The organism is Amycolatopsis regifaucium, assembly GCF_001613935.1.
Taxonomy (GTDB): domain Bacteria; phylum Actinomycetota; class Actinomycetes; order Mycobacteriales; family Pseudonocardiaceae; genus Amycolatopsis; species Amycolatopsis regifaucium.
In genome coordinates this window covers 170,705-228,375 of the sequence record NZ_LQCI01000050.1, presented here as the reverse complement: position 1 = coordinate 228,375, position 57,671 = coordinate 170,705, and the positions used below count along the sequence as shown (strand labels likewise).

45 protein-coding genes and 1 tRNA gene (2 of these 46 running past the window's edge) are annotated in these 57,671 nt (G+C 68.8%); 28 read left to right on the top strand and 18 right to left on the bottom strand.

Going from position 1 to position 57,671, the window contains the following annotated elements; all coding sequences use genetic code 11:
* Both AVL48_RS33760 and AVL48_RS33755 read right to left on the bottom strand, forming a co-directional pair.
* Positions 1 to 2,233 carry the 5' portion of a M20/M25/M40 family metallo-hydrolase gene (locus AVL48_RS33760; protein ID WP_061981395.1) on the bottom strand. Its footprint begins 86 nt before the window's first position, so the window shows 2,233 of its 2,319 coding nt (coding positions 1-2,233); it begins with the start codon at positions 2,231 to 2,233; the stop codon falls past the left edge of the window.
* Between the two features lie 983 nt (positions 2,234 to 3,216).
* Positions 3,217 to 3,289 (bottom strand) — tRNA-Ala (locus AVL48_RS33755).
* A 269-nt stretch (positions 3,290 to 3,558) separates the two neighbouring features.
* Here AVL48_RS33755 and AVL48_RS33750 point away from each other — a divergent pair.
* The 4 genes from AVL48_RS33750 (at position 3,559) to AVL48_RS33735 (ending at position 9,492) form a co-directional block, all read left to right on the top strand.
* Positions 3,559 to 5,712 (top strand): RICIN domain-containing protein, encoded by a 2,154-nt coding sequence (locus AVL48_RS33750; protein WP_061981396.1) that lies wholly within the window; start codon positions 3,559 to 3,561, stop codon positions 5,710 to 5,712.
* Positions 5,713 to 5,812: 100 nt separating this feature from the next.
* The gene (locus AVL48_RS33745; RefSeq protein WP_061981397.1) at positions 5,813 to 6,367 is read left to right on the top strand and encodes an HdeD family acid-resistance protein; all 555 of its coding nucleotides are present in this window, start codon (positions 5,813 to 5,815) and stop codon (positions 6,365 to 6,367) included.
* A gap of 51 nt (positions 6,368 to 6,418) precedes the next feature.
* Complete coding sequence (locus AVL48_RS33740; protein WP_061981398.1) at positions 6,419 to 8,074, top strand: NAD(P)/FAD-dependent oxidoreductase; 1,656 nt, start codon at positions 6,419 to 6,421, stop codon at positions 8,072 to 8,074.
* Positions 8,071 to 9,492 (top strand): ATP-binding protein, encoded by a 1,422-nt coding sequence (locus tag AVL48_RS33735; protein WP_061981399.1) that lies wholly within the window; start codon positions 8,071 to 8,073, stop codon positions 9,490 to 9,492. The genes AVL48_RS33740 and AVL48_RS33735 overlap by 4 nt, the downstream gene beginning before the upstream one ends.
* A gap of 106 nt (positions 9,493 to 9,598) precedes the next feature.
* On the opposite strand, the gene AVL48_RS33730 is transcribed toward AVL48_RS33735, so the two are convergent.
* From AVL48_RS33730 to AVL48_RS33705, 6 genes are all read right to left on the bottom strand, one after another.
* The gene (locus AVL48_RS33730) at positions 9,599 to 10,393 is read right to left on the bottom strand and encodes a hypothetical protein (protein ID WP_061981400.1); all 795 of its coding nucleotides are present in this window, start codon (positions 10,391 to 10,393) and stop codon (positions 9,599 to 9,601) included.
* A 45-nt stretch (positions 10,394 to 10,438) separates the two neighbouring features.
* Complete coding sequence (locus AVL48_RS33725) at positions 10,439 to 10,732, bottom strand: hypothetical protein (protein WP_061981596.1); 294 nt, start codon at positions 10,730 to 10,732, stop codon at positions 10,439 to 10,441.
* Between the two features lie 72 nt (positions 10,733 to 10,804).
* The gene (locus AVL48_RS33720; protein WP_061981401.1) at positions 10,805 to 11,428 is read right to left on the bottom strand and encodes a hypothetical protein; all 624 of its coding nucleotides are present in this window, start codon (positions 11,426 to 11,428) and stop codon (positions 10,805 to 10,807) included.
* A gap of 6 nt (positions 11,429 to 11,434) precedes the next feature.
* The gene (locus tag AVL48_RS33715) at positions 11,435 to 12,844 is read right to left on the bottom strand and encodes a M28 family metallopeptidase (RefSeq protein ID WP_061981402.1); all 1,410 of its coding nucleotides are present in this window, start codon (positions 12,842 to 12,844) and stop codon (positions 11,435 to 11,437) included.
* Between the two features lie 107 nt (positions 12,845 to 12,951).
* Positions 12,952 to 15,312: a helix-turn-helix transcriptional regulator gene (locus AVL48_RS33710; RefSeq protein WP_061981403.1), complete on the bottom strand. Its 2,361-nt coding sequence runs from the start codon at positions 15,310 to 15,312 to the stop codon at positions 12,952 to 12,954.
* Entirely contained in the window at positions 15,309 to 16,451 is a 1,143-nt protein-coding gene (locus AVL48_RS33705) for an Hsp70 family protein (protein ID WP_061981404.1), read from the bottom strand. Before AVL48_RS33705 ends, AVL48_RS33710 begins: the two co-directional genes overlap by 4 nt.
* A gap of 296 nt (positions 16,452 to 16,747) precedes the next feature.
* Here AVL48_RS33705 and AVL48_RS33700 point away from each other — a divergent pair, with 296 nt between their 5' ends.
* The 3 genes from AVL48_RS33700 (at position 16,748) to AVL48_RS33690 (ending at position 20,890) form a co-directional block, all read left to right on the top strand.
* Entirely contained in the window at positions 16,748 to 17,794 is a 1,047-nt protein-coding gene (locus AVL48_RS33700; RefSeq protein WP_061981405.1) for an IniB N-terminal domain-containing protein, read from the top strand.
* Between the two features lie 127 nt (positions 17,795 to 17,921).
* Entirely contained in the window at positions 17,922 to 19,688 is a 1,767-nt protein-coding gene (locus tag AVL48_RS33695) for a dynamin family protein (protein ID WP_061981406.1), read from the top strand.
* Positions 19,685 to 20,890, top strand: a complete 1,206-nt coding sequence (locus tag AVL48_RS33690; protein WP_061981407.1) for a GTPase — start codon at positions 19,685 to 19,687, stop codon at positions 20,888 to 20,890. Before AVL48_RS33695 ends, AVL48_RS33690 begins: the two co-directional genes overlap by 4 nt.
* A gap of 91 nt (positions 20,891 to 20,981) precedes the next feature.
* Here the strand turns inward: AVL48_RS33690 and AVL48_RS33685 are convergent, their stop codons facing one another.
* The gene (locus tag AVL48_RS33685) at positions 20,982 to 21,383 is read right to left on the bottom strand and encodes a PPOX class F420-dependent oxidoreductase (RefSeq protein ID WP_061981408.1); all 402 of its coding nucleotides are present in this window, start codon (positions 21,381 to 21,383) and stop codon (positions 20,982 to 20,984) included.
* A gap of 140 nt (positions 21,384 to 21,523) precedes the next feature.
* Here AVL48_RS33685 and AVL48_RS33680 point away from each other — a divergent pair, with 140 nt between their 5' ends.
* The 5 genes from AVL48_RS33680 (at position 21,524) to AVL48_RS33660 (ending at position 27,241) form a co-directional block, all read left to right on the top strand.
* The gene (locus AVL48_RS33680) at positions 21,524 to 22,741 is read left to right on the top strand and encodes a family 8 glycosyl hydrolase (protein WP_061981597.1); all 1,218 of its coding nucleotides are present in this window, start codon (positions 21,524 to 21,526) and stop codon (positions 22,739 to 22,741) included.
* 158 nt (positions 22,742 to 22,899) lie between these two features.
* Complete coding sequence (locus AVL48_RS33675) at positions 22,900 to 23,871, top strand: ABC transporter substrate-binding protein (RefSeq protein WP_061981409.1); 972 nt, start codon at positions 22,900 to 22,902, stop codon at positions 23,869 to 23,871.
* Positions 23,858 to 24,757 (top strand): amino acid ABC transporter permease, encoded by a 900-nt coding sequence (locus AVL48_RS33670; protein WP_061981410.1) that lies wholly within the window; start codon positions 23,858 to 23,860, stop codon positions 24,755 to 24,757. Before AVL48_RS33675 ends, AVL48_RS33670 begins: the two co-directional genes overlap by 14 nt.
* A complete protein-coding gene (locus tag AVL48_RS33665) occupies positions 24,750 to 25,517 on the top strand; it encodes an amino acid ABC transporter ATP-binding protein (protein WP_061981411.1) in 768 nt (255 codons plus the stop codon). The genes AVL48_RS33670 and AVL48_RS33665 overlap by 8 nt, the downstream gene beginning before the upstream one ends.
* A complete protein-coding gene (locus AVL48_RS33660) occupies positions 25,514 to 27,241 on the top strand; it encodes an aminotransferase class V-fold PLP-dependent enzyme (protein ID WP_061981412.1) in 1,728 nt (575 codons plus the stop codon). The genes AVL48_RS33665 and AVL48_RS33660 overlap by 4 nt, the downstream gene beginning before the upstream one ends.
* Before the next feature lie 509 nt (positions 27,242 to 27,750).
* Here the strand turns inward: AVL48_RS33660 and AVL48_RS33655 are convergent.
* A complete protein-coding gene (locus AVL48_RS33655; RefSeq protein WP_061981413.1) occupies positions 27,751 to 28,932 on the bottom strand; it encodes a macrolide family glycosyltransferase in 1,182 nt (393 codons plus the stop codon).
* 289 nt (positions 28,933 to 29,221) lie between these two features.
* Between AVL48_RS33655 and AVL48_RS33650 the strand changes: the two genes are divergently transcribed.
* The 7 genes from AVL48_RS33650 to AVL48_RS33620 all read left to right on the top strand — a co-directional run bounded on the left by AVL48_RS33650 (position 29,222) and on the right by AVL48_RS33620 (position 36,122).
* Positions 29,222 to 30,784, top strand: coding sequence for an alpha/beta hydrolase (locus tag AVL48_RS33650; protein ID WP_143104779.1), 1,563 nt, complete (start codon positions 29,222 to 29,224; stop codon positions 30,782 to 30,784).
* Between the two features lie 144 nt (positions 30,785 to 30,928).
* Positions 30,929 to 31,831 (top strand): ABC transporter ATP-binding protein, encoded by a 903-nt coding sequence (locus tag AVL48_RS33645; protein WP_061981415.1) that lies wholly within the window; start codon positions 30,929 to 30,931, stop codon positions 31,829 to 31,831.
* Positions 31,828 to 32,559 (top strand): ABC transporter permease, encoded by a 732-nt coding sequence (locus AVL48_RS33640; RefSeq protein ID WP_061981416.1) that lies wholly within the window; start codon positions 31,828 to 31,830, stop codon positions 32,557 to 32,559. The genes AVL48_RS33645 and AVL48_RS33640 overlap by 4 nt, the downstream gene beginning before the upstream one ends.
* A gap of 20 nt (positions 32,560 to 32,579) precedes the next feature.
* Positions 32,580 to 33,209 carry a hypothetical protein gene (locus tag AVL48_RS33635; protein ID WP_082857852.1) on the top strand — a complete coding sequence of 210 codons (630 nt, stop codon included), beginning with the start codon at positions 32,580 to 32,582 and terminating at the stop codon, positions 33,207 to 33,209.
* Entirely contained in the window at positions 33,206 to 33,529 is a 324-nt protein-coding gene (locus AVL48_RS33630; protein WP_034320046.1) for a transcriptional regulator, read from the top strand. Before AVL48_RS33635 ends, AVL48_RS33630 begins: the two co-directional genes overlap by 4 nt.
* Positions 33,516 to 34,838 (top strand): DNA polymerase IV, encoded by a 1,323-nt coding sequence (locus AVL48_RS33625; protein WP_061981417.1) that lies wholly within the window; start codon positions 33,516 to 33,518, stop codon positions 34,836 to 34,838. Before AVL48_RS33630 ends, AVL48_RS33625 begins: the two co-directional genes overlap by 14 nt.
* 141 nt (positions 34,839 to 34,979) lie before the next feature.
* Positions 34,980 to 36,122, top strand: a complete 1,143-nt coding sequence (locus AVL48_RS33620) for a CapA family protein (RefSeq protein WP_061981418.1) — start codon at positions 34,980 to 34,982, stop codon at positions 36,120 to 36,122.
* A gap of 58 nt (positions 36,123 to 36,180) precedes the next feature.
* Here AVL48_RS33620 and AVL48_RS33615 read toward each other — a convergent pair whose 3' ends face one another.
* Positions 36,181 to 37,206: a family 2 encapsulin nanocompartment cargo protein polyprenyl transferase gene (locus AVL48_RS33615; RefSeq protein WP_061981599.1), complete on the bottom strand. Its 1,026-nt coding sequence runs from the start codon at positions 37,204 to 37,206 to the stop codon at positions 36,181 to 36,183.
* Positions 37,207 to 37,674: 468 nt separating this feature from the next.
* Between AVL48_RS33615 and AVL48_RS33610 the strand changes: the two genes are divergently transcribed.
* A complete protein-coding gene (locus AVL48_RS33610; protein WP_061981419.1) occupies positions 37,675 to 38,439 on the top strand; it encodes a bestrophin-like domain in 765 nt (254 codons plus the stop codon).
* A 5-nt stretch (positions 38,440 to 38,444) separates the two neighbouring features.
* Entirely contained in the window at positions 38,445 to 39,665 is a 1,221-nt protein-coding gene (locus AVL48_RS33605; RefSeq protein ID WP_244162366.1) for a DUF6923 family protein, read from the top strand.
* 1 nt (position 39,666) lies between these two features.
* On the opposite strand, the gene AVL48_RS33600 is transcribed toward AVL48_RS33605, so the two are convergent.
* Entirely contained in the window at positions 39,667 to 40,683 is a 1,017-nt protein-coding gene (locus AVL48_RS33600; RefSeq protein ID WP_177242305.1) for an autoinducer 2 ABC transporter substrate-binding protein, read from the bottom strand.
* 270 nt (positions 40,684 to 40,953) lie between these two features.
* Here AVL48_RS33600 and AVL48_RS33595 point away from each other — a divergent pair, with 270 nt between their 5' ends.
* Positions 40,954 to 41,379, top strand: coding sequence for a DUF4396 domain-containing protein (locus AVL48_RS33595; RefSeq protein ID WP_425266087.1), 426 nt, complete (start codon positions 40,954 to 40,956; stop codon positions 41,377 to 41,379).
* Positions 41,380 to 41,445: 66 nt separating this feature from the next.
* Here AVL48_RS33595 and AVL48_RS33590 read toward each other — a convergent pair whose 3' ends face one another.
* The 3 genes from AVL48_RS33590 to AVL48_RS33580 form a co-directional block, all read right to left on the bottom strand.
* Entirely contained in the window at positions 41,446 to 42,675 is a 1,230-nt protein-coding gene (locus tag AVL48_RS33590) for a glycoside hydrolase family 88 protein (RefSeq protein WP_061981600.1), read from the bottom strand.
* A 357-nt stretch (positions 42,676 to 43,032) separates the two neighbouring features.
* On the bottom strand, positions 43,033 to 44,256 hold the full coding sequence (locus tag AVL48_RS33585; RefSeq protein WP_061981423.1) for a hypothetical protein: 1,224 nt from the start codon (positions 44,254 to 44,256) through the stop codon (positions 43,033 to 43,035).
* A 145-nt stretch (positions 44,257 to 44,401) separates the two neighbouring features.
* Positions 44,402 to 47,338 (bottom strand): AfsR/SARP family transcriptional regulator, encoded by a 2,937-nt coding sequence (locus AVL48_RS33580; protein WP_143104780.1) that lies wholly within the window; start codon positions 47,336 to 47,338, stop codon positions 44,402 to 44,404.
* Positions 47,339 to 47,480: 142 nt separating this feature from the next.
* On the opposite strand from AVL48_RS33580, the gene AVL48_RS33575 reads away from it, so the two are divergent.
* Complete coding sequence (locus AVL48_RS33575) at positions 47,481 to 48,137, top strand: hypothetical protein (RefSeq protein ID WP_061981425.1); 657 nt, start codon at positions 47,481 to 47,483, stop codon at positions 48,135 to 48,137.
* Between the two features lie 44 nt (positions 48,138 to 48,181).
* The gene (locus tag AVL48_RS33570; RefSeq protein WP_061981426.1) at positions 48,182 to 49,753 is read left to right on the top strand and encodes an alkaline phosphatase D family protein; all 1,572 of its coding nucleotides are present in this window, start codon (positions 48,182 to 48,184) and stop codon (positions 49,751 to 49,753) included.
* Between the two features lie 287 nt (positions 49,754 to 50,040).
* Here AVL48_RS33570 and AVL48_RS33565 read toward each other — a convergent pair whose 3' ends face one another.
* Together AVL48_RS33565 and AVL48_RS33560 are read right to left on the bottom strand one after the other, a co-directional pair.
* On the bottom strand, positions 50,041 to 51,045 hold the full coding sequence (locus AVL48_RS33565; RefSeq protein WP_061981427.1) for a winged helix-turn-helix domain-containing protein: 1,005 nt from the start codon (positions 51,043 to 51,045) through the stop codon (positions 50,041 to 50,043).
* A gap of 54 nt (positions 51,046 to 51,099) precedes the next feature.
* Complete coding sequence (locus AVL48_RS33560) at positions 51,100 to 52,278, bottom strand: glycoside hydrolase family 88/105 protein (protein ID WP_061981428.1); 1,179 nt, start codon at positions 52,276 to 52,278, stop codon at positions 51,100 to 51,102.
* A gap of 198 nt (positions 52,279 to 52,476) precedes the next feature.
* On the opposite strand from AVL48_RS33560, the gene folP reads away from it, so the two are divergent.
* Complete coding sequence (gene folP / locus AVL48_RS33555; RefSeq protein WP_167386341.1) at positions 52,477 to 53,343, top strand: dihydropteroate synthase; 867 nt, start codon at positions 52,477 to 52,479, stop codon at positions 53,341 to 53,343.
* Between the two features lie 87 nt (positions 53,344 to 53,430).
* Here the strand turns inward: folP and AVL48_RS33550 are convergent, their stop codons facing one another.
* On the bottom strand, positions 53,431 to 54,981 hold the full coding sequence (locus AVL48_RS33550) for a sensor histidine kinase (protein ID WP_143104781.1): 1,551 nt from the start codon (positions 54,979 to 54,981) through the stop codon (positions 53,431 to 53,433).
* A gap of 219 nt (positions 54,982 to 55,200) precedes the next feature.
* Here AVL48_RS33550 and AVL48_RS33545 point away from each other — a divergent pair, with 219 nt between their 5' ends.
* The 3 genes in view from AVL48_RS33545 to AVL48_RS33535 are tightly spaced (at most 16 nt apart) and all read left to right on the top strand, a layout consistent with a single transcriptional unit that may run on beyond the window.
* Entirely contained in the window at positions 55,201 to 56,262 is a 1,062-nt protein-coding gene (locus AVL48_RS33545; protein WP_061981429.1) for an ABC transporter substrate-binding protein, read from the top strand.
* Positions 56,263 to 56,278: 16 nt separating this feature from the next.
* Positions 56,279 to 57,061, top strand: coding sequence for an ABC transporter ATP-binding protein (locus tag AVL48_RS33540; protein ID WP_061981430.1), 783 nt, complete (start codon positions 56,279 to 56,281; stop codon positions 57,059 to 57,061).
* Positions 57,048 to 57,671, top strand: partial view of an ABC transporter permease gene (locus tag AVL48_RS33535; protein ID WP_061981431.1) — the 5' portion only. Its footprint extends 270 nt past the window's final position; only the first 624 of its 894 coding nucleotides appear in the window; the start codon lies at positions 57,048 to 57,050; its stop codon lies off the right edge, out of view. The genes AVL48_RS33540 and AVL48_RS33535 overlap by 14 nt, the downstream gene beginning before the upstream one ends.

Sequence of the window (57,671 nt, the reverse complement as noted above, 5' to 3'; positions counted from 1 at the left end):
CCGGTGCGTCGGCGAGGCCGGAGGTCTCGTCGACAGCGGTGATCCGGACGTGGTCGGCGCCTGGTGTACGCAAGGTGATGTCGACTCCACCGGGTGGCAGGTCACGGAAACGGATCTCCGCCGGCCACGTGTTGGCTCGTGTTCCGGTGACGGCCAGGGTCACCGGTGCCGCTCCCGGTATGGCCGCGGTTACTTCGACGATCCGGTGATCAACCCGTAGCGTCAACGACGAGGCCGCTCGCCTGGATTCCACGTGCACCGTGCGGGTGTCCCCGTCGCGGGCCCGTACCGAGACCTCCGGCCCTGCCACGGCCATCGGCTTGGCAGCGCCGGTCCACAACCTCCCGCGCGCGTAGCCGGGCGGCAGGGTGGAGATATCGCGGCTGCTCACATGTTTGCCGGTCCACGCGGTCGGCTCGTCCTCCCCGCTGACCCACGCAGCGGTGCCCGTGTCGGCGTTCAGTACGTAAGCGAGGTGTGTGCGTTCGGGGTGCCGCACGTCGAAACGGTCGACGGCGAGTCCGGCTCCCACCAGACCTGCTGCCAACAACGCCGCGGTGAGCGGCACTGCAAGGGCGACACGCCTGCCGACACCGCGGGCAGGGCTGGGGAACAACAACTCGACGATCGGCAGCAAGGTCAGGCCGAACAGGGCCAGACATGTCGTCCCGACGCCGGCGAGTGCCAGTCCCATTCCGATGAAGGCGTTGCGGGCCAGCAGGGGGAGCAGCGCTGTGGGGATCAGGGTCCCGAGGGTCACCGCGACGACGGGCCAGGCCGCGAACCGTACCGGCAGCAACGCGAGAAGCACACCGAGCGCACCGGACATCGCCGTCAGGGCGAAGAGGAAGGACGCTCCCGGCGCCGACGCCGCGCAGACGACGCCGAGCGCGGCAGGCCACATCATCGCGCCGATCGCGAGTGCGGCCGGTCCGAGCCGGCGTCGCAGCGAGAGGTACCAGACGAGCAACGCCAGTCCGGCGAGGGTGGCGAGAGCCGCCTGAAAGGCCAGCGGGCGGTGAAGCAAACCGCCCATCGCGTCGTAACCGGGTCGCAGTCGTACCAGCAGGGTCCACAGTCCCTGTCCGAGCAACGCCGACAAGGCCAACGGCAGCACCGCGGACGCCGCGCCGAGAAGCATCCGTGGCACGCTCGCCAACCGCCGCCGCCGCGCGATCAGCACCAAGGTCGCCACCAGCAACACCGCCAGGATCGCGACCGGCCAGATCACGGCGTCGGAGTAGGTGATCATCGTCCCGAAGATCCGGAAGTAGGTCGCGTCGTGGCCGGAGGCGAGGGTGGGCAGGTCGGCGTCACCGAACGCGGCGGAGAGATGGAGCATGTTCTCGCCCACGTGCTGCAGGCTGCCGCGGTCGAGGTTGGCGATGGAGTCGTCGGCGGTGTGGTAGCGAGACGCCCCTTCGACGTAGGCGGAGTTCAGCCCGGCGAAGCCGGCTTGGGACAGTGCGGTGAAGTCGCTGTTGTTCGGCAGCATCCGGTAGATCTCGACCATCGACGAGTCACCCCGGGGATGCGGCACGGTGTCGGTGAACAACGAGACCAACTCTGAGTTACCCCTCGACGTCTCGAACATCAGTGAGGGTCCACTGACCCCTCGCGCCTCCCAGTTGAGCACCACGCCACCCTGGCGAGCCAAGGGGTGCTCCCGGACGAACGCGCTGGCCCCCAGCAGTCCGTCCTCCTCGCCATCGGTGAACAGCAGCACCAAGTCGTTGCGTAGCCGTCCCTGTTCGCTGAGCGTCCGGGCGGTCTCCACCATGGCGGCGACCGCGGCTCCGTCATCAGAGGCGCCGGGTCCGGCGGCGGCGGAGTCGTAGTGGGCTACGAGCACGACCGCTCCGGTGGAGTCCCGGCCGGGCAGCGTGGCCACCACGTTCTCGACCCTGCCGAAGGTCGCGAGTCCCGCCGCCGATCGTGAGCCGACAGAGTGCTGGATCTCCACCGCGAAACCCGCCGACCGAAGCTGTCGGGTCAGGTAATCCTTGGCGCGGTCACTGGCTGGGCTGCCCAGCGGACGCGGTTCGGTGGCGAACCGTTCGAGATGGGATATCGCCCGCTCGGCACTGAACCGCTGCCCTGGCGCCGACGCGGAAACGGGTTGCTGAACGCTCCCCTCGGACAGGACAGTCACCAAGAGCGCGGCGGCAAGAACCAGTAGAGCGGCTATCCCCGCGACGGCCCTGTGTGGCACGTCGATCAATTTTTTGAGCACGCCGGAACCCTAAGCAGCCAAAACGATGCCGACCATGATGTGTTCCGCACGAACAGGCTGTGGTTTTCCACAGCCTGCCATCCGGCACCGGGCATTCCGGGATACCGACCAACCCGACTCCCGGCCCTTCACATTGCCGTTCGCCGGAGCCGTTACACGCTCGCCGGCATGGGCGCGTCCTGCCCGTCGCATGGTGGGAGTGGTAGCCCGTTCGAGCCGGGCCGGGCCGGGGGCCCAAGATGTCCGGGAGCCGGCAGCACGTCGACGTGCGGGGACGACTTCCTCGCCCACTTCGAACTGCGGAAGTGGCCCTCGGAACCTGTGGCCGCGACGACGGAACCCCATGCCAGCACGAAAATGCGTGCGTCAGATGCCCACGCCAACCTCGTCGACCGGCTCGCCGAGGCCAAACAGCAGGGCTGGCTGGGCGAGGTCGCCGCAATCGAGACCACCATGGGCCTCCGCGGCACAGAAACGCGAAGCCATGCGTGCCGCTCGCAGCGCACCTGTCCACTTTGGAATGGCCGACATCCGATCTCGACCCGCCGAGCGAGCTAGGTGATTTCCCGAGGTTCCCGGTTACCGCAGTGCAGCTCCATGTCCTGCCGGAGGTCCTCGCCGAGCCCGCCTGTCACGACGAGCCGCTACTGTGTCGCCCGCGAGCGATGCCACAGGAGGACAGCTCGAACCCCTGCTGACCAGAATCAACCCCGAGTACGGTCCTCGCCTGGCGGAACTGCCGTGTGAACTGGTGTGGGCCACGACGTGAATGCACGACGCGCACGAGTGCATTGCACCACGGATCGGCCTGCCGCACCAACCCGAGGTCACCGAAGAAATCTCTGCAGGACTGCCCGAAAGGCGACCCTGCTGGGCAGTATTGGTGACCCCGTAGTTCGTCGCGTCAATTCTCAAAGTGAGACTTAACGCGAAAAACCGCCCTACTTAGGCAAGCATGCCTGGTGGGCGGTATTTCGTCACTGTGGAGCTAAGGGGACTCGAACCCCTGACCCCCTCACTGCCAGTGAGGTGCGCTACCAGCTGCGCCATAGCCCCGGAGCGAAGTTGAACTCCGCATCTCGTGTGTCCATACATTACACCGCCCGCGAGAGCCGTTCACGCGGGGGTCGCCCTGAGCGGTCGCAGGCCGGGCAAATCGCCCTGACCTGCATCTTTTAACCTTATTTTTAGTTGTGTATTGACTCCGCGTGTGACCGCCGTTACGTTTTCGACGATCGTGACGCCGAGGTCCCCGCCCGCTACGCCGCGTCTCCACTGGGCTCCGCCTCAGCTCGCCCTGCCCGAATGACGCGGAGGAGGTCCTGATGAGGGCCAGAGCAGCTCTGTTGACCCTGTTTTCACTGGTCGGAGCGCTGATAGTGGCGGCTCCGGCGGCTCAGGCGGCCATCGTGCCCGACACTTGGTACACGGTGACGGCCGGCAGCGGGAAGTGTGTGGACGCGCGCGCCGCCGGGACGGCGAACGGGACGGTCGTCCAGCAGTACGCGTGCAACCAGACCTTCTCCCAGCAGTGGCAGTTCCAGCCGACCTCCGGCGGCTACTACCGGGTGAACACGCGCAACGACCCGGCGCGGGTGTGGGACGTCGCCGACGTGTCGACCGCGGACGGCGGGTTGATCCACTTGTGGGCCTATGGCGGCGGCGACAACCAGCAGTGGCAGCCGGTCGAGGAATCCGGTGGCGCGTATCACTTCGTCAGCCGCAACAGCGGAAAGTGCCTCGACATCCCCGGCGCGTCGACCGCGGACAGCGCGCAGCTGCAGCAGTACGCGTGCAACGGCAGCGGTGCGCAGTCGTTCCGGCTCACGCCGGTCACCGGCACGGCCAACCCCGACCTCGGGCCGAACGTGCTCGTCTTCGACCCCGGTATGTCGCAGTCGGCGATCCAGTCCCAGGTCAACAGTGTGTTCTCCCAGCAGGAGACCAACCAGTTCGGCTTGAACCGCAAGGCGTTGCTGTTCAAACCGGGTTCGTACAACGTCGATGTCAATGTCGGGTTCTACACGCAGGTGCTCGGGCTCGGGCTTTCGCCGGACAACGTCACGATCAACGGCGCGGTGCACGCCGAGGCAGACTGGTTCCAGGGCAACGCGACACAGAACTTCTGGCGTGGCGCGGAAAACCTCTCCGTCACCCCGAACGGCGGCACCGACCGCTGGGCTGTTTCGCAGGCCGCGCCCTATCGGCGCATGCACGTTCGTGGCAATCTTCAGCTCGACGACGGCGGCTGGTCCAGCGGCGGTTGGATGTCGGACGTCAAGGTGGACGGCCAGGTCCGGTCCGGTTCGCAGCAGCAGTGGATCTCACGCAACTCGCAGTTCGGCAGCTGGAGCGGCTCCAATTGGAACATGGTGTTCGCCGGTGTCAACGGCGCGCCGTCGACCAGTTTCCCGAATCCGCCGTACACCACGGTGAACACGACGCCGGTCGTGCGGGAGAAGCCGTTCCTCTACGTCGACAACGCGGGTGCGTACCAAGTCTTCGTGCCTTCCACGCGCACCAACGCGTCGGGCATCACGTGGGGCGCCAACCAGCCGGGGACCTCGTTGCCGATCAGCCGGTTCTTCATCGCGAAGCCTGGCACGACGGCGTCGCAGCTCAACGCGGCCCTTGCCGAGGGCAAAGATCTCCTGATCACGCCGGGCGTCTACCACCTCAACGAGACGCTTCGCGTGACCAGGCCGGACACCGTCGTGCTCGGCCTCGGGCTGGCGACGCTGATCCCGGACAACGGCAGCACCGCGGTGACGGTGGCCGACGTCGACGGCGTCAAGGTGGCCGGCGTGCTGATCGACGCGGGCACCACGAACTCGGACACGCTGATGGAGGTCGGCCCGGCCAACTCCGCGCAGGACCACGCGGCCAACCCGATTTCGTTGCACGACGTGTTCTTCCGCGTCGGCGGAGCGGGCGTCGGCAAGGCCACGAACAGCTTGGTGGTCAACAGCGACGACGTCATCGGCGACCATCTGTGGATCTGGCGCGCCGACCACGGCAGCGGCGTCGGGTGGACTACCAACACCGCCGACACCGGCCTGATCGTCAACGGCGACGACGTCACGATGTACGGCCTGTTCGTCGAGCATTACCAGAAGTACCAGACGATCTGGAACGGCAACCGCGGCCGGACGTACTTCTACCAGAACGAAATGCCTTACGACCCACCGAATCAGGCCGCCTGGATGAACGGGTCGACGCGGGGTTACGCGGCCTACAAGGTAGCGAACTCGGTGACGGACCACCAGGCGTTCGGGCTCGGCAGTTACTGCTTCTTCAACGTGAACCCGAGCGTGGTCGCCGATCGCGCGATCGAAGTGCCGAACACGCCGAACGTCCGCTTCCGCAGCATGGTCACCGTCTCTCTAGGCGGCAACGGGACCATCAGCCGGGTCATCAACAACACCGGCGGACCGTCCAATTCGGGATCGAACGTGGCCAACCTGGTCGCCTATCCCTGAGAGCCCCGGTGCGCGCCGTGATGGCGGTCGCGGCGCGCACCGGCCCCCCGAACGGGTGGTGTGCCGCGCGAACGTCCTCCGGCGCTTCGATACTCGGGACATGCCTCTCGTCGGTTTCACCGCCATCGAACCCCGCCTGGCCTGGCCGCTCGCCGCCGTCCGCGGGGTCTTCGCCGTCCTGTTCGGGGTGCTCGCGCTGATCTGGCCGGGCACGACCGTACTGGCGCTGGCGATCCTCTACGGCATCTACGCGATTTTCGACGGCATCGGCGGCGTGATGCAGGCCTTCCGGCCGGGCGACGCCGCCCACCGTGCCGCCTACGGGGTGCTGGGCGTACTCGGCATCGTCACCGGGGTGCTGGTCCTGCTCTGGCCGGGGATCACGGTGCTGGTGCTCGCCCTGCTCGTCGGCTTCTGGGCGATCTTCACCGGCATCGTCGAGATCGTCGCCGCGATCCGGCTGCGCAAGCAGATCGAGGGTGAGGCCTTCCTCATCGCGGCGGGCGCGCTCTCGCTGATCGCGGGCATCGTGATCGTGTTCAACCCGATCGCGGGCGCGTACGGGATCGCGCTGCTGGTCGGGATCTACGCCTTGATCTACGGCGTGATCCTGCTCGTGCTGGCCTTCCGGCTGCGGCAGCTCGCCCGACCCTGAGCGGTTATCGGCCCCACGCTACGCCGCGACCCGATCGCTTAGGCTGATCCGGTGAGCCAGCCGATCCTGTTGACCGTCGACGACGATCCCGCCGTATCCCGTTCGGTCGCCCGCGACCTGCGCAAACGGTACGGAAAGGACTACCGGATCATCCGGGCCGATTCCGGTGCCGACGCCCTCGAAGCGTTGCGCGAGATCAAGCTGCGCGGTGACGCCGTGGCCGCGATCCTCGCCGATTACCGGATGCCGCAGATGGACGGCATCGTCTTCCTCGAGAAGGCGATGGACCTGTTCCCGAACGCCCGCCGCGCGCTGCTGACCGCCTACGCCGACACCGACGCCGCGATCCAGGCGATCAACGTCGTCGACGTCGACCACTACCTGCTCAAGCCGTGGGATCCGCCGGAGGAGAAGCTGTACCCGGTGATCGACGCGCTGGTGGAGACCTGGCGCGCGGTGGGGGAGCGGCCGGTCGACCAGATCAAGCTCATCGGCCACCGGTACTCGTCACCGTCGTTCCACCTGCGCGATTTCCTGGCGCGCAACGCCGTGCCGTACCGCTGGTACTCGGTCGACGACGACGAGGGCCGCCGGATCCTGGAGGCCGCGGACGCCGCGCCGCAGGACATCCCGGTGCTGGTCACGCCGGACGGCTCGGTGCTGCGTCAGCCGTCCGGGCCGGAACTCGCCGACGCTGTCGGCCTCTCCACACGGCCCGCGCAGGAGTTCTACGACCTGATCGTGATCGGCGGCGGACCGGCCGGGCTCGGGGCGGCCGTGTACGGCGCGTCGGAGGGGCTGCGCACGGTCATCGTCGAGCGCAAGGCCACCGGCGGGCAGGCGGGCACCAGCTCCCGGATCGAGAACTACCTCGGCTTCCCCGACGGCGTTTCCGGCGCGCAGCTCACGGACCGGGCCCGGCGTCAGGCGCTGAAGTTCGGCGCCGAGGTGCTCACCGCGCGCGACGTCGTCGGCTTGGAGGCGCGTGGTTCGGCGCGCGTGGTCATGTTCGGCGACGGGACCGAGATCGCCGCGCATTCCGTGGTGCTGGCCAGCGGCGTCACCTACCGCGCGCTGGAGGCCACGGGCATCGCCGAGCTCACCGGCCGCGGCGTCTACTACGGTTCCGCCGCCACGGAGGCGCCCGAATGCAAGGGCGAGCACGTCTACATCGTCGGTGGCGCGAACTCGGCCGGCCAGGCGGCGGTGTTCTTCTCCAAACACGCCGCCGAGGTCACCATCCTCGTCCGCGGCCAGTCGCTGGAAGCGTCGATGTCGCATTACCTGATCGAGCAGATCGCCGCGATCGAGAACATCCACGTCCGCACCCGGACCACGGTGGTCGAGGCACACGGCGACGACCACCTCGAACAGCTGACCCTGTGCGAGAACGGCGCCACCACCGAGACCGTGCCCACCGGGCATCTGTTCATCTTCATCGGCGCCGCGCCGCGCACCGACTGGCTGGGCACGGAGATCCTGCGGGACGACCACGGTTTCGTGCGGACCGGGCCCGATCTGCTGATCGACGGCGCCCGGCCGCCTGACTGGCCGCTGGACCGCGACCCGCACTACCTGGAGTCGTCCATCCCCGGTGTGTTCGTGGCCGGGGACGTGCGTGCGGCGTCGGTGAAGCGCGTCGCGTCGGCTGTCGGCGAAGGCGCCATGGCGGTCACCCTGGTTCACCGCTACTTGGAGGAACAATGAGCGTTCTGCCCAGGGAAGAACTGCGCGGGCTCTTCCTCTTCGAGCATCTCAGCGAGGAACAGCTCGACTGGATCGACGAGCACGCGGTGCTGGAGCGGTACACCGGCGGCGAGACGATCATCCGTGAAGGTGAGCCCGCGACCTGCTTCTACCTCCTGTTGTCCGGCGCGCTGCGGATCACGCGGCTCGTCGGGGGCACCGAGGTCGAGGTGGTCCGCTCCGACCAGCGCGGCGCGTATTGCGGCGCGACGCAGTTCTTCGTGCACCAGGAGACCGAACACACCTACGGCGCTTCGGTGCACGCGGTCAGCGACCTCACCTTCCTGACCCTGCCCGCGGCCGAGTTCGCCACCGAGTTCCGCAGCTGGTTCCCGATGGCGACGCATCTGCTGGAGGGGATGTACCTCGGCTGGCGCAACAGCGACACCGTGATCGGCTCGCGGCGACGTCTGCTCGCGCTCGGCGAGCTGTCCGCCGGGCTCACGCACGAACTCAACAACCCGGCCGCGGCCGCCGTGCGCGCGACGGCGTCCTTGCGGGAACGCGTCGCCGGGATGCGGCACAAGCTCGCGATGCTGGCGAAGAAGAGCGTCGACCCGGCGCTGCTGGAACAGTTGCTCGACATCCAGGAGCAGCTGGTCAAGCAGGTCTCTTCGGCACCGAGGCTGACGGCGATGCAGCAGGCCGACCGCGAGGACGAGATCGGCGACTGGTTCGACGAGCACGGCATCGATCAGGGCTGGGACCTCGCCGACATCTACGTCCGCGCCGGGCTGACCGTGCCCGATCTCGGCCGTTTGCTGGAATCGGTGGGGGAGACGTTCCTCGACGGCGCCGTCCGCTGGCTGGCGTACGCGCTCGAAACCGAGATGCTCATGGGCGAGATCGAGGACTCGACGACGCGGATCTCGGTGCTGGTCGGCAAGGCCAAGCAGTACTCCCAGATGGACCGCGCGCCACATCAGTGGATCGACGTCCACGAAGGGCTCGACTCCACGCTCGTCATGCTCGCCGGGAAGATCGGGCCGGGAATCCGGGTCGTGAAGGAGTACGACCACACGGTGCCGAGGATTCCGGCGTACGCGGGCGAACTGAACCAGGTGTGGACGAACGTCGTCGACAACGCGCTCGGCGCCATGGGTGCCGAGGGCACGCTGACGCTGCGGACGTCCCGGGTGAACGATCACGTGCACGTCGAGATCGGCGACACCGGCCCGGGGATCCCGGCCGAGATCCGGCAGCGGATCTTCGAACCGTTCTTCACCACGAAACCGGTGGGGCAGGGGACCGGCCTCGGCCTGGACATCTCGTGGCGCATCATCGTCGAACGGCATCAGGGTGACCTCCGCGTCGACTCGGAACCGGGGAACACGCGGTTCACCGTCTGCCTGCCGATCTCGGAACAGTCCGTGATCTGATTTTCCAGCTATCCCAACGTTTCGCCAGAAACTGACGACAGCTGTGCCGGTGGACGCCGTCGCCGAGGCCACTCACGCCCAACTCGCCCATGCGGGCCCGCGCGGGTCACCGGCCGCCGAGTCTCGGCAGGGTCAGCGTGGTCACCGCCGTCATCACCCAGCCCAGCAGGTCACCGAGCGGGATGGTGGACAGCTTCTCGGGCCATTGGTCGGCCAGTGCGTGCAGGACGAGGTGGCCGTCGTGCGCTTCGACCGCGGTGAGCCGGATCCCTCGCGGCAGTTCCGGCAGCGGGAGCACGATCGGCTTGAGGCGGGACGGCGGCCCGAACCGGCGCCGTCCGATGTGGACGGACATCGGCCGGAGGACGACAGCGTCTTCCTCCACACTGGACTCCAAGGCGAGATGACCCCAGCGCGGCCGTTTCTCCCAGCGGACGTGGAAGTGCCCGTCGTCGCCCGGGGTCACGATGATGCCCGGCCGGATTTCGGCGACCCGCTCCCGCAGGACCTCGGGGGCCACCCGGATCGCCATCTTCACCTGTTCTGGGATGGCGGCCGGGGAGGGGAGCGAACGGAGCCGGACGTTCGACGCCAGGATGGTGATGCGCTCGAGCGGTGTGTCCGGCCAGTCGACGTCCTCCACCACGATCCGGACGTCGCCGACCCGGCCGGTGGCGGCGAGGCTGAGGCTGTCGGCCTGATAGTCGAGTCCGGTCAGGGTGAGCCCGACCTCGTGCCCGTCCACCTTGGTCGTCAACCGGCGCCCGACCAGCTGTTCGGTCACGGTCTTCAGCACCGCGGCCGGGGTCAGCGGCACATTCGGCAGCAGCGCCCGCCCGGCGGCGGCCAGACCGAACAGCTCGGGAAGCGGGTTCAGGTCGAACCGTCTGCCTTCGCTCATCCGTCCAGTGTCGCCGAACGGGACGCCGATCGCCGCCGCAGGGGGTCAGCGGGCCGCGATACGGGCGATGACGCCCGCCAGGATAACCCAGAACGCCGCGGCCAGGCCGTAGTCGAGAATGACCTGGAAATTCGGGTCATTCACCGGGAAGAGGCCTGGCCAGAACAACGCCAGCGGGCCGGCCAGTGACTGGATGAAGATGAAGAAACCGTTGCCCGCGTTGGCACCCGCGAGCACCATGACCATGTACAGCAGTTCGATGAACGCGAAGAGCGCGCCGACGCCGACGATGACGCGTACGGCCGTGTTGCTTCTGCTGGTGGTTCGCCATCTGGACATGCCGGAAAAGTTCCCGAATTCCGCGGTGACAAACGTTTCACCTGCCAAGTTGCGCCGATCGGCCGTATCCACCTACTCCCCGGAGGCCGCCCGTGACCGGGCGACATCGTCGTCCAGCGGCGCGCCCCGCCATTGCCAGCCCGCGCGGGAAGGGCGTGCGGGCAGCTCGATCCGGTCCGTCGCCCACAGCAACGCGGTCCAGGGATCGAGGCCGTCGGCGTCCACGTCCGGGAACATCCGCGTCAGGACACGGGCACACACCTCCCTCGGCGGATCGAGGGTGACGTCGAGGCCGCGCGCCATGTCCTCGCCGTGGACGAGCGCCTCGACGCAGCCCATTCCGGCGAAACCCTCGGGATCGGCGCGGCCGCTCGGGTGGTACGCGCGGACGTCCGGAGCCACCGTGCGCAGGGTGGCGCTCAGGATCCCGCCGCCGACCGTGACGAATTCCAGTAGCTCCGACGGTGTCGCGGCCCGGTCGGCGACGGCTTCGAAGCACACGAAACGCGGTGTCGACGGCCGGGCGAGCAGCAGTGCGGCGTAAGAGATGAGACAGTCGCCGAGGTGCTCGGCGGTCCGCCAGGCGGTCAGTTCACCGGTGCCCGGGGCCGCCGACCAAGCACGGCCCGACGCCTGGCGTAATCCGTCGGCCACACTCGCTGTCGCCGCGTCGAGGTCGTCGGGCGTGACTGTCATCAGGCATCAACTCAAGGGGGTCGGAAACGCCACCGGAGAACGGCGGCCGTTCTTCCCGACCGCGCGCACACCGAAGAACACGTTGTCCTTCGACAGATCGACTTTAGCCTCGGTCTTGTCGCCGACCCCGATCGCGTGCGTCCAGTCGGCCGCCGTCGTGTCCCGCCAGACGACCTCGTAGCCGGTGAGCTCCGGGTCGGTTCCGCGGCGCCACACCAGATCCGTGTCGTTCGTCAGCTGGTCCGTCCGGATCCGGACGTCCTCGGGAGCGGCGGGCGCGGTCGCCAGCGACCACATCGTGGCCGCGTTGACCCGCGCGACCCGGGCGATGAACGGGAAGTCGCAGAACTCCGGCAGGTCACCGAACTGCTTGCCGTTCTCCGCCCGGACGTCCTGATGCTGATGCGCGTAGTCCTCGTGCGGTTCGGTGAACCGCGCGGCCGGATAGCCCTGTTCCAGGAACGGGATGTGGTCGCCGCCCCGCAGATAGCGATCGCGCCGGTAGATCACGCGGACGGACATCCCGGTCGCGTCGTTCTCGGCGACCGACCGCACGAACCGGGCCAGCTGCCGCGAGGGCGAATCGTTCTCGCCGCCGACCGCGCGGCGGATGTTCGCCTGCTCCGGCGTCTCCGCGGTCGGCACCCCTTCGGCGAAGAGCCGGATGGTCCGGGGATCGCGCGTCCCGTCGTCGGCCCGGCTCGAACCGACGATGTCGTTGGTGAACATCGCCCGCACGTTCGTTTTGGCCGCTTTGTAGGTGGTGGCCAGATGCCGTGCGCCGAACAGGCCCTGTTCCTCGCCCGCGACGGCGGCGAACACGAGGGTCGCGGCCGGGCGGCGCGTGGCGAGAACCCGGGCGAGCTCCATCGCGACGGCCACCCCGGAAGCGTCGTCGTCGGCGCCGGGCGCGTCTTTCGTCGCGTCCAAGGGATCGGAACACCGCGAGTCGTAATGGCCCGAGACGACGTAAACCCGTTCGGGCGTGGTGGATCCGCGCAGGGTGGCGACGACGTTGGTGATCGTGGTGGCCACCGGGATCCGCGGCGGCGCGGGCTGCTGAAGGTACGACTGCAACTCGACCGTCATCCGGCCACCCGACTTCTCCGCGGATTTCGTCATCTCCGCGAAGATCCAGTCGCGGGCGGCGCCGATGCCGCGGACGGGATCGGTCTGCGAGGACAACGTATGCCGCGTCCCGAAGGCGGCCAGCCTGCGCACGGTGGCCTCGATGCGGTGTTCGTCGACCTCCCGCAGGATCGCCCGCAGTTCCGCGTCGGGCCGTTGCGGGGGAAGGGGTCGGCCGGGCCCTCGATCGCCCAGCTCTTCGGCGCCGGCCGGGACCCCGGTGAGGGCGACGGCCGACAGCGCGGCGGACGTGGACAGGAAAACTCGTCTGGACCTCTCCTCAGCCATTCTTCGTTCCTACGCCCCCTGCCATCGGGCGTCTACCCGCGAAAGGATGAGCGCGGTGCAACGACCGCATCCAGAGGACCAAATGCGGGGCACGCCGGCCGAGAACGCTAGGCCTCGGTCGCGGGAAGCAGTTCCCGCAGCATCGCCAGCAGCTCCCGCCGGTCCCCGGCCCCGAGTTTCCCCCGGATCCGGGCCATATGGTGCTCCACCGTCTTTCCGGAGATGAACAGCTTGCTCCCGGCCTGCTTGTAGGTCAGCCCGTCGACGACCAGGCGGGCGACCTCCAGTTCGCGTTCGCTCAACGCGCTCAAGCCGGTGGCCGCGACGGGTTCCGGAGCGCGGCCCTGGAACTGCCGCGCCGCTTCGAGCAGCTGCACCATCGCCTTCCGGTCCGAGGTCCGGATCGCCGCCTGACCAGCCAGCCGTGACGCGTCCCAGCAGAGCCCGAGTTCGTGCAATTCCGCCGCGGACACGGTGATCGGTTCGGGATCGAAGTTCCCGGTCAACACCGCGAGCCAGCCGGTCGCGGCCGCGGCCAGCGCCGCCGGATAGCGGCCACAGGAAGCGAAATCGTGCAACGCGGCCAGGTGCTCTTCCGCCAGCGAGTGGTTTTCCACGGTGATGGCGGCGTGCAGTTCGTGCCAGCGCAGGGTCGCCGTCCACAGTGGAGGGTTGCCGAGGGCGTCGAGCAAGGTATGCGCCCGCTCCAGCTGCCCGGCGAGTTTGGCGCTCGCACCGGCCCGCGCGGCCGCGATGGTGAGTTCTCCCAGCGGCAGCAACGAATACAGATCCGGCTGCTGGCGCATCGACGCCTGATACGCGCGGTCCCAGGAGCGTTGCAGCCCGGGGAGGTCGCTCGCCCGTCGCGCCAGGCCCAGCTGCAGGGTGGCGGCGAAGAGTTCGTCGCGGGCTTCGAGACCGTCCGGCGGCATCATCGCTTCGGCGGCCGTTTTGAGGTCACCCGAGGTCATCGCGACCCAGCCGCGCAGCAGCCGGTGCCGTTTCGCGAGCAGGTCGCCGCCGATCCGGCCGTTCACCGCGCGAGCCAGCACCGATTCGGCCAGCGCGAGTTCGCCGGAATGCAGCCCCACCAACGCCGCGAGTGCGGCGGGGCTGTCCGGAAGCGGCGCGGGTGCCCCCGCCGACTCCAGCATCGACGCCGCGCCGAGCAGGGCCGACAGGGTTTCCGAGCCGCAGCCGGAGACCGAGTCGGTGATCGCGCGGGCCATCCGTGAGGCGGCGCCCGCGAACAGGGTCGGGACTTCGGGGGTCTCCAGCACGTCGCGGGCGGCTTCGAGTTTTCCGGTGCCCACCAAGGCGATCGCGGCGAACGCCTTCGATCCGGCGCGGCCGGACCATTGATACAGCTCCGCGCTGTGCGCGAGTTCGCCACGGTGCGCCAGCACCGTCCCGGCCACTTCGGCGCCCGCGGCGCGGGCGTCCACGCCATCGGGGTCGTCGGTGTTGCCGAGCAGGCCGTCGCCGAGCCGGAGGGCGGTGTCGAGATCTCCGGCCAGTGCCGCGGCGTGCGCCCAGCCGACGGTGAGCGCCGCGCCGCGCCCACCGGCCTCGGACGCGGCTTCGTAGAACCGCGCCGCGAGTTTCGTGTCGTCGGGCATCGCCTCACGCGCGGCCGCCTCGAAGGCCGCCGCCGCGCTCGCTCCCGAACTTCCCGTCCCCAGTAGAGAACGGGCGAGCTCCAGTACCGGAAGTCCTTCGCGCAGCTGGAGTTCCACCAGCCGCTGCAGCACCGTCAGCCGTCGGCCCGGCGATCCCCAGGTGCGGACGGCTTCGGCGGCGATCGGCAGCAGTACGTCGTCCTCGCCGAGCAACCCGGTCGCTCTCGCCCCGTCGAAGATCTCGGGGAGACCGTCGCGGTCCCGGTTGAGCAAAGCCGCCAGGAGATCGAGATTCCGGCCCGCGCCGGCCTCGGCCGCGATCAGGTAGCGGTGCACGTCGTCGTCGAGTTGTTCCAGCTCGGCGCGGAAATCCGCGAGCTGACCGGTGACCGCGCGGAGCACGAGCCTCGGCACCCCGCCGGTTCTGGCGTGGACGTCGCCGGCCGTGGCCGGGTCGCCGCCTGCCTGCTCGACGAGCCGCCGGACGTCTTCGACGCCGAACGCGCCCAAGGACACCGAACGGCCGAACGAGTCCGCGAGCGCGCGCAGCGCTTTGGTCCGCACCATCGTTCTCCCGGCCAGAACGACCGGCACCGTCGTTTCGTCCGCTCTCGCTTTGATCTTCGCGATCCCGTCGTCGTCGAGCTGGTCGGCGTCGTCGATCAGCAGGGCCTCGACTCCGGCGCTCGCGTAGTGGCGTCCGAGCAGGCCGAGCAGATGGGTCTTCCCATGCCCGCCGGGGGCGACGACGGTGACCCGCACCGGCAGTTCCGGTGCGGCGATCACCTCGTCGAGCAGACGCCGGGCATCCGGATGGATGATGCCGGGCTTGTCGAGCAGTGCGTTCAACAGCGACCTTCGGGGGATGTCGTGGCAGCGCCGGGGGTGGCCGGCGCGCAGGTGCTGGAAGCGGGCGGGGCTTGCTGTCCCTTGTCCGCGGTGGCTTCTCGAGTGGTCAGGGTGAGCAGCAGGGTGGTCGCGGCCAGCACCACGACCGCGGCCGTGGCGACGAGGGGCTTGCGTCGGCTGAGCAGTTTCGCCGCCCCGGTGCGTTCCGGCAAGGGGAACGGGGTGATGTCCACCGGGGGCCGTTCGGGCCGTTCCGTGAGCTCCGGAACGGCCTCCACCCTGGGGAGCAGGGTGGTTTCCACGGTCGCGACGGCGCTCGATGGCGCACCGCCGGGTTGAGGAAGGTCACGGCGGGCGGCGATGTTGGCCGCGCCGGTCGCCACCGTCAGCGTCGGATCACTCGAGGCGAAGAGGGCGCAGGGCGTCCTTCCGGGAACCGGGGGAGCCTCGCCGGCGAGCACCAGGCCCGCCAGGGCCTGCGGCTGGACGCCGGCGCCGTGCGCGAGTTCGAAGACCTTGCCGACGGCCTCGCCGGGGTCGACGCCTTCGATCGTCTTGACCGGCTGCCAGCCGTTGATCCCGGCGGTGGCGATCGTGACCACCGCGCCGTCCGGGCTGAACTCGCAGACACCGGCGGTGACGTCGCCTTGCGGGGCGAGGTACGCGTGCAGTGCGGCGATGGGGGCTGCCACCAGCGCGGCGCGGGGGAAGCCCGCTTCGGCCAGCGCCCGGCGCAGCAGGTCGCGGCGGAACGAGCCCCAGCCGACGGGATGCGTGAGCACGATGTGCCGCGGTTTCTCCCCGAATCGCTCGGTCGCCTGATCCACCGCGGCGTCCACGAGGACGGCACTGAGGGATTCGGCGGGAAACCGCTCGCCGCCGACGATGACCGGGACATCGTCGCCGACCCGATCGTGGAACCCGGTCAGCAGGCGGGCGGGCGCGGACAGCCCGGCCTCGGCCGCCGCGTCACCGGTGAGCAGGTAGCCGTCGTCGTCGAGGAACACCGCGGAAGCCGCGGCCGGGCCGCGCGCGCCGAGCCACAACGGTTCCGGCGTGCCCCAGCCGTCGCCGTCGTGCGCGCAGGTGGCGGCCGTGGTGCGGGTCGAGGCGATATCGATGCCGAGGACGTAGGGCAACGAGCATCCTCCTTCGCTTGACCAGCCCCTAAGGACCAACCAGGGCCATTCACCCGTACGGCTTGACCCTTATGGGTGAGAGCTGGAATTAAACCCAACGGGGCGCGTCTCGGTTAAGCCCCTAACGCCCTAACGATGTCATACCGATCCCCTATTGGCTGAGTGGGCGACGACGGGGAGTGATCCCCGATGTGCGGGGAGCTGCCCCCTCGCTAGTTTCGGTGACCTGCGAGCAGCCGTGCCCTCAGGCGCTGCGTTCGCCCTCATCGCCCCAGACCCCACAGGAGAGTCCTTTCATGGGTTCCGTTCAGACCCTGCACGACTTCACGCTGAACCTGCTGAACGACACCGCGGCCCGCGCGGCGTTCGCCAACGACCCGCAGCAGGTGCTGGCCGACGCCGGCCTCGGTGACATCAACGCCGCCGACGTGCACGAGGTCGTCCCCCTGGTGCTCGACTTCGTCCCGGTCGACACCGCCACCGGCGTGACCGGCACCGCGGCCGCCGCCGCCGACAACCTGGCCGGTTTCGGTGGCGTCGCGAACGCCGTCAACGGCACCGACGGCGAGTGCGCCGACGGTGTCCAGGGCGCGATCGACCAGCTCACCGCGCTGACCGCCGGCCTGCCGGTCGACGTCCCCGCCGTCGGTACCGGCACCCTGCCGGGCGTGCCGGGCCTCGGCGACCTGCCGATCGAGGTCCCGGGTGCCGTCCCGGGCCTGCCGGGTGTCCCGGCCGTCTCCGACGTGACCGACGTGTCGAACGCCGCCGCCGGCGTGACCGCCCTCGCGCAGAACACCGTCGGCAGCTTCGGCCTGACCGATGACCTTTCGCGTGGCCTCGACTCCGTGTCCCTCGGCCAGGCCGGTGGCGTCGCGGGCGGCGCGGTCGACACCGCGACCGACCTCGTCCACGACGTCCCCGCCGTGGACGCGGTTCAGCTTCCGGCCGTCGACTCGGTTCCGGTCGTCGGCGACCTGGCCGGCGACCTGCCGCGCGCCGACGGTGTCGCGGGCGGTGCCCCGGACTTCCTGTCCCAGGTGGGCGACCTGACCAGCGTCATCGGCAACGTCGGCGTCGCCGACGTCACCACCAAGGTGCACGAGGTCGCGAACAACTACGCGAACGGGGACATCGCGAACAACCACGGTGACGTCACCGGCAGCGTCGCGGGCAACGTGGCCAACGAGGTCGCCAGCGTCGCCAACCACGCGGGTGTCTCCGACGTCCACGACGTCGTCTCCGAGGTCGGCAACAACATCGGCCACAACGTCGGCAACATCGGTGACATCCACATCGGTGGCGGCGACATCGCCTCGGGCAACGACATCCACATCGGCTGATCTGAAGATTCTTCATATCTCACCGGGTGACCGGGCCCCGCGACCGCGGCAGGTCGCGGGGCCCGCACGTCCATGTTGGCCCATGCCACATTGATTCCGCGCTTGGTTAAGGGAACACTGCATCCCCGTGACAGCCCCCGCCTGGCTCGACGTGCTCAACGAGACCTTGGACGCCTGTGTCGCCCATGGTCGCGCCGACCTGGCCGAACGACTCCGGCGCAGACGTGACCAGCAGGCGCCGGGCACCCGGATCGCGGTGGTCGGTTTTCCCAAGCAGGGCAAGGGTTACCTGCTCAACGCGTTGCTGAACGCGCCGGTCTGCGCGGTCGGTGACGCGAGCACGGCCGCCGTACCCACCGAGATCGGCTACGCCAGCGATCCCGCCGCGACGCTGGTCGGGCACGCCCGTGAACGCGTCCCGGTCGGTGACCTGGCGAAGGAACTCGAGGTCCGCCCGCCCGGTTCGCTGCGCCGCGTCGAGGTCGGCCTGCCGCGCGAACTGCTCGGCACGGGCCTGGTCCTGGTGGACACTCCGGCCGTCGGCGATCCGCGGTCGCCCCGCACGGCGGCCACCCTCGACGTCCTCGCCGACGCGCACGCGGTGATCCTCGTCTCCGACGCGACACAGGAACTCCAGCCCGCCGAACTCGCGCTGGCCCGGCACATCCGGACCTGGTGCCCGGCCTTGGTACTGGCGCTGACCAAGATCGACGTCAGCCCGGACTGGCGGGAACTCGCCGCGCGCAACCGTGCCGCGCTTTCGGAGACGGGGGTCGTCGCCGACGTCTTCCCCGTGTCCGCGACGGTGCGCCAGGCCGCCGCGAAGGCCGGTGACGTCGACCTCAATGGACGGTCCGGTTTCCCGGAACTCCTGAACTGGGTGGGGGAACAGGCCGCGCGACCGATCGAACGCACCCGGGCGCTCGCCGCCGCGGTGAGCGTCCGCGCGGCGGCGGTCGAACTGGTGGAGACGCTGCAGACGCGGCTCAACGCCGTTCCGCAGGACAGCGGGATCGATCAGGTCACCCTGCTGCACCAGGCACAACGGCGCTCCGAGGAGCTGCGGCGGCAGAACGTCCGCTGGCAGAACCTGTTGTCGGACGAGATCACCGATCTGGTCTCCGACGCCGAATACGACCTGCGTGAACGGACGCGAGTGATCGTGCGGCATATCGACCGCACCTTCGACGAAGGCGACCCGGTGCAGATCTGGCCGGACTTCCAAGCCTGGCTGGAGGAAAACCTCGCCGAGGCCGTCGAGACGAACTACCACTGGGTGGCGGACCGGGCGACGTGGATCGCGCACGCGGTCGCCACGAGTTTCGGGCCGCGGTACGGCCAGGTACCGGATCTGCCGCTCACCGGGTCCGGAGTGGACTCGATCCCCGAAGTCGGCGCCCCCAAGATCGAACGGTTCAAGATCGGCCAAAAACTCTTCACCGGCCTGCGTGGTTCCTACGGTGGTGTGCTGATGTTCGGTCTGGTCACCAGCCTCGCCGGGCTGCCGCTGATCAACCCGGTCTCCCTCGGCGCCGGTGTCGCGTTCGCCACCAAGAGCGTGCGCGACGAAGGCGGGATGCGGCTGCAGCGACGGCAGGCGCTGGCGAAGGCCGCGGCGCAGCGCCACGTCGACGACGTGTTCATCCGGTTCAGCAAGGAGATCAAGGACGAGATCCGCCAGGTTCAGCGGCGGCTGCGCGATCATTTCGCCGCGCTGTCCGACGAACTCGCGGAAGAACTGACGCACAGGAGAGAACTGATCGTCGCCGGCTCCGCCGAACGGGATCGGCGCACGCAGCGGGTCAAGAAGGAGATCGACCGGCTGGCGGCTCTGCACCGGAAGGCGGGAACTTTAGGCGTGACCGCCCGTGATATCCGGGAGCTTTCCGCGTGACAGCCCTCGATGTCCGTGAACTCCTGACCGACGCCGCGGCGCTCTACCGGGATCGCCCGCCCGCGGTGGCGATGCTGCGTGAATGCCTGGAGCGACTGGAAGAACCGCTGCGGGTCGGTTTCGTCGGCACACCGGGAACCGGAAAGTCCACTTTGGTCTCCGCACTGGCGGAATGGCCGACGCGGGCGCTGCGCGAACTCGACCTGTTCGACACCCCGGCACTGGCGGAACACGTCGACGCGACCGTGCGGTTGGTGCGCCATCTCGAACCCGACGAACTCGACGGCGCCCGGCCGGTGGGTGGTTCGGCGTTCGCGCGGCAGAGCGCGGTGAACTCGGTGCTGGTGCTCGGCAGGGCCGACGAGGTCGGCGCGGGCCGGATCGACGCCTTGCTCACCGCGAAACAACTGGCGCGGCGGGCTTGGCGCGAGGATCCGCGGTGCGCGGGTTTCCAGGGAGTCATCGCGGTCGCCGGGCAACTCGGGTACGCCGGGCGCGCGCTGCGGGACGACGAGTTCGAGGTCCTGCGCGCGCTGGCGTCGATCTCCCGGCAGGACCTGGAGCGCTGTCTCCTGTCTGTCGATTCCTTTGTGGACGATCCGTTTCCGATACGGATCCCGCCGGAGTCACGGAAACATCTGGTCTCGCGGTTCGGCATCTACGGCGTCCGGCTGGCCCTCACGCTGATCCGCACCGGGAGCGAGAACAGACTGAAACTCTCGGCGGAACTCGTGCACCGCAGCGGCCTCGGCGACTTGCGGGACACGCTCGCCGGATGCTTCGTCGCCAGGGCCGAAGCGCTGAAAGCCCGCACGGCGGTGCTGCGGCTGGAAGGTCTGCTGGCCGCCGAACCGCGCCCGCACAGTGACCGGCTGGCCGCGCGGGTGGAGCGGTTCGCCGCGGCCGCGCACGACTTCCGGGAACTGCGGCTCATCGCCGACATCCGGGGCGGCCGCACGGCGTTGTCCGGCGAGATCGCCGAGGAGGCGGCACGACTGCTCGGCGCGCAGGGCCTCGCGCCCACCGAGCGGCTCGGTCTCGAACCCGACGCGGATCCGGCCGAGATCCACGCGGGTGCCGAGAGCGCCCTCGTCCGCTGGCGGCACGAGGCCGAGCGGCCCGACGCCGCCCACGCGGAACGCGCCGCCGCGCGGGTGATCGTGCGTTCGGTGGAGGGACTGCTCAACCTGTTCGTCGCTTGACGTCACCCCCGCCCGCGTTTCGTCCTCTGAACGCGGTGGTTGCGTGTGCAACTACCGCGTTCAGAGGACGGAACGCGGGGCTGGCGGGGTGTCAGGCGTTGCCGAGGACCCGGGTCACGGTGATCTCGATGACCACGCGTTCCGGGTTGGGCTTGGGCTGCCGGTAGCGCGCGGCGTAGCGGTTCTCGGCGTCACGGACCGAGTCGGAATCTTCGCGCAGGACCGCGCGCCCTTCCAAAGTGGACCACCGGGGCCCGTCCAGCTGGCAGGCCGCGACCGGTATGCCCTTTTCGCCCGCTTCCTTGACCAGGCGGGCCTTCTTCGACGAGCGGAACGTGATCACACGCGCGATCCCGGCCTCGAAGTCCACCGTGACCCCCACGGCGACGACGTGCGGGGTCCCGTCGGCGCGGACGGTGGTCAGGGTGGCGAGATGCCGCTCGGTCCAGAAGTCCCGGAAGGCCTCGCCGCGCGTGCTCAGGTCGATCGTCATGACCCCACGCTAGGACATCGTTCACGCGGGCGTCATTTACGGTAATAGTAAGGAAACTTTCTTAACTCTCTTGTTTTTGCCCGACTCGGATGTCACTCTCGAAAAGCGCCGCCGCCACCAACGACGTTTCCGGAGGAGCCATGAGAAAGACCGTTCGGACAGTGCTGGCCGCGGCCGCGCTGACCGCCGGGCTGGTCGCCACGACCGCCCCCGCCACCGCGGCCACCACTCAAGGAACCCCTTATCTGCCGGGAGTCCTGCGTCCCTCGGTGTCGCAGGCGACGCAGGACGCGGCACTCGCGAAGTACTACGATTACTGGAAGAAGAACTTCCTCACCACCAAGTGCGGGACGGGCACCTACGCGGTCAAGGCGCCGGACGCCGACCACGCCTTCGTCGCCGAGGGTCAGGGCTACGGGATGACCATCGCGGCGATGATGGGGGACAAGGACTCGCAGGCCCGCACCGTCTTCGACGGCATCCTGAAGTTCGTGAAGGCGCATCCCTCGTCGATCGACGGGGATCTGCACGCCGCCGAGCAGGATGAGACCTGCAAGAGCGTCAACGGCACCGACTCGGCCACCGACGGCGACCTGGAAATCGCCTACGGCCTGCTCATCGCCGACAAGGTCTGGGGCAGCGGCGGTTCGGTGAACTACAAGGCCGAGGCGCTGCGGATCATCAAGGCCATCAAGCGCAGCGAGGTGCACCCCACCACCAAGTTCATGCGGCTGGCCGACTGGGCCGACGAGGGCAAGTACCTCTACAGCTCGCGTTCCTCCGACTGGATGCCGGGTCACCTCCGCGCGTTCGAAAAGGTCACCGGGGATTCGTTCTGGGGCCAGGTCCGCACCCGGCAGGAGCAGGCCGTCACCCAGCTTCAGCAGCAGTACGCGCCGAAGACGGGGCTGATCCCGGACTTCGTCGTCAACACGAACACCACGCCGAAGCCGGCCCCGTACAACCTCCTCGAAGGCAAGGACGACAAGTACAGCTACAACGCCTGCCGCGACCCGTGGCGGCTCGGCGTCGACGGCATCACCGTGTCTGGCAGCCCGGCGCAGGGGCAGGTGCGGAAGATGAACACCTGGATCCAGCAGAACACGGGCGGCGACCCGGCCAAGATCACCACCGGCTACACGCTGGCGGGCGCCAAGATCTCGGGTCAGACGGGTCAGCACCCCTGCTTCACCGCGTCGTTCGCCATCGCGGCGATGAACGACCCGGGCAGCCAGGCCTGGCTGGACAAGCTGTGGACCTCGATCACGACCTGGACGCCGAACGCCAAGGACTACTACGGCACCGGCATCACCCTGCAGGTCCTGCTCATCCTCTCGGGGAACTACATCGCTGTCTGAGCCAAGTACATGAAGGCCCCCTTCCTTGCGCCTAGGTGCAGGAAGGGGGCCTTCATGTACAGCGGACATCCACCGGACAAGATTTCAACTGCTTGTTGACCTATTCAACAGGCAGTTGTAGCGTCGGCGACCATCCCAAGGCACCGTGGAGGTCCGTCATGCCGTCGACGCCGCTCACCCTGACCCGAACCTGGCGCTTGGCCGTGCTCACCGGCGTGGCCGCGCTCGTCACCGCCGCCTGCGGGGGCGGGCCCGACGGAGCCGGCGGCCGGCAGCCCGCCGCCACCCCGGGGGCGCCCGCCGCGATTCCGGACACCACCGCGGTGATCGAGGCCGTCCAGAAGGACGCCGCCGTCGCCGCCACCCTGCCCGCGAAATACACGCAGGCCGGGATGCTGCACCTGGCGTCGAACCTGCAGTCCGCGCCCAACAACTTCTACGCCGCCGACGGCAAGACCCCGATCGGCTACGAGGTCGACCTCGCCAAGGCCATCGCCAAGAAGCTGGGCGTCACCGTGCACCACCAGGACATGGCGTTCGGTTCGCTGATCACGAGCCTCCAGTCCGGCCGCGTCGACCTCACGATGGCCGCGATGAACGACACCAAGACCCGCCAGGCGCAGATCGACTTCGTCGACTACTTCTCCTCCGGCATCACGATCATGGTCCGCAAGGGCAATCCCGACCGGATCGCCGGTCCGGACACGTTGTGCGGCAAGAACGTCGCCGTCGTCCAGGGCACGAGTCACCAGAAGTTCGCCGAAGAGCAGAACGGCAAGTGCACGCAGGCAGGCAAGCCCGCGCTGACGGTCACCGCGACCGACAGCGACACGCAGAACCAGAACCAGCTCCGCACCGGCCGGGTCGCCGCCATCCTCAACGACCTGCCCAGCGCGGTCTACATCTCGCGGACCGCGGGCGAGGGCGAGTTCTTCGAGGTCGTCCCCGGTGAGCCGATCAACGGCGGCCCGTACGGCATCGGCGTCAACAAGGACAACAAGCCGCTGGCCGAAGCCGTCCAGAAGGCGTTGCAGTCCCTGATCGCCGATGGCGGCTACGGCAAGATCCTGCAGGCCTGGGGCGTCGAGCAGGGCGCGGTGAAGGAGGCGAAGCTCAATGGCGGAAGTTGAGCCGCTGCCGATCGTCCGGTTGCGGCACTGGGGCCGCTGGGTCAGCGCCGTCGTCATCCTCGCGCTGCTGGCCTTGCTCGGGATCGCGCTCGCCAACGCCCAGATCCAGTGGGATTCCGTCCCGGAGTTCCTGTGGTACCGGGTGATGGCGGTCGGTCTGCTCAACACCGTGCTGCTCGCGGTGATCGCGCAGGGTTCGGCGATCGTCATCGGGGTCGTGATCGCGCTGATGCGCCGTTCGGCGAATCCGGTGGCGCGCTGGTTCGCGGCGGGCTACATCTGGCTGTTCCGCGGGCTGCCGGTGCTGCTGCAGATCCTGATCTGGTACAACCTGGCGCTGGTCTTCGAGTTCATCTCGATCCCGCTGCCGTTCGGCGGCTACCTGCTGCACGAGCAGACCAACGTGCTGATCACCGCGTTCACCGCCGCGCTGCTGGGCTTGGCGCTCAACGAAAGCGCGTACATGGCGGAGATCGTCCGCGCCGGGCTGAACAGTGTCGACAGTGGACAGACCGAGGCCGCCAAGTCGATCGGGATGACGCCGCTCGCCACCCTGCGCCGCGTGGTGCTGCCGCAGGCGATGCGGGTGATCATCCCGCCGACCGGCAACGACTTCATCAACATGCTCAAGGGCACGTCGATGGCGTCGGTGATCGGCGTGACCGAGCTGATCCACGCCGCCAACAACATCGCCTCCAACAACCTGCTGGTGATGGAGACCCTGCTGGCCGCGGCGATCTGGTACATGGTCGTGGTGACCGTCGCCGGGGTCGGGCAGCACTATCTGGAGCGCGCCTTCGATTCCGAAGAGCGGGCGGGCGGCCCGTTCTCGCGTGCCGCCAAGGCGTTGCGCACCGCGCCGCTGGTGAGGAGTGAACGTGTCTGAACCCCTGCTGCGGGCGGTGGGTGTCCGCAAGAGCTACGGGCACACCGAGGTGCTGAGCGGGATCGACCTCGAAGTCCATAAAGGACAAGTGGTCTGCCTGCTCGGCCCGTCGGGTGCCGGGAAGAGCACGTTCCTGCGTTGTGTCAACCATTTGGAGACGATCGACGCGGGGCAGGTCTGGGTCGACGGGGAGCCGATCGGCTTCCGCCTGCGTGACGGCAAGCTGTACGAACTGCGGGAGCGCGAGGTCGCCCGGCAGCGGCGCGGCATCGGCATGGTGTTCCAGCGATTCAACCTGTTCGGGCACCGGACGGTGCTGCAGAACGTCGTCGAAGGGCCGGTCCGCGTACTCGGGGTCGCGTCGGACGAAGCCCGTCAGCAGGCGCTCGAACTGCTGGACCGGGTCGGCCTCACGCACCGGGCCGACGCCTATCCGGCTCAGCTGTCGGGCGGGCAGCAGCAGCGGGTCGCGATCGCCCGGTCGCTCGCGATGAAGCCGAAGCTGATGTTGTTCGACGAGCCGACGTCGGCGCTCGACCCGGAACTGGTGGGCGAGGTGCTGGCGGTGATGGGTACGTTGGCCGCGGAGGGGATGACGATGGTCGTGGTGACGCACGAGATGGGCTTCGCGGCCGAGGCCGCCGACGAGGTGGTGTTCATGGCCGACGGCGCGATCGTCGAGACCGGCCCGCCGGGGGAGCTACTGAGCGCTCCGAAACACGAGCGGACCAAGCAGTTCCTGGCGCGGGTCCTCGCATGACGCGGATCTCCCCGCGGTACCTGCTGCAGTTCGACGAACCGGCCGGGTACCTCGACTTCGCCCGGTTCGGGCCGCCGTCGCACGCCGTACTCGACACGACCGCGAGCCTGCTCGACGCCTCCACGAAGGCCGGTCCGTCCACTGTGGACGACCTGATGCGGCAGGAGATCCGGGCCAAGGCCGCCGCCGCCCGCCTTTCCGGTAGCGACACCGACCACACGGTACTGTTGCCGCACACCAGTCTCGGGCTGTTCCAGGCCGCGTTCAACGCCCCGGCCGGCGAGGCGCTGGTCTCGGCGTCGGAGTTCCCCGCCAACACCTATCCGTGGGCGCGCGCCGAACAGGCGGGACGGCTCACCGTGCGGCGGCTGCCGCTGGGACACGTCACGGCGGACGCGGTCAAGGCGGCGTTGACACCGGAGACGTCGCTGGTCAGCGTGAGCGCGGTGGACTTCCGCACCGGATACCGCGCCGATCTGGCGGCGATCCGGGAAGTCGTCGGCGATCGGCTGCTCGTCGTGGACGGCATCCAGGGTTTCGGCGTGACCGAGGCGCCGTGGGAGGTCGCCGACGTGCTCGTCGTCGGCGGCCAGAAATGGCTGCGGGCGGGCTGGGGCACCGGATTCGCCGTGCTTTCGGACCGCGCGCTGGAGCGGATGGAACCGATCCTCTCCGGCTGGACCGGCGCCCGCGACCCGGGACTGTTCGACGACGAGATCCACCCCGCCGACGACACCGCGGCCGCGTGGTCGATCTCGAACCTGAGCCCGATCACCTCGGGCGCGTTCGCGGCGGCGCTGGAACTGGTCGAAGAGGCGGGTGTCGCGGCCATCGCCGCTCGGATCTCCGAACGCGTCGGTGAACTCGAAGAGGTGGTGAAATCCGTTGGGGCAGAGGTGGTTTCGGCCGTCGAGCGACGCGCCGGGATCCTCGCCTTCAAGTGGGAGGGGCACGCCGCCGAACAGCTAGGCTCGGCGCTGGCCAACGCCGGGATCGCCGTGACCGTACGGCCGGAGCACGTCCGGCTGTCCCCGCACGCGTCGACTCCGGCGAGCGCGGCGGAACAGCTGCGCTCCGCGTTGGAACGGCTGGAGAAACCGGTCCGCGTCTTCGAGACGCCTGTCGTCGCGTCGGCGGCTTCGGCGGATCTGCTCACCGCGCTCGTCCCGGCGGTGCACGCGCTCGCCGCGATGCTGGGACCGGGCAACGAGGTCCTGCTGCACGATCTGAGCAGGTTGCCGGATTCGATCGTCGCCATCGCGGGCGACCTCACCGGCCGGACGGTCGGCGGTCCGATGACGGATCTGCTGCTGGGCCTGGTCCGCCGCGGCACCACCCAGGACCTGACGAACTACGAGACCCACGGCCCCGACGGCCGCGCGATCCGCTCCTCGACGCTGTTCCTGCGGGACGCCGACGGGGTCGCGATCGGCTGCCTGTGCGTGAACCGGCTGTCCGACGGCTCGCCGAACGCCGACGGTCACGAACCCGAGACTTTCCCGCCGGACGTCGACAGCCTGCAGCGGTTCCTGGTCGGGCGGGCGGTGGCGAAGGCCGGGATCCCGGTGGACCTGATGAAGAAGCGGCACAAGGCGGCCGTGGTCCGGGAACTGGACGAGGCGGGGTTCTTCCTCATCAAGGACTCGGTGGACCACCTCGCCGGGGAACTCGACGTCACGCGGTACACGATCTACAACTACCTGAACGAGATCCGGGGCAGCTGACGCACCGGGGGAAGTGCAGGCCTCCAAGTCGCGTAACCGCTGGTCGGTGCCACTGCTTTAGAGCGATCGAGGCTCAACCCAGCTCTTGAACGTCTACAAGGGATCCTGGTGCAGTCCATGGCGCCCGACTTGGGTGATCTGCGGGGCTTTGAGAGGGGTCGTGAGTGCTGATGAGCGTTCTATAGAGGGTAGGCCAAATGTGGCGTGGTTTTGAACTGGGCGACGGGGATCAGCCACCACGGTAACGAGCCATGCCCCGGCACGAACCCTCGAGGTACATGATGGCCCCCTTCCTTGCGCTAGGCGCAAGGAAGGGGGCCATCATGTACTGGGAAAGGTGTGAAGGTCGAGTTTCCTCGGCGGAGTCTCGAGCGGAGGGGCCTTCACGGACACGCCGGGGAAACGCGCGATGAAAGGCCCCTTCATTGCAGTACCGAGACCACTCACCCGCGCCATGAAAGGTCCTTTCCTTGCGAAATTTCGCAAGGAAAGGACCTTTCATAGCACTCCTACCGGGCCTGGCTCAGGAACGACTCCACGGCATCGGCCGCCCGGTCGATGCCGCCGTTCCCGCGCGTCTCGGCCTGGATCTCGGCGAGACGCGCGGCCACCGTGGGCGATCCGGCCACGCGCTCGACAGCGGCCCGCAACGTCGACGCGGTCACGTCCGAAGCCGCCAGTTCCTCACCGACACCCAGTTCCGCCAGTTTCGCCGCGTTGCCGAAGCCGTCGGTCGCCAGCGGGATCGCGACGGTCGGGACGCCGTACCACAGTGATTCCGTGCTGCCGCCCATGCCGGCGTGCGTGATGAACGCCGACGCGGCCTCCAGCACCGCGAGTTGCGGGACGAACGGATGCACCTCGATGTGCTCGGGCAGCGGTCCGAGTCCGGCCGGGTCGGTCTGGCCGATCGAGATGACCACGTGCCAGTCCGAGTCGCGGAACCCGTCCACGCAGGCGCGGAACAGGTCGATCTGGTCGGTGAACGCGGTGCCGAGCGACATCAGCAGGACTTTCCTGCCGCTCGCGGGCGGTGTCCAGCTTCGGTCGGCCAGTCGTTCCGGGTCCAGCGCCGGGCCGACGAACCGGACCGAGGACGGAACCCGGTCGACGTTGGGCTGCATCGCCTTCGGCAGCAGCGCGAGCACCTGCTGCGGATGGGAGATCCACTCCCAGGCGTCGGCCTCGATGCCGTTTTCGGTCAGCCACCGGGTGAACGTGGCGAAATAGTCCTTTCCGGACGGTGAGGTCCGGATCGTCCGCAGGATTTCGGCCATGTCCTCTTCGTAGCCGTCCCACGCGACGTACGTGGGGGACAGCTGTACCGCGGGGACGCCGTAGCGCCTGGCCAGGATCGGTGCCGGAAGCCCGCCGATGTCGTACAGCAGCAGGTCCGGTCGGTTTTCGTCGTAGAAGTCGGTCAGCACCGGCATCGCCTGGATGCCCTCGTCGAGGAAGACGCGCATCTGCGAGGCGGGATCCTCCGGCCACGCGGTCTGGTCGCCGAGCGGGAGGATCGACGGATGCGGGACGACCTCGGCGCCGGTCGGTTCGATCAGCCCGGTAAGTGGCTCGCCTACGGCGTAGCTGACGCGGTGCCCGCGAGCGACCAGCTCACGGATGACGGCCAGCGACGGGTAGATGTGGCTCGGCGCGGTGCAGCCGATCATCGCGATGTGTTGCTTCTGCATGATGTCCTGTCTGTGCCCGTGAAGGAATGACAGACGGCGCGCAGGAAAGGGGCCACCCGATCGCGGACGGCCCGGCGGTCACGCCGTCTCAGGCGGCGCGCATCCGGATGTGGTAGGTCATGATCGAGATCCTAGCCGCCACCGCGCGGCCTCCCAACCGATTAACCGGTTGCCCGGTTTGCCGCGATCGGGACCCGCCGTTGGTAGGGACCTTCGCCGGAAGGGTTCCCCAGGTCACGGACGTGGATAGGGTTTCGGGGCTTCACCTTTGGAGGGAAAGGGAGAAACCGTGAGACGTGTTCTCAGCACCGCGCTGGCCATGGCCACGCTGGCTTCGGTCGCGGTGACCGCACCGGCTGTCGCCGCGGAAGAAGCGCAGCCCATCGAGACGATCACCTGGGGACCCTGTACCGATCCGGCGTTGATCAACGCCGGCGCCGAATGCGGCTACCTGTCCGTGCCGCTGGATTACACGAGGCCGCGCGGCGAAAAGATCCAGCTCGCGCTCAGCCGTGTCAAGCACAAGACGCCGGAGGCGCAGTACCAAGGCGTCATGCTCACCAACCCGGGTGGCCCGGGCGGCTCCGGGCTGCTGCTCGCGACCCGCGGCACGCGGGTGCCGAACCACGCGGGCGACGCCTACGACTGGGTCGGCTTCGACCCGCGCGGCGTCGGCTCCAGCAAACCCGCGCTTTCGTGCATTCCCGACTACATGGATTACAACCGGCCGAACTACGTGCCGACGACACCGCGGCTGGAGAAGACCTGGCTGCAGCGTTCGAAGTCCTACGCCGACGCGTGCGCCAAGAACAACAGCCGCGCGCTGCTCGACAACATCAAGACGACCGACACGGTCAAGGACATGGAGAGCATCCGCAAGGCGCTCGGCGCGGAGCGGCTGAACTTCTACGGGTACTCCTACGGCACCTATCTCGGCCAGGTCTACGGGACGCTGTTCCCGCAGCACGTCCGCCGGATGGTGCTCGATTCCACTGTGGACCCGCGCAATGTCTGGTACCAGGCCAACTTGAACCAGGACGTCGCCTTCGACGTCAACCTCGACATCTGGTTCGGCTGGGTCGCGCGGCACGACGACGTCTACCACCTCGGCAAGACACAGGCCGCGGTGAAGCAGGTCTTCGACGAGCAGCTGAAGAAGGTGGCCGCCGTCCCGGCGGGCGGGTTCATCGGGCCGGACGAACTCCTCGACGTCTTCCAACAGGCTTCGTACTACCAGCTGCGGTGGACGCTGCTCGGTGACGCGCTCGCGAAGTTCGTCAACAAGGGTGACTGGCAGACGATGAAGGGCCTGTTCGAAGGCTTCGGCGGTCGCGGCGACGACAACGGGTACGCCGTCTACCTCGCCGTCCAGTGCACGGACGTGAAGTGGCCGCAGAGCTGGCAGCAGTGGAAGTTCGACAACTGGCGCACCTATCAGAAGGCGCCGTACTTCACCTGGCAGAACGCCTGGTTCAACGCGCCTTGCCGGTACTGGCCCGCGAAGCCGGGCAAGCCGGTCAAGGTCGACGGCAAGAAGGTGCCGAGTGTGCTGATGATCGGCGAGACGCTCGACGCGGCGACGCCGTACGAAGGCAGCCTCGAGGTGCGAAGCCGTTTCCCCGGCGCTCGCCTGATCGGTGAGCCGGGCGGTACGAGCCACGCGATCACCCCGCGCGGCAACGCCTGCGTCGACAACCGGATCGCCGACTATCTGGCGACCGGTGCGCTGCCCGATCGCAAGCCAGGGCGGACGGCCGACGTCGAATGCGCGCCGTTGCCGCTTCCGGTACCGCCTCCGGCTCCGGTCTCGGCTTCGGCTCCTGAAGCGGCACTCTCCCGGGTGCCCGCCTAGCTGAAAGTCCGTGAAGGCCTCCTTCCCTACCTTGAGCGTAGGGAAGGAGGCCTTCACGGACTTTTGGGGTTTCCAGGACAGGGGACTTTGTGTTACAAAGTGCGTATCGACTTTGTATTTCAGAGTGCTCGAAGGGGGAGAGTGATGGTGGACGCGTTCAGCCTCGAAGGGCTGGTGAAGCGCTTCGGTGACGTCCTGGCCGTCGACGACGTCAGCGTGCGGGCCGCGCCGGGGGAGGTGGTGGCGTTGCTCGGGCCGAACGGTGCGGGCAAGTCGACCACGATCGACATGCTGCTGGGGTTGACCAGGCCCGACGCGGGCCGGGTCCGGGTCGCCGGGCGCAGCCCGGCCGAGGCGATGGACCGCGGCGTGGTCGGCGCGATGGCGCAGAACGGGACACTGCTCAGGGACGCCACGGTCGCCGAGCTCGTCGGCCTGTTCGCGTCCCTGCACCGGAATTCGCTGCCGGTGCGCGAGGTGCTCAACCGCGCCGGTGTCACCGAGTACGCGAATCGCCGGTGCGGGAAGCTCTCCGGCGGAGAACAGCAGCGGGTGCGGTTCGCGCTGGCACTGGTCGGCGATCCGGAGCTGCTGGTGCTCGACGAGCCGACCGCGGCGATGGACGTCGACGGGCGGCGACGGTTCTGGGCGTCCATGCGTGAGTACACCGAGACGGGCCGCACGGTCCTCTTCGCGACGCATTACCTCGCCGAAGCCGAGGACTACGCCGACCGCGTCGTGCTCATGCGCCACGGCCGGATCGTCGCGGACGGGCCGGTCGGCCAGGTCAGGGCCGCGGTCGCGGGCCGGGCGCTGCGGGCCGTCGTCCCGGGCGCCACCGAAACCGTGCTGGCCGCGTTGCCCGGAGTGTCGCGAGCGGTCCTGCGGGCCGGGCACGCGGAGCTGAGCTGCGCCGATTCCGACGCCGCCATCCGCGCTCTGCTGCGCGAGTTCCCGCTCGCCGCGGACATCGAAATCACCGCTGTCGGACTGGAAGAAGCCTTCGTCGCGCTGACCGCCGATGAAACCGAGGGGGCCTTGCGATGAACCTGGACTACTTGACGCTGGAGATCAAGCGCATCGTCCGCAGCCCGCAGTTCGCGTTGTTCACCATCGGCATGCCGCTGGCGATGTTCCTCTTGTTCGGCGGGATCTTCGGCGCCCGCGAGATCGCTCCCGGCATCTCGACCGCGACGGTGACCATGGTGAACATGGCCGCGTACGGCGCCATGACCGCCGCGCTGTTCACCGGCACGCGCGTCGCCACCGAGCGCACCGACGGCTGGCAGCGCACCTTGCGGCTGACGCCGATGCGGGCACCCGGCTATCTGCTGGTGAAGGTGTCGGCGGGGCTGTTCGTCGCGCTGCCCGTGCTGCTGGTGATCTTCGCGGCCGGGATGATCCGCGGCATCCGGCTCGAAACCGGCCAGTGGCTGACGATCTTCGGCGCGCTGTGGCTCGGCGCCCTGCCGTTCGCGGTGCTGGGCCTGATGATCGGCCTGTTCGGCAAGGGCGACACCGTCCAGGCCGTGACCGGCGCGCTGATGCTGCCGCTCGGTATGTTCGGCGGGCTGTGGATCCCGCTGCAGATCCTGCCCGGCTGGATGAACACCGCCGGACATCTCCTGCCGACGTACTGGCTCGGCGAGATCGGCCGCGCGCCGGTGCTCGGCGGTTCGGGTGTGCTGACCGCCGCCGGAGTGCTCGCCGCCTGGCTGGTGGTGCCCGCGCTCGTGGTGATGGCGAGGTTCCGGCTCGACACGGCGAGATTGTGAACCCGTGTTAGTTTTCCGAAGTGGTGGAGCATGAACGGGACGACGACGCGCGGCCGATGACGCCCGAGGAGTCGCTCGCGCTCATCGCCAAGCAGGCGGAGGAGACCCGGCGTGGGATCGGGCCGAATCCCGCCGTGCTGCTCGCCGTCTGGGGTCTGGTGTGGCTGCTCGGTTTCGGGCTCATCTACCTTTCGGCCCCGCCCACCTCGCTGACACCGCTGTGGCTGGCCGGCGCCCTCGCGGTCGTGGCCTTCGCCGGGGCCATCGCGTACTCGGCCATCTACGGCATCCGGAGCGGTCGCGGTGTCCGCGGTCCGTCCCGGCTCGTCGGGGCGATGTACGGGTGGAGCTGGATGATCGCGTTCGGCGGGCTGACGGTGGTGAACACCGCGCTGATCCGCCTCGGCCTCGATTCCGAGCTGATCCCCTTGCTGTGGTCGGGAACCTCGCTCATCCTGACCGGACTGATGTACCTCGCCGGCGGAATGCTGTGGCAGAGCAAACTGCAGTACGGCCTCGGCGTGTGGATCATCGCGTGCGGCGCGGCGAGTGTGCTGGCGGGCGGGCCCGACAACTTCTTGGTGCTGAGCCTCGCGGGCGGCGGCGGGTTTCTGGTGGCGTCGCTGGTCTTCCTGGTGCGATCGCGATGAGCGAGGACGGGTTGCCCCAGCTCGATCCGGTGATCCACGCGCAGGCGCGGCTGCGGGTCACCGTGGCGCTGTCGAGCCTCGGGCCGGGCGACAGCATCACTTTCCCGCGCCTGCAGCAACTGCTGGACATGACACCCGGCAACCTGTCGACCCATCTGCGCAAACTCGAGGACGCCGGATACGTCGAGATCACCAAGGCCTTCGAACATCGCACCCCGGTGACGCTGGTCGAGCTGACCACCCGGGGCCGCGCGGCGTTCGAGGAGTACACGAAAGCCCTGCACCGTCTTCTCGAGGTACCGGGCGATGGGCGGGCATGACCGGTGGGTCATCCACCTCGACATGGACGCGTTCTACGCCTCCTGTGAACAGCTGACCCGGCCGACCTTGGCGCACCGCCCCGTCCTGGTCGGCGGCGCCGGCCCGCGCGGCGTGGTCGCCGGGGCGAGTTACCAGGCGCGTGCGCACGGGATCAAATCGGCGATGCCGATGTCGCAGGCCCGGCGGCTGCTGCCGCCCAACGGGGTCATCCTGCCGCCGCGGTTCGCCCTCTACGAACTGCTCAGCACGCGGGTGTTCGACCTCGTCGCCCAGTACGCGCCCGTGCTGGAACGGATCTCGCTCGACGAGGCCTTCGCGGAACCGCCTTCCCTGTCCGGGGCGTCGTCGGAGCAGGTCCGCGAGTTCGGCACCCGGCTGCGGGAGCACATCCGGGCCGAGATCGGCCTGGTGGCTTCGATCGGGGCGGCGTCGGGCAAACAGGTCGCGAAGGTCGCGTCGGATCTGGCCAAACCGGACGGGCTCCTCGTCGTCGATCAAGGCACCGAACGCGACTTCCTCGCGCCGTTGCCGACCAGGGTGCTGTGGGGGATCGGCCCGGTGGCGGAAGGAAAACTGCGGGCGATCGGCGTCCGGACGCTGGGACAGCTGACCGCGTTGTCCGACGCCGACGCGGTGTCCACGCTGGGCAGTGTGGTCGGCCGGGATCTGCGGCGCCTCGCCACCGGCGTCGACGACAGGCCGGTGTCCGACCGCGCGGAACTCAAGCAGGTCAGTGCGGAAACGACCTTCGACCGGGACCTGATCGACCTGGTGAGCCTGCGGCGGGAGGTCCGCGACCTCGCCGTCCACGCGCACAAGCGGCTGGTCAACGCCGAACGGGTCGCGCGGACGGTGGTGGTGAAACTGCGGCACACCGACTTCAGCACGGTGACGCGTTCGGAGACGATGGCTTCGCCGACCGACGAATTCGACCAGCTCGCCGCGATGGCGGAGCGACTGCTGATCGACCCGTCGGACTTCGGTGGCGTGCGGCTGGCCGGAGTCGCGTTTTCCGGGCTTTCGGTGCCGCATCAGGATCCGCTGTTCACCCTGTCGGTCCCGGTGCCCGATGTGTCCACTGCGCCCACCGTCTCGCGGGCGCCCGCCCCGGTGGTCACCTCGACCGGCTGGCGGCCGGGGGACGACGTGGTGCACGACGAGTTCGGGAGCGGCTGGGTGCAGGGTGCCGGGCACGGGCGGGTGACCGTGCGGTTCGAGACGCGTTCCAGTGGCCCCGGGGTCGCCCGGACCTTCGTCCAGGAGGACCCGGCCCTTCGCCGAGGTGACCCTGGTGACTGCCTCGCCTGACCCCCGCGTTTAGTCCTCTGAATGCGGTGGTTGCGCGTGCAAGGACCGCATCCAGAGGACTAAACGCGGGCGTCCGGTTTGACGGCGAGTGACCTCAGTGAGGCAGGATGGGCGACAACCGTCACCCGAACGAGGGAACCGATGATCGCCAGCCGCGCCCGCCAGACAGCCGCTCTCCTCGGCGTCGCCGTGCTGCTCGCCGGGTGCGAGGTGGCCGCTGACCAGCCGCCCGCCGCGTCAAGCGCGCCGCCCGCGCAGGCGAGCCAGGCGCCGGAGGACTCGTTCACCGTGGTCGCGACCGGTGACGTGCTCATCCACCCCGCGCTGACCGAGCAGGCCAAGGAGGACGGCAACGGCAAGATCGACTACCGGCCGCTCCTGGCCGGGGTGAAACCGCTGATTTCCGGCGCCGACCTCGGCATCTGCCACCTCGAGACGCCGCTGGCGCCGAAGGGTGGCCCGTACAGCGGCTACCCGTCGTTCAGCGCGCCGCCCGAGATCGTCGACGCGCTCAAGGACACCGGGTACGACACCTGCTCGACGGCGTCCAACCACACGATCGACCAGGGCCCGGAGGGCGCCAAGCGGACCCTCGACGAACTCGACGAGGCCGGCCTCCAGCACACCGGTTCGGCGCGCTCGGCGGAAGAGGCGAAGAAACCGCTGATCGTCGACGTCAACGGGGTGAAGGTCGCCCAGATCTCCTACGCCTACGGGTTCAACGGCATCAAGGTGCCCGCCGGGAAACCCTGGCTGGTCAACCAGATCGACGCGGAAGCCGTCATCGCGGAGGCCAAGGCCGCGCGCAAGGCGGGGGCGCAGGTCGTGCTCGCGAGCCTGCACTGGGGCACCGAATACCAGCACGACCCGACCTCGGAGCAGCGTTCCCTGGCGAAAAAGCTCCTCGGCGACGACTCGATCGACCTGATCATCGGCCACCACGCGCATGTCGTGCAGCCCTTCGAGCAGATCAACGGCAAATGGGTCGCCTACGGCCTCGGCAACAGCGTCGCCCGGCATTCGGAACCGAAGGGCTCGACCGAACAGGGCGCGGCCGCGCGGTTCCGGTTCGTGCGTGACGGCGAGCGCTGGAAGGTCGACAAGGCCGAGTACGTCCCGACCCTGGTGCAGCTCGGCCCGCCGATCCGGCTGCTGGACCTGACCGCGGGGCAGCGCGGGGACGCCGGGGCGGAAGCGCTCAAGGCCACCGCGCTCAAAGACACCGACGAGGTCGTCCTCAGCCGCGGTGCCGGTGACCGGGGGCTGACCCGCCCCGGCCGCTGAAACACGGGAAGGCCGGAGACTTTCCCCGGCCCACCCGTGCCTTCTCCGCGCCGGGTCGTCAATATCGTCGCCGTACCACCAGTTTCGCCAGGGCCGCCAGCTCGGCACCTGGGCGGGGCACCGGGTTCGCGACGGCGAGATGATGCAGCGCGCCGGTCAGGAGCGCGTCGGCCTGCTCCTGGCTCCACGCCCGGCCACCCGCTCGTTCCACCAGCTCCGCCGCGTGGGGCAGCTCCGCGGCGTCGAGGTTTTCCTTGCGGTACAAGGCGTCCAGTTCTCGCCCGGCAGCCGTGCCGGAGTGGAGCGCGGCCACCACCGGTAAAGACTTCTTCCGGTTGGCGATATCCGAGTGGACCGGCTTCCCGGTCACCGCCGGATCACCCCAGATCCCGAGTAGATCGTCGATGTGCTGGAACGCCAGCCCGAGTGCCCTCCCGTACTCGGTCAGCCGGTCGACCTGATCCTCTCTCCCTTCCCCGGCGAGCGCGCCGAGCGTGCACGACGCCCCGAGCAACGCGCCGGTCTTCCCTTCGGCCATCCGGACGCATTCGGCGGTGTCGACGTCACCGCGTTCTTCGAACTTCAGGTCCGCGCTCTGCCCTTCCAGCAGGTCGATCACGGCCGTGCTGAGCACCCGCAACGCGGTTCGGCCGAACGGGGCCACTATCTCGAAGGCCTGCGACAGCAGGGCGTCCCCGGCCAGGATCGCGGCACCGGTGCCGAAGACCGTCCAGGCCGTCGGGCGGTGCCGCCGGGTGGTGTCGGCGTCCATCACGTCGTCGTGCAACAGGGAGAAGTTGTGCACCAGCTCCACCGCGACCCCCGCCGGGACGGCGACCTCGGCGTCGCCCCCGACCGCCTCGGCGGCCAGCAGCACCAGTGCCGGCCGCAGCGCTTTGCCGCCGTCCGAAGTGGACGGACGGCCGTGCTCGTCCCACCAGCCGAAGTGGTAGCCCGCGATCAACCGCATCGACTCCGGTAATCTGCCGACGGTTTCACGCAGCGCCGGATCGAGCAGATTCCGGCTCCAGGTCAGTACTTCGCCGGCGGGCCGGGCGCCGGTGCGGGTCTCGATGGTCGTCAAGGAATCCACCCGTCGTCGTGGCGGGTCATTCCGCCATGGGAACTGCTGATCGCGTATTCGCGGCTACCCATTAGAGTGGGGTGCGCACAAAATGAACATAGCAAGCGGTAATCCCGGCTCAAACACTCGATCGGGTCTCGGGGTATGTTCACCTGTTTGCCGGATCGGTGCTGGTAGGCGCTGTTGGCGGGGGCCGTTCGGGGCGTCGAAGCCTGCCGGTCCGACGGTGAACGGATGTGCCGGTGACGTGCCGTGTCCGCTGCTCACTCGGTCGTGAAGGAGTGCTCTCCAACCGGTGACGCGCCTTTCCGGCGTGTACCGCAAATCGTTTCGCCGACTGAGAAATTGCGCCGGGAAGGTGACGATCGGCAGGCCGCGCTCCGCCGTGAGTATGAATTGATTCAATTGACCTTTTCCCCGCCCCGAACGGTGAACTAGTTTCAGTGGTCTTCGGAGCGAGGGAGTCGAATGGGCATTTACCTGACCGGCATCGCCTGGGTCGTCGGCGCGGCGATCTTCGCGGGGTTCGTCGGCTACCTCGTCCGCAAATTCGGCTGGGAGGAGGGGCGGCGTGACAACAACGACGCCGCCGGCCAGGTGTTCACCATCGTCGGCGGGCTGCACGCGGTATTGGTCGCGTTCATCTTGATCTCCCTCTTCGACTCCGCGAGCGCGGCGCGCGACGGCTCCTACCACGAGGCGGACAGCCTCGTCGCCGCCGTCTGGGCCGCGGATTCCCTGGGGGCGGAGGCCAAGGACGAGGTACGGAAGCTGAGCGCGGAGTACATCACCACGGTCGAACAGCGAGAGTGGCCGTTGATGGCCGAAGGTGACGAGACCGTCCCCGACACCGGTTGGGCGCAACTCGACCAGTTGCGCAAGGCGGTCGAGAAGGCGCCTTCGGACGACGACTGGGTCCGCGAGCGCAAGGCCGAGGCGACAGCCCAGCTCTGGCAGGTCTACGAGGCCCGTCAATCCCGGCTCAACGCCGTCGAGGGCAGCCGGGTCGGCGGTGTCGTCTGGTTCGCGCTGATCCTCGGCAGCCTCATCTCGGTCCTGCTGCCGAACCTGTTCGGCGGCACTCGGCTCGCCGCGCATCTGGTCATCGTCTCCACCCTGGCCGGCACGATCACCCTCCTGCTGTTCGCGATCTACCAGCTGCAGAACCCGTTCGGCGGCGGGATCCGGATCCCGCCCGACGCGTTCACGGCCGCCCGGGCAAGACTCGCTTGAGCGCCGTGGACGGGGTGACGCGGGCCGCGGCGACGGTGGCCGTCGCCGGACTGGTCGGCACCTCGGCGCTGCTGGCCCCGATGGCCGCGCGTGCCGCCGAGTCCTGCCTGGTGGTGCAGGCCGAGACCGGGTCGCACGGGAAGTCGAAGCTGCGCTGGCTCGACGTCGGGTCGGGGACCACGCTGCGCGTCACCGATCCGGGTTACCGGCTCAACGCGCTCGGCTACTCCGCGACACGAGACCAGGTGTTCGGTGTCGCCGAGGGGCTCAGCCGGGGTGCGCACGCGGTGACGATCGATCGTGACGGGACCGCCCGGGATCTCGGCCCCATCACCCGCGCCGGGAACCGGCTGCCGGTGTGGAGCCCCGTCGCGGGGGTGACCGCCGGCGCGATCGGCGGGAATTCCTGGTACCTGCTCAGGAACGGCACCCTGTACACAGTGGACCTGACGCCGGGGGAGCGGTACCTGCGGGTGATCCGGACGGTGTTCCTGCGGCCGATCACCCTCGCCCACGATGTCAACGACTTCGCCTACCACAACGGACTGCTGTACGGCGTTTCCACCACCTGGCGCGGAAAAGGCGTCGTGATCACCATCGATCCGGCGTCCGGCAAGGTGCGCGAAGCCGACGACGCCCGGTTCCCGCCCGCCGATGTCTACGGTTCGGTCGTGCTCGGCCGCGACGGCGCCTTGTACGCCACGGCGAACCGGATCGGCGGACGCAGTGTGCTCTACCGCCTCGACCGCGGGGGGCGGGTGACCGAGGTGCGGTCGGGTCCGCCGCTGGCGAGTTCGGACGCCGCCGGCTGCCTCACCGCCCCCGAAGTGCCCGAGCCGCCGAAACCGGAACCGCCCAAGCCGACGCCGACACCGACACCCACGCCGACCCCCACCCCTGCCCCCACGCCGACACCTGTGCCTGTGCCTGTGCCCACTCCTGCGTCCCCGACGCCCTCGCCGACCCCCAGTCCGAGCCTGGTACCGACCCCCGGCCCGACGCCCACGCCAAGCCCGGCTCCGCGGCCCGCTTCCGCGCCCAAGGTGATACAGCCGCCCGCTCCCGCGCCGGAACCGGCACGTTCGGCGCCCACCCGGAAACGCGAGGAAGCGGAGGAGGCCGACCCCCGCGCCCAGACGAAGGAGAAGCGGCGGTGGGGGATGACCACGCTGGTGCTGATCCTCGGTGGGGCGGCGGCGGCCGGTGCCGCGCGGCGGGCGCGGTGAGTCAGTACTTGAACTGGTCCACGTTCTCGCGCGTGATCAACAGCGGATCACCCAGCAGGACGGTCTTCGTGGCGGCGTCGTACTTGATCGCCGGGAGTTCGAGGTTCACCTTGTTCGACGGGCCGGGCTGCCTGCCCTCGGCGATCTGCTTACCCGCCCACGCGGTGAGGTAGCCGAGCGATTCGACATTCCACAGCACCGAAAGCGAGGCGGAACCGTCCAGCAGGTAAGGCTTGATCGCCTGCGGCGTCCCGACGCCGACGGTGAAGACGTGACCGATCTTCTGCTGCGTGCGGACCGCCTCGGCGACCCCCGGCGCGGACGTCGTGCACTCGCCGACCAGGCCGGTGAGATCCGGGTACTTGATCATCAGGTTTTTGGCCAGCACGGTGGCGTGGTCCCGGTCTTCGCCGGCGTACACCGTCTCGACGAGCTGGGCTTGGGGATACCGGGTAGCGGTATAAGCCCGCTGGACGGCGATCCACGCGTTGAGGTTCTCGGCGTTCTCGCCGCAGGAGACGATCGCGTACTTGCCCGCGCCGCCCATCTTCTTCATCAGGGCGTCGGTGAGCGCCTCGCCGATGCCCTCCGGGGTCGCCTGGTTGACGAACAGTTCGCGATCGGTGCCGGGTGCGTCGGTGTCCGAAGTGATCACGTGGACGCCTTTGGCCCGTGCCTCGGTGATCACCGGCGCGATCGCCTTGGGGTCGTTCGGGGCGATCGCGATGACGTCGACCCGCTGGTCGACGAAGCCGCGCACGATCGAGACCTGCGCGGCGGGGTCGACCGTCGGCGGGCCGGTCGAGACCCATTCGACGCCGAGCTGCTTGGCCGCGGCGTGCCCGCCGGTGTTCATCGCCTCGAAGTACGGGATGCCCGCGACCTTCGGCACGAACGCGATCCGGATCGGCTTGGCCGCCGTTCCCGCCGGTTCTTCGCCGTCGCACCCGATCAACCCGAACAGCATGCCCAAAACGCACACGGCCGCCACCACGAGCGTCTTCGTCGGCCCTCGCATCTCCACCCCATAGTCACGGAACTACCTGAACCAGCCGATCGGTCTGCGCGCGGTGGAGACCTCCGGCGAAACTAGGGTCTCCGGTTACCCCGGTCAACCGGATGAGCGCAAAGGGTTACGGAAGTGAGTTCATCGACCTGGCCCGATTACCGATTCGGCCTACGGGGGTGACGGTGAGCGATCGAGGAGAGCCGCGTCACTGCGCCATATATACGGGTAGGGGGTATATTGGTTCGTATGAACGAGACACGGCATGGAGCAAGCTGGTCGATGGCGGCGTCGGCGACCCTGCATTGCCTCACCGGCTGTGCGATCGGCGAGGTCCTCGGCATGGTGATCGGCACGGCACTCGGCCTGCACAACGCGGCGACGATCGTCCTGTCGGTCGCGCTGGCCTTCGTCTTCGGTTACGCGCTGACGATGCGCGGCGTGCTGAAGTCGGGCCTGCGGATCGGCGCGGCGCTCAAGGTGGCGCTGGCCGCCGACACCGTCTCGATCGCGGTCATGGAGATCGTCGACAACGGGGTCATGGTGGTGGTGCCGGGTGCCATGGACGCCGGGCTCGGGAGCCTGCTGTTCTGGGGCGCGCTGGCGTTCTCGCTGGCCATCGCGTTCGTGCTGACGGTGCCGGTGAACAAGTGGATGATCGGGCGCGGGCTGGGACATGCGAAGGTCCACGCGCACCACGCGCACTGACGTCTTTCGCTGGTGTGAAGTACATGATGGCCCCCTTCCTTGCGCCAGGCGCAAGGAAGGGGGCCATCATGTACTGGGACGCGTGGAGAGGTCGATCGCCTTGTCGAGCTCCGCGGGCATCAGCACCCGCAGAATGCCTTCGAGCAGGTAGTAGTCGCCGTAGGGTAGTGAGACCTCGACGCCGTCCTCGGCCGGGCGGTTGCGGGTGCCCCGCGCCATGATCGCCTCGGCGCGGGTGGACTTCGTGGTCAGGCAGGTGTCGCACAACGCCGTGAGGATCCGGATCGCCGCCTCGCGGTACTGCGGCCGGTTCGCGACCTTCGCCAGGTCGAGCAGCCCACACGCCATCACCGCTCCGGCGGAGGAGTCCTTGATGTCGTGCGGTGCCTGTGGAGCGAGGTAGTCCCACACCGGCACGTTGTCCGGGGTCAGGGCGCGGAGCGCGAAGTCCGCCAGGCGTTGCGCTGTCCGCAGGAACAGCGGGTCGCCGGAGCGCCGGTACATCGTGGTGAACCCGTAGATCGCCCAAGCCTGGCCGCGCGACCAGCACGACGCCGGACTGTAGCCCTGCACGGAGTTCGGGCCGATCTCGGCGCCGGTGTCCGGGTCGAAGTCGAACACGTGCGGGGTCGAACCGTCCGGGCGCAGGAAGACCCGTTCGGTGGTCTTCGCGTGGGAGACCGCGATGTCGAGGTACTTCCGGTCACCGGTCTGCTTGCTCGCGAAGGTGAGCAAATCCAGGTTCATCATCGTGTCGACGATGACCCGGCCGGCGTTACCCGGCGTGCCGAGCGCGCCCCATGCCCGGATGAACCGGCCCTTTTCGTTGTAGCGCTGGATGAGCGACGCGGCGGCGTTGAGCGCGCCGGTGCGCCACTTCTCGTCGCCGGTGAGCCGCCAGCCTGTCACCCACGAGGGATAGAACAGGAATCCGAGGTCGTGATCGCGTGTTTCATACTGGCGCGGCGCGAGCTTTTCCGCGGCCGCCATCGCGAGCGTCCGGAATTGCGGATCGCCACTGTAGATCGAGGCGAGCCACAATGTTCCCGGCCAGAAACCGCCGATCCAGCCGCCATTGGCGGAATAGGTCCATTTCTCGAATCGGGTGATCTCCGGAAAGGCCGTCACGCCGGGTGCGACGACTCGCAGTTTGGTCACCGCGTAGTCGGCCGTTCGGCGGAAAGTCCTTGAACCGTCGGCTTCCCGCTCCGCCGCCCTGGCGGACGGGGTGATCGCCGTCGCCGTGACGGCGGCACCGGCGGCGGTGGTCAACAGGGTTCGCCGGGAAACGCTCACGATGCCCGCCATTCGTCAGTGGGAATGCGTCACGGGAGTTTCGCATGACGACTGAGCGCTTGTGAAGGCCATTCATGGTTGTGAATAAACGCGCCGTTCAGTGGGACGGTCTTATGGTGACGGTAAGGCTTTTTGGTGTCGCTCGCGTGTGTCGACCCGCGACGGCTGTGTCGTGAAGGCCTCCTTCCCTACCTTGAGAGTAGGGAAGGAGGCCTTCACGGAACATGGACCTCGACTCCTGGCAACCGGGCGCTGGACGTCGCGGAACGCGCGAGCTTGAGGCGGCCCTCGATGAGTTTCCGGAAAGGGCGAAGGCCCGGCGCAATGGGGGTGCGCCGGGCCTTCGCGTTCAGGGGGTCACGCGCACTTGGGCGCGACGGGCAGGTCCGATCCGGTCTGCAGGTAGGTGTCGGAGATGTAGTGTCCCGGGCCGATCCGGTCCCAGATGTTGCTGGTGCCGAACTTGCCGGTGACGGTCTCACCCTCGACGTAGCATTCGATGTTGACCTTCGCGTAGTTCGCCGCGAGGCCCTTGACGGCCGCCGTGGTGCTCGCGGAAGCCCGCACGTTCATCGGGTCGCCCGCGGTGCTGACGACACCGGTCGGGCCGGAGCCGGTCCACAGGTAGGAGACGTTGACCCAGCCGTTGTCGGTCATCTTCAGGCCGTCCCAGAAGGTGCCGTCCGCGAGGTCGATTCCTGCCGGGTTGGCGGGCTTGCGGCCGAACTCGTCCTTGCCGCCGTTGTAGCCGTCCTGGTACGCGGCCTGTGCTTCGGGCTTGCCCTGCGGCAGGTCCTTCCACATCTGGCGGGTTGCCGACGGGTTCCAGTAGTCGTCCTTGGTGTTCCACGGGCCGACGTCCCACACCGGCGCGTACTCGCAGCGGCTGTTGTCGGTGCGGCAGACGCGGACGGTGTAGTTTCCGGTGTTCTTGGGCGCCAGGCCGCGTCCGGAGGGCAGCGCGACGAAGTGGTCGCGGGACTTGATCACGTGGCCGTTGGCGGTGGTGCCGCCGGGAAGACCCTCACGGGTGGCGAACACCTTGTAGGTCAGCGGGGCGGCGGCCGCGCCGATCGCGTTCGTCTGCGGGCCGAGTTCGCCCTGGAGCGTGACGTCGCTGACCTTCGCGGTCAGTCCGTCGTTCACGGTGCGCAGTCCGATGCGGACCTGGACCGTGGAGACCGAAGTGGACAGCTGGGCGCCACCCTCGGCGGGGGTCCACTCGGTCCAGTCGTTCGAGTTCAGTTTTCCGCGGACGTCGACCTCGACGGCCGTGCCCTTCGGCGCGTCGGCGGTCACCCGCGCGGTGACGCGGTTCACCGGCTTCCCGAGCTTCTGCTCGCCCAGCAGCAGGTAGCCCTGGCTGCCGATGGAGTCGGGTTTTCTGTGCCAGGCGGCGTTTTCCAGGCTGAGCACGCCACCGTCGCTGCGGACGTTGACATCGTCGCTGTCCACAGTGGACAAGTCGGCTCGCCAGCTTCCTTCGGACGCCGCGTTCGCGGGGTTGGCGGCCAGCGCGGTGACCGCCCCCATGGCCAGCACGGCCGCCATCACACGGCGGGCCTTCACGGTCCGGACCATTCCGGTCTCCCTTCGAGCACTCTCGGTTGCTACGACGGAAGCTTCGCCGGGACCTGTACACGATCGATACAAACGCCCGGGATGTACATGAAGGCCCCCTTCCTGTACTTAGGCGCAAGGAAGGGGGCCTTCATGTACTTCGACGTCAGGCGCTCGCGGAGTCGCCGTAGGAGGCTTCCGCCGATTCCTGCAGCCGTGAAGCGAGCGCGGACTCCTGTGGCCGTGCCGAGAGCTCCCGCCACAACGCGAGGGCGCGTTCCGAGTACGTCCGCGACCGCTCCGGCTGGCTCAATGCCTCGTGCAGTTCCCCCAGCAGCTGGGACACCTCGGCCTCGGACCGGCGGTCCCCATTGCGCCGGTGCACGCTCAGCGAATTGACCAGCAGCAGTTGCGCGTGGGCCAGGTCCCCGCTGTGCAGATAAAGCTCGCCGAGGTTCTGGTTCGCGTAGCCGATGCAGTGGTCGTCGCCGAGTTCGTTGAAGATCGCGATGGCCCGGTCGACCCGTTCGCGTGCCCTGGCGAGGTTTCCTTGGTGTTGCTGCAACATCGCGAGCCGTTTGAGCGCGTGTGCCTCCCGATGCCGGTCGCCGATGGCCGCGGCCTGTTCGAGTGCTTCGGTGAACCAGCGTTCCGCGTCGGCGAACCGGCGTCGCGCCAGCCACACCGCGCCGATCGCGATCCGCGCGACGGCCTCGCCATGCGGATCACCGGCCGCCGAGAACTGGTCGAGTGCCGCGTGGCAGTGCTCCAGCGCGACCTCGACCTCGCCCTTGATCCGCAGCACGGTGCCGAGCCCGGCCAATGCGATCGCCGTGCCCCGCGCGTCGCCGATCTTGTCGAACAGCAGCTGCGACTGCTCGAACGCGACCAGTGCTTCGGCGTAACTGTCTTGGTACAGCTGGATTTGGCCGAGGTTGCGCTGAATGATCGCTTCGCCCCGCACCTCGCCGGACCGGCGGGCCGCCGCCAGTGCCACGGCGTGCGTGTGCAGCCAGTCGTCCTGGTGCCCGCGCTGGTCGAAGTACGGCGCGAGCGCGGCGGCGAGCCGCCAGGCGAGCGCGTCGAAACCGAGATCGGCGGCCAGCGAGACGGCGGCGACGCAGGTGTGCCGCTCGGCGGCGAACCACGCGGCCGGATCTTCGACCAGCCTCGCGGTCCCCGGTGGGAGAGCCGGCTGGACGGCGGTGTCGTCCCGGTATAGCCCGAAGAAGTGGATCGGCATCCGATCCGCCGCTTCGACCGCGAGGGCGAGATATCCCTCCAGTACTCGTTTGGTGGCGTCGCGCGCCTTCTCCGGGACGTCCTGCGCCCGCAGTTCGACGGCGTAACACCGCAACAGGTCGTGCAGGCGATAGCGCGGCTCGCCGCTGCCGTCCGAGCCGGTGAGTTCGACCAGGTGGGCGTCCACCAGCACGTCGAGGACGTCGTCGGCGTGGGTCCGGCCGAGCAGGGCCGCCACCGCCCAAGCGGGGAACTGGACCGAGCCGAGTCCGCCGAGGCCGCGGAACGCGGTCGCCGCCGACATCGGCAGGAGGTCGTAGCTGAGCGTGACACTGGCGCGGACGGCAAGATCACCGACGCGGAGTTCGTCGAGTCTTCGTCTCTCGTCCCGCAGCCTGTCGGCCAGGACACGCAGCGTCCAGCCGGGCCGGTGGGTCAGCTTCGCCCCGGCGACCCGGATCGCCAGTGGCAGATACCCGCACTGGCGCAGGATCGCGGCGGCGCACTCAGGTTCGGCGGCCACCCTGTCCCGGCCCACGATGCCTTCGAGCAGCTGGGCGGCCTCGGCCTCGGGCAGGAGATCGACGTCGACCGGGGTGGCCCCGGCCAGATCCGGCATGCGCACCCGGCTGGTGATCAGCACCGCGCAGGTGCCCGCCCCGGGCAGGAGTGGCCGGACCTGCGCCGCGTTGCCGGCGTCGTCGAGGACGACGCACATCCGCGTACTCGCCAGCCGGGAGCGCAGCAGTGCCGCGCGTTCGGGCAGTTCCCGCGGCAGGCCCGCGTCGGGGACGCCCAGCGCGCGGAGCAACTCCGCGAGCACGGTCATCGGCGGCCGGGGCGAGGACGACGTCCCGGCGAGATCGACATGCAGCTGGCCGTCCGGGAAGTCCTCCCGCACCGCGTGCGCGACCCGGATCGCGACCGAGGATTTGCCGACCCCCGGCGCCCCCGAAAGCACCACGATCGCCGGTTTCCCCTGGCCACGGCGGCGACGGAACAGGTCGACGAGATCGCCGACCACCGTGTCGCGGCCGGTGAAGTCCGGCAGGTCCAGCGGCAGCTGGCAGACCGGCGCCGTAGGCCGGGTGAGCGGGACGGGCGCGGACGGCGCCGCGACCAGCGAGGCCCGCACTTCCCGCAACCGCGGTCCCGGCTCGGTGCCGAGTTCCTCGGCCAGCACTTTCTCGGCCGTTTCGTAGGCCTCGATCGCGTCGGCCATGCGGCCGTCGGCCCGCAACGCGACGATCAGCTGCTGCCAGAGTTCCTCGCGCAGCGGATGCTCGGTGACCAGGCCGCGCAGTTCCGCGACGGCTTCGGCGGTACGGCCGAGTTCGATCCTCGCCCGCAGCCGTTGTTCGGAGACCGCGAGCCGCGATTCCGTCAGCCGGGCCACCGTCGCGCCCCAGCCGTGGTCGTGGGGTAGCCCTTCGAGGACTTCCCCGCGCCACAGCGCTTCGGCTTGATCCAGCAGGTCGAGAGCGGTTTCGGCCTCCCCTCGGCCGAGTGCGTCCTGTGCCAGCGCGGCCAGTTCGCCGAACCTGATGTGGTCGATCTCCCCAGGGGAAGCCTTCAAGATGTATCCGGACGCCCGGCTGCCGATCCGTTCCCCGAGTCCGGGATCGTGATCGGCGAGGCGTTTGCGGAGTGAATGGACGTAGGTGCGGATGTTCGCCGCCGCCGAACGGGGAGCCGACGAGGGCCACAGGACCTCGATCAGCAGTTCGGTGGAGACGACGACGTTGGGCTGGAGAAGCAGCGCGGCGAGCAGCAGACGCGGTTTGGGGCCGCCGAGCGGCACCACCTGCCCGTCCACCGCCACTTCGAGCGGACCGAGAACGCGAAACCCGAGAATAGTCACCTAAACCGCCAATACGGCAGGAGCCCCATTCCTCCGATCGTATTGCCGTAACGCCATGGTTGGCTAGATCCATTCGCATGCATGTGCAGACAGGCTTCGGTGTTTGTACGGGATGTGTACGACTCCGGTCGACGCTGCCGCCATGAAGCGTTCAAGTATCCGGCGGCTCGCCGGTTTCTTCCTCGTGCTGGTGACGGCGGGCGCCTTCGGTCTCGCGGGTGCCACCCCCGCGCTGGCCGCGGCGACCGGGACCGTGAAGACGGCGGGCGATCCGCTGAACGTGCGCCGCGCGCCGAACACGGCGTCGACCGCGGTGCGCACGGTGGCCAACGGGGCCACGGTGACCATCGACTGCCAGACGATCGGGAGTTCGGTCACCGGTCCGCTCGGCACGACGACGTTGTGGGACTACGTTCCCGCGCTCGGTGGCTACATTTCGGACGGATATGTCTACACCGGCTCCGATCAGCGGATCGCACCCGACTGCGGCGTCGGTTCCGGCAGTGCCGAATGTTCCACCGGTACCTGCGCCGGCGAAGGACAGTTCCGTTCATCGGATGCTCATTTCCTGGTTTACGACCAGGACGCCGACGGCAAGTCCGCTGTGGTCGCCTACTGGACGAAGGGTGGCGCCGGCCCGTTCTATGTCTGGGCCTCCGGCGGTAACGGCACGCACGTCGACAAGGTCGTTCCGGTCGCGAAGGGTTCGTGGGTCTATTACAAGGTCTGCGTCGCCAACGCCGCCGCGAATCCGGTACTCGAGGCCTGCAGTGGCGGCATCACCGATTACGCCGCGTGAAATTCACTCCCCGTTCTTTCCCCACTTCGAAAGGTTGAATTCTCATGGGTCAGGTGAACCGGCGGGCGGTACTGCTCGGTGGAGCCGCGGCGGTTTCGGCGGCGGCTTTGACGTCGACGTTGCCTTCGTGGGCGAACGCGAGAACGATGGCGGCGGCGCCCGCCATCCACGATCCGTTCCAGCTCGGTGTCGCCTCGGGTGACCCGTTGCCGGACAGCGTCGTGCTGTGGACGCGGCTCGCGCCCGCCCCGCTGAACCCGGACGGTTTCGGCGGAATGCCGGACGCTTCGTACACAGTGGACTGGGAGATCGCGAACGACCAGGCGTTCTCCTCGGTCGTCCAGCGCGGCAGCGCGACCGCGGCCCGCGCCTCCGGGCACAGTGTGCACATCGAGCCGGTCGGCCTCGCGCCGGGACGCGAGTACTTCTACCGCTTCAAGACCAGCGGATACCTCTCGCCGGTCGGCCGGACCCGGACCGCACCCGCCGCCGGTGCGGCCGTCGACCAGCTGAAGTACTGCTTCTCCTCCTGCCAGCACTGGGAGGAGGGCTGGTACCACTCGTACAAGGGAATGCTCGCCGACAACCCGGAGCTGGTGCTGTTCCTCGGTGACTACATGTACGAGCGGAAATCCGGGCGCGCGGCCGCCGAACTGAATCCGCGCAGGCTCGCCTTCACCGAGGACGTGACGACGCTGGCTCAGTACCGCGCCCGGCACGCGCAGCACAAGACCGACGCCGACCTGCAGAACGCGCACGCGATGGCGCCGTGGATCGTGGTCTTCGACGACCACGAGGTGATGAACAACTGGAACGGCACCACCACCCCCGCGACCGCCGAGCGGAAGGCCAACGGATTCCAGGCGTTCTACGAGAACATGCCGATCCGGTCCACCGCCAAGCCGAGTGGTTCGACCATCCGCCTGTACCGGCAGTTCGCCTGGGGCAACCTCGCCCGGTTCCACCTGCTCGACACGCGGCAGTACCGCAACGCGCAGGTACCCGATCCCTCCGGCGACGCGGGACCCGCGTGCACCGACATGCGGTCGACGTCGCGCAGCATCCTGGGCACCGCACAGGAGGCGTGGCTGCTGAAGGCGCTGGAGACGGCCCCGGCGAAGTGGGACTTCCTCGGCCAGCAGGTCTTCTTCGCCACCCGTGACGGCGACGGCAACAAGGCGACCTGTGAGAGCCCCGACTCTTGGCAGGGCTACGAGGCTTCCCGCGACCGGATCGCGAAGGGCATCGTGGACCGCAAGGTGCCGAACCCGATCGTGCTGACCGGCGACGTCCACCGGCACTGGGCCGCGGATCTGCGCCGCGACTACTTCAACCACAGCGACCCGGTGTTCGGTTCGGAACTGGTGACGACGTCGGTGACGAGCAACAGCGACACCGCGAGCGATCCGTCGTCGACGTGGCTCTCGCACAACCCGCACATCAAGTACTGCCGGGGAAAGCGCGGCTATGTCCGGGTGACGGCCACCCAGGCGCAGATGCGGGCGGATTTCATGACGGTTTCGGACACCGCCGAGTACGACTTCTCGAAGGTGACCCTCGCCGCGGACCGCAGCTACGTCGTCGAGGCGGGAAGGCCGGGCCTGCAACGGGTTTAGCGGGTGGTGAGTGGCGATTCGGGTTAGAGCACCTACTCGTCACCTGCGGTCTTGCTCGCGTGAAGTACATGATGGCCCCCTTCCTTGCGCTAGGCGCAGTGAAGGGGGCCTTCATGTACTGGGGAAAGGTGGACCTGCAGTTGATCAAGCTCGTGCCGACCGGCAGCCCGCACCAGCCCCACACCAGTGGGTGACCAAGGAGTCCTTCACGGACCGGTCACTACCGGGCTCACCCGCCGTAGGTACCTGAAACCCCCTTGGCTAGAACCCGAATCGCCACTCACGAGTCAGGACAGCAGGTCCACCAAAGCGTCACCGCGGGCTGTCCGGACCACGAGGACGACCTGGCCCTCGCGGTGACGCTGGATCAGGCCCGCCGAGACGAGCTGCTCGCAGTGGTAGGTCGCGGTGCTCGCGGCACAGGACAGCAGGTTCGCGATCTCCCCCATGCGGGCGGGTCTACCCAAGTGCCGCAACAGTTTCGCGCGGTGGGCACCGACGACGAGGTCGAGCCCCTCCGCTCCGGGGGGTGCTTCGGGCCTGCCGTTCTCGAGCAGACCGTCCAGTCCGGGGAGGGGATAGCCGATCCAGATGGCGTCCTCCTCGTCGAAGTTGGACACCACCGACCGGCAGCCCGCGAGCATCGGGACGAGGATCAGTTCGCGGCCACGGGTGGTGTAGCGCGCCGGTTCGGCGTCGGGCAGCAGCAAGGAGCCGTTGCTGAACCGGAAATGGGGCCGCAGCAGGCCCAGTACCGCGTCCGTCCCGCCGCGGACGGAGGCGACGCCGATCCGTTCGATCTCGCGGTCGAGCAGGGGACGGGCCTTGATCCAGAGATTTTCGGTCGCCACCCTGGTCGCGGTGAAGGCGTCCGCGAGCGAGGCGACCCAGCGTCTCGGATGATCGGCCGCCTGCCGCCACTGCGCGGGCACTTGGTCGCCGAAGACCTCTTCGAGTCCTTTCAAAACATCGGTTTCCGGCAGCTCGCGCAGCATTTCCGCCTGTGCGGCGGCGGAAGCGTCCTCGGTGGGACTGATCGGCACGATGAAATCCGGCTGCACGGAGGTGCCCCGACGGGCGAGCGCGCTCGCCGCACGGTATCCCTGCTCCGGAATCGCCGAGCCCACCTGGCGGCGCCAGGGGGCGGGCAGACCACGGTCGTACCCGCCGACGACCTCGACGAGCATCGAGACCAGCGAGATATGCGGGGAAACCGTCACACTGACCGGGATCTTGCTGGTGTCACCGAGTTCGAGCCGGGTATAGGAGGCCTGGGTCGGCGTCTCGCGCATCCGGTCGTCCCTCCTGGGAGTGGGCGTCGCAGCACGCGATGTTAGCGCCTCAGGTCAATACCCGACACCGCCTCGGAAAGCCAGTTGCTCATTCATGATGAGGAACGCGCCGAGACCGTGGAAATCGTTGATGTTGCGCTTGCGCGCGTAGTAATACGCCGTGTCTCCGACATTCGTGCCCTCGGAGATGTTCTTGATTTCCGTCAGCCCGTCGGAGCCGGTGGAAACCTGGGACAGGACGCCGCAGTAGCCCTTCGCGGCGACCGGCCGGTACTCCATGCCGATATATTCGCGTTCCACCGCCCTGGAGAGCAGGAACGTGTACATGGCGGAGGCCGAAGTCTCCAGCCAGTTGTCCTTGTCGCCGCCGCGGTCGACGATCTGGAACCAGCGGCCCGAAGTCCGGTCCTGCCAGCGGGTGTAGCCGGCGGCGAGGAACTTGACGACGTCGACGAGCCGCCGTCGTCGTGGATGGTCGGCGGGAAGGATCTCCAGTAGGTCGATCGCCGTCATCCCGAGCCAGCCGATCGCGCGGGCCCAGTGGTACTTCGAATGCCGCCCGGGGCCGGAAGCCCACGATTCCGAACCGTCCTCGTCATAGGCGTGGTAAAGCAGGCCTTTGGTGGGCTCCTTGAGCCGGTCGAAATAGACGGAGACGTTCTTCGCGGCCTCTTCGTAGCAGTAGCCACGGTCGCCGAAAGTCTTGCCGTACAAGGCGAGAAAGGGCTGTGCCATGTACACGCCGTCCGCCCACAACTGCCCGGTCTTGCTCGTGGCGTGGAACATCCCACCGTCGGATGTCCGGGGATAGGACGGGAACCGGCGGCGGAGCTGGTCCGCCGCGGTCTTGTACTTCGCCTGCCCGGTTTCGTTGTACAGCAGTGGGAACATCTGTCCGGAGCGCATCGCGTCCAGGTTGGTGAACTCGTTGGAGATTCCGTTCTCGGTGACGAACCGGTCGTACCAGGCGAGGATGTAGTCGAGATAGCTCTTTTCCCCGGTGCGCTTGTACACCAGGAATTGGCCGTAGAGGTACAGGCCGCGCGTGTAACCCCAGCCGCCGAGCGTGGCCGGGGTGTGGCGCCGCATCGTCGAGTCGACGACCGCCCTGGACCAGTCCAGCGGGGCCGCGGTGGCCACGCCGGGCAGGGCGAGCGCGCCGAGGGCGCCCGCGGTTCCGGCCAGCATCGTGCGCCGCGAAAGCCGTGCCGCGCGAAGAGGATTTGAGGACATTCGTGGCCCTTCCTGCGCCGGGGACACCGGGCGGAACTTTCCTTGTGCGACAACACCTACTCGCCGCCTCGACGGCAAGTCAAGAGAGGTCTGATCTCTGGTGTCATATATCAGATACACCACTCGAATGGCCGCTCCCGGTGTCCGGGACCGTCCCGGTGGGCGGCACCCGCCGGTGCTCTCGCCTACGATCGAGGGGTGAACGAGCTGACCTTCCGCGGGCGCCGCGTCGTCAGGGATCGGGCCCTGGTCATGGCGATCGTCAACCGCACCCCGGATTCCTTCTACGACAAGGGAGCGACCTTCGCCGACCCGGACGCGCTCGCCGCCGTCGCGCGGGCGGTGGAAGAGGGGGCGGACATCGTCGACATCGGCGGTGTGAAGGCGGGCCCCGGTGCGGAGGTGGACGTCGAGGAAGAGATCCGACGGGTGGTCCCGTTCGTCGAGCGGATCCGGGAACTGCATCCGGACTTGGTGATCAGCGTCGACACCTGGCGGCACGAGGTGGGCAGGCGCTCGGCCGAGGCGGGCGCGGACCTGATCAACGACACCTGGGCGGGCGCCGATCCGCGGCTGGCCGAGGTGGCGGCGGAGTTCGGCACCGGCTACGTCTGCTCGCACACCGGCAACGCCGTCCCGCGTACCCGTCCGTTCCGGGTGCGCTACCCGGACGTCGTCGCGGACGTCGTCGCGGAGACCGCGGCGCGCGCCGAAGCGGTCGTCGCGCTCGGTGTCCCGCGCGAGGGCGTGCTGATCGACCCGACCCACGACTTCGGCAAGAACACGTGGCACAGTCTCGCGCTGCTGCGGCACGCACGGGAACTGGCCGACACCGGCTGGCCGGTGCTGATGGCACTGTCCAATAAGGACTTCGTAGGGGAGACGCTCGGCGTGGAACTCGCGGAGCGGGTCGACGGGACCCTCGCCGCGACGGCCTGGGCGGTGGCCGAGGGGGCGAAGGTGTTCCGGGTGCATGAGGTGAAGCGCACCCGCCAAGTGCTGGAGATGATCGCGTCGATCCAGGGGGTGCGACCACCCGCCCGCGCGATCCGCGGCCTGGCCTGACCCCGCCCCGGTCTCCCCGCGTTTCGTCCTCTGAATGCGGTACTTGCGTGTGCAACTACCGCATTCAGAGGACGAAACGCGGGTGGGTCAGGAGCCGTTCAGCGGGATCACGGCCGACACCGTGCTGCCGGAACCGGGCTCGCCGACGATGGTGAGTTCGCCGCCGAGCGCGCGGACGCGGTCGCGGAGACCATGCAGCCCGGAGCCGCCGCCGATGTCGGCCGCGCCGGTGCCGTCGTCGTGGACCTCCACCCGCAGGCGGTCCTCCTCGACGCCGATCCGCACCCGGACCTCCCCGGCCTGCGCGTGCTTCAGCGCGTTGGTGACCGCTTCGGAGACGACGAAGTACGCCGTCGCCTCGACGGCGCCGCTCAGCCGGGGCACGTCCGCCCCGGCGAGGTCGACCGCGAGCGGGATCCGGTCCAGCAGCGATCGGACGGCGGGGATCAGCCCGGCCTCGGTGAGGATCGCGGGATGCAGCCCGCGCGCGAGTTCGCGCAGTTCGGTGACGGTGGCCTGCAGTTCGTCGATGGTGTTCCGCAGCAGCTTCTCGACGGCGGGGGTCAGTTCGTCGCCAAGGCGCCGTTCCGCCATTCTCAGCAGCAGCACGACACTCACCAGCCGCTGCTGCGCGCCGTCGTGCAGGTCCCGTTCGACCCGTCTCCGCTCGTCGTCGGCGGCGGCCACGATGCGTGCCCGCGAGGCATGGACCTCGACGAGCCGCTCCTCCAGTTCCGCGGCGAGCCGCTGGTTGTCCAGCACCAGCCCGGCCGCGGCGTTGAGCGCGTCGATCGACCGGGTGTCCTTCCACACCTCGTCGTCCTGCACCAGCGCGGCCAGCCCGGAGCCGTCGCGTTCCAGCAGGAGCCGGATCATTTCCGCGTTGCCGACTCGCGCCCGCAGCACCCCGATCAGGAACGCCAACGGCCACAGGCAGAACGAGACGCGGTAGACGTCGAGCAGCGGTTCGGAGACCGGATGCCCGGAGCCGAGCGCACTGCCGACCGTCGTGCTCACCGCGCCGATCACGGCGATGGCGACGACGGGGGACAGCAGGCGCCGCTGCGGCAGCCGCCCGGCGAGCCAGCGGTAGACCAGCACCACGACGACACCGCCGCCGATCAGCGCGCCGACGAGTTCCAGCAGCCGTTTGACCAGCTGTTCCGCCTCGGGGGAGGCCGCGACCGCGGCGAGGTTCAGCGGATCGTCGTTGACCAGCAGACCGAGTACCGCCGAGCCGAAGACCACGCCGTAGGCGGAAAAGACGAGCGCGCGCTCCCCGCGGGACCGGAGTTTTCCGTGGGGAAAGACGAGCACCAGATGCGCGATCACCGGGCTGGACGCGGCGGACAGCGCGAGACCGACGGTGTGCGTGACGGCGTCTTCGGCGAATTGCAGGTCCTCGGCGAACAACGCGAGCCCGGCCAGCGCGATGAGGAGACCGGTGGGGTTCGAGGGCCGTCGCACATGCGCGACGGCGCCGGCGAGCAGGAAGAGGAATCCGGTCGTCGTCGACAAGGTGGTGTCCAGCACGGTGTGCGTACCGTCGGCGATCTTGAGGGTCATCGCGAGCACGCCCAGCCCGAGGCCGGCGGTCAGCACGCCCGCCATCGCGACGGTCCGACGGTGATTCACCATGCAGTCGTCACCACTAAGCGTGATTCGCCCGTTCGGCCCGGACCGTTACACCGGGCGGATGCTCCCGGTGTCCTGGAATGTGGAACAGCAGTTCCGCCTGGTGTCAAGGTTTCTCAGGATCTTTCCCGTCATTCGGATGGCGATGCAGGCGGGTGGGTGAACATGCGACTCTCGCGCCACCACCCGAGCAGCGTCGTACCCTCCGAAAGGCGACCTTCCGTGCGCACCCACCACAGAGCCCGTTTGCTGGCCGCGGCCTTCGCCGCACTGACCTTGGCCGGCGGGATCGCGGGGTGTTCGCGCGCCGACAGCGGCTCCACCCCCGCCGAGCAGAAGAGCCAGGGCGCCGCGTCCGAAGTGCGGGTCGGGTACTTCCCCAACGTGACGCACGCGCCCGCGCTGATCGGGGTGAAGAAGGAGTTCTTCGCCAAGGAACTGGGCTCGACGAAGCTCACGCCCCAAACCTTCAACGCCGGACCCGAAGAGGTCAACGCGCTGCTCGGCAACTCGCTCGACATCGCCTTCATCGGCTCCGGCCCGGCGATCAACGCCTTCACCAAGTCCAAGGGCGCCATCCAGCTCGTCTCCGGTGCGGTCACCGGCGGCGCGCAGCTGGTGGTGAAGCCCGAGATCACCACGCCGGAGCAGCTGTCCGGCAAGAACATCGCGACGCCGTCGCTGGCGAACACCCAGGACGTCGCGCTGAAGAAGTTCGTCGCCGAGAAGAAGCTGGCCGACGTCAAGGTCACCAACCTCGACAACCCGAAGACGTTCGACGCGTTCAAGAAGGGCGAACTCGACGGCGGCTGGCTGCCGGAGCCGTGGTCGTCGCGACTGGTGCTGGACGCCGGCGCGAAAGTACTGGTGGACGAGAAGAACCTGTGGCCGGAAGGCAAGTTCCCGACCACGGTCGTGATCGTCCGCAGCGAGTTCCTGCAGCAGCACCCGGAGACCGTCACCGCCATCCTCAAGGGTGAACTCGCCGCCATCGAATGGGCGAAGACCAACCCCGCCGAGGCGAAGACGGTGGTCAATGGAGAACTCAAAGCCCTGGCGGGCAGCACACTGAGCGAGGCGGTTCTCGACCGCGCGTTCTCGGGCATCGAGCTCGGCATCGACCCGGTCGCGTCGACCTTCAGCCAGCTCGCGCAGGACTCGGTGACCGCCGGCGTGGTGAAGTCCGCGGTGGACCTCAAGGGGTTCGCCGATTTCGGCCCGCTCAACGCAGTGCTCTCCCAGCAGGGCAAGCCGGGCGTGAACGCGCCCGGGCTGACGAAGTGACCGAAGGGGATCAGCGATGACGACCACCTTGGAGCCCGGCCTGTCCACCGGCGTCGCCGTGCGCCTTGACGGTGTCCGGAAGGCGTTCGGTCCCACCGGCCGGGCCGTCGTGGCCCTCGACGGGATGGATCTGGCCGTCGCCCCCGGCGAGTTCGTCTGCCTGCTGGGCGCTTCCGGCTGCGGCAAGAGCACCCTGCTGAACCTGGTCGCGGGCCTCGATCAGCCGACTTCCGGCACGATCACCCTCGAGACCTCCCGTCCCGCGGTGATGTTCCAGGAGGCCGCGCTGATGCCGTGGCTGACCGCCGCCCGCAACGTGGAACTCCCGCTGCGGCTGGCCGGGTTCGGCCGGACCGAGCGCCGCGCGAAGGCGGCCGAGCTGCTCGACCTCGTCCGCCTCGGCGGCGCGGGCGACAAGCGGCCGCACGAGCTGTCCGGCGGGATGCGCCAGCGGGTCGCGCTCGCCAGGGCGCTGGCGGCGACCCTGCGCGTCGGCGGTGACCCGGACCAGTCGCTGCTGCTGATGGACGAGCCGTTCGCCGCGCTCGACGCCATCACCCGCGACGTCCTCCAGGGTGAACTGCTGCGGGTCTACCGCAGCACCGGCACGTCGGTGCTGTTCGTGACCCACGACGTCCGCGAGGCCGTCCGGCTCGGTCAGCGTGTCGTGCTGCTCTCCTCACGGCCGGGCCGTGTGGTGCGCGAATGGCGCGACGTCCAGGCCTCCGACGCCGAAGAGCTGACGCTGGAGATCACCGGTCACCTCCGGGAGGTGATCAGTACCCATGCCGCGGCTTGACCGCCCCGAACTCGCGGCGGAGGAGGCGGACGAGGCCGTCGGCGCGGGGCTCGACTCGCTCGACACCCCCGCCGGGGAACGCCGGGAAAGCCGGGGGAAGCGGTTCCTGCGCGGCTTCGTGCCGCCCGTGGTCTTCCTGATCTTGCTGATCGCGCTGTGGCAGGCCCTGTGGGCCGCCGCGTTCTGGCCGGAGTCGATGCTGCCCGCGCCGCTCGCGGTCTGGGACGAACTCGCCGGCATCACCACCGACGGGGAGATCTTCGAATTCGTCTGGACGTCGGTGCACCGGGCCGCGCTGGGATTCCTGATCGGCGTGCTCATCGGGACGCCGCTCGGCCTCCTGGTGGCGAAGGTCCGGCTGGTCCGTTCGGCCGTCGGGCCGTTCCTGACCGGACTGCAAAGCCTTCCGTCGGTGGCCTGGGTGCCGGCGGCGATCCTGTGGTTCGGGCTGAACGACGCCTCGATCTACTTCGTCGTCCTGCTGGGCTCGGTGCCCTCGATCGCGAACGGCCTCGTCGCGGGCATCGACCAGATCCCGCCGATCCTGCCGCGGGTCGGCCAGGTGATGGGAGCGGGCAGGCTCTCCTCCGCCAGGCACATCCTGCTGCCC

Coding starts and splice junctions, on each gene's coding strand:
- AVL48_RS33655 (WP_061981413.1), bottom strand. CDS start 28,932: ATGCAGAAGCAACACATCGCGATGATCGGCTGCACCGCGCCGAGCCAC.
- AVL48_RS33565 (WP_061981427.1), bottom strand. CDS start 51,045: ATGCGCGAGACGCCGACCCAGGCCTCCTATACCCGGCTCGAACTCGGT.
- AVL48_RS33715 (WP_061981402.1), bottom strand. CDS start 12,844: ATGGCTGAGGAGAGGTCCAGACGAGTTTTCCTGTCCACGTCCGCCGCG.
- AVL48_RS33680 (WP_061981597.1), top strand. CDS start 21,524: ATGAGAAAGACCGTTCGGACAGTGCTGGCCGCGGCCGCGCTGACCGCC.
- AVL48_RS33600 (WP_177242305.1), bottom strand. CDS start 40,683: ATGCGAGGGCCGACGAAGACGCTCGTGGTGGCGGCCGTGTGCGTTTTG.
- AVL48_RS33660 (WP_061981412.1), top strand. CDS start 25,514: ATGACGCGGATCTCCCCGCGGTACCTGCTGCAGTTCGACGAACCGGCC.
- AVL48_RS33630 (WP_034320046.1), top strand. CDS start 33,206: ATGAGCGAGGACGGGTTGCCCCAGCTCGATCCGGTGATCCACGCGCAG.
- AVL48_RS33685 (WP_061981408.1), bottom strand. CDS start 21,383: ATGACGATCGACCTGAGCACGCGCGGCGAGGCCTTCCGGGACTTCTGG.
- AVL48_RS33730 (WP_061981400.1), bottom strand. CDS start 10,393: ATGAGCGAAGGCAGACGGTTCGACCTGAACCCGCTTCCCGAGCTGTTC.
- AVL48_RS33585 (WP_061981423.1), bottom strand. CDS start 44,256: ATGGTCCGGACCGTGAAGGCCCGCCGTGTGATGGCGGCCGTGCTGGCC.
- AVL48_RS33540 (WP_061981430.1), top strand. CDS start 56,279: ATGACGACCACCTTGGAGCCCGGCCTGTCCACCGGCGTCGCCGTGCGC.
- AVL48_RS33645 (WP_061981415.1), top strand. CDS start 30,929: ATGGTGGACGCGTTCAGCCTCGAAGGGCTGGTGAAGCGCTTCGGTGAC.
- AVL48_RS33725 (WP_061981596.1), bottom strand. CDS start 10,732: ATGTCCAGATGGCGAACCACCAGCAGAAGCAACACGGCCGTACGCGTC.
- AVL48_RS33750 (WP_061981396.1), top strand. CDS start 3,559: ATGAGGGCCAGAGCAGCTCTGTTGACCCTGTTTTCACTGGTCGGAGCG.
- AVL48_RS33620 (WP_061981418.1), top strand. CDS start 34,980: ATGATCGCCAGCCGCGCCCGCCAGACAGCCGCTCTCCTCGGCGTCGCC.
- AVL48_RS33745 (WP_061981397.1), top strand. CDS start 5,813: ATGCCTCTCGTCGGTTTCACCGCCATCGAACCCCGCCTGGCCTGGCCG.
- AVL48_RS33560 (WP_061981428.1), bottom strand. CDS start 52,278: ATGTCCTCAAATCCTCTTCGCGCGGCACGGCTTTCGCGGCGCACGATG.
- AVL48_RS33700 (WP_061981405.1), top strand. CDS start 16,748: ATGGGTTCCGTTCAGACCCTGCACGACTTCACGCTGAACCTGCTGAAC.
- AVL48_RS33625 (WP_061981417.1), top strand. CDS start 33,516: ATGGGCGGGCATGACCGGTGGGTCATCCACCTCGACATGGACGCGTTC.
- AVL48_RS33640 (WP_061981416.1), top strand. CDS start 31,828: ATGAACCTGGACTACTTGACGCTGGAGATCAAGCGCATCGTCCGCAGC.
- AVL48_RS33735 (WP_061981399.1), top strand. CDS start 8,071: ATGAGCGTTCTGCCCAGGGAAGAACTGCGCGGGCTCTTCCTCTTCGAG.
- AVL48_RS33595 (WP_425266087.1), top strand. CDS start 40,954: ATGGCGGCGTCGGCGACCCTGCATTGCCTCACCGGCTGTGCGATCGGC.
- AVL48_RS33675 (WP_061981409.1), top strand. CDS start 22,900: ATGCCGTCGACGCCGCTCACCCTGACCCGAACCTGGCGCTTGGCCGTG.
- AVL48_RS33550 (WP_143104781.1), bottom strand. CDS start 54,981: ATGGTGAATCACCGTCGGACCGTCGCGATGGCGGGCGTGCTGACCGCC.
- AVL48_RS33720 (WP_061981401.1), bottom strand. CDS start 11,428: ATGACAGTCACGCCCGACGACCTCGACGCGGCGACAGCGAGTGTGGCC.
- AVL48_RS33670 (WP_061981410.1), top strand. CDS start 23,858: ATGGCGGAAGTTGAGCCGCTGCCGATCGTCCGGTTGCGGCACTGGGGC.
- AVL48_RS33570 (WP_061981426.1), top strand. CDS start 48,182: ATGGGTCAGGTGAACCGGCGGGCGGTACTGCTCGGTGGAGCCGCGGCG.
- AVL48_RS33610 (WP_061981419.1), top strand. CDS start 37,675: ATGGGCATTTACCTGACCGGCATCGCCTGGGTCGTCGGCGCGGCGATC.
- AVL48_RS33575 (WP_061981425.1), top strand. CDS start 47,481: ATGAAGCGTTCAAGTATCCGGCGGCTCGCCGGTTTCTTCCTCGTGCTG.